Source organism: Yersinia similis, assembly GCF_001053095.1.
GTDB classification, from domain to species: Bacteria; Pseudomonadota; Gammaproteobacteria; order Enterobacterales; family Enterobacteriaceae; genus Yersinia; species Yersinia similis.
In genome coordinates, this window is the sequence record NZ_CGBP01000024.1 from 1 (window position 1) to 57,671 (window position 57,671).

The window sequence follows — 57,671 nt, forward strand, 5'->3', positions numbered from 1 at the left end:
AAGTTACTACTGACGTGGCTGAAGCGGGAACAGAGGCACCAGTAGAAGACCCACGTAAAGCCGCAGTAGCCGCTGCTATCGCCAGAGTCAAAGCCAAGAAAGCAGCTCAGGTGATAAATCCTGACTAAAATGTCTTAACTTAGGAAAACGTTCGGCCACAATTAACTATTATGATGGCTGAATAACCATGATGACTAAATAATGCTGATCGGACGTTAATTCACTGCCATCAGATAACGATAGACTACGGAAATATCACGTAGTTTCGATTCTGCATGACAATGATCTATCTCAATGACTTCCATCTCAACCCCGCGGCCAACTTCATCACGTAATTTTGGTAACACGTTGTTAAACAAGTAAGTTGCAAATTTAATACACTCTTTAGCGCTCCCCTGATGGGAGATAGACAAAAACTCACCGCCAGGGATCTCAATGTGATCGATCTCTCGGCTCCCTTGAATTTCATGCTTTCTCTCTTTGTCTATTGCCGTTGAGTAATAAACGCTCTTCTGCCCCTGTTGACCATCAATATCCTTAACAGAAAACAAAGAGTAGATCCGCTGACAGGCGAAGTTGACCTCTTTAAAGAAATCAAGCAGGATCTCATCTTTCATCGCCATACAGGAAGAGTGCTGCACAGCACAATTATTACACTCTTCGAAATCCAGACGCCGGGTAAAACCCACCAACTCCTTTCCAGCCAACGTTACCTGCTTGATTTCCGGCGTATAATTTTCGTAGAACCCGAAGCGAGGGATCATTCCCTGAACATTCCAATGGTCCATCTGGCGGAAGCTGTTTGGTGTCACGCCAAACCGTTTTTTAAAGGTACGTGTGAAGGTCTGCTGCGAGTCAAATCCCAACTCATCAGAGATAGTAATGATAGGCTTTCTTGAGATACGCAACGCAACCGCAGCTCGGGTCAACACTCGCCCACGGATGTAGGATGCCAGTTGTAGCCCGACGATACTCTTAAACTTCCGTTGTAAATGCCATTTTGAATATCCGGAGATCTTTGCCACATCATCCAATGTTGGCCTTTTTTCTAAATTTATTTCAATCCATTCAATTAATTCTTCTATAAACAATATGTCTTCATTCATCATTTTATTATTCTTTATATATATATTTACAATTTATACTACATTAATTTTTCATTATTCCAATACTTTTCTTTTCCTCATGCACCATGTAATTTAATTATCTATTTTACAGTTAGTTATGAAGAAATTTCCAGCAAATAGTCATATAGGAATACCATTATCAAACACGGTTACAATATATTCACCTCATCAGTTTTATTATTTAATATAGCATTTTACCTATTTTCTTGTAATCAAGACGATATGAATTGCAAGTGATATTTTATGTAAGTAATCATTATTATTCTCTTTCGTTTAATTAATAACCTCTACATACTTATGGTTAATAACCCTATAATTAAGACGTATTACACTCGGTCTGAATAGGGTAGAATGCAACAAAATATCACCCCCTAACGGCTACGTGTATTGACGCCAGCAAGGATTGACTTGCTCGCGCGATCCCTACGTTTGAAAGCTCTGATAAGTATTCTGACATATGGTTGCAATTTCATGAAATTCAGGCCTGTAACACCGACCCATAACAAAGGGTTGCAGATTGCCAGTTCCCCTTTTACCCATAATCAACGCAGTACTCGTCATATTATGCTGTTGGTTATTCTGGCCTGTATTCCGGGGATTATCGCCCAGACTTACTTCTTCGGTTATGGCAGCCTGATTCAAGTCATGCTTGCCATGATCACTGCACTGTTGGCCGAAGGTGCCGTATTGCAGTTACGTAAACAACCCGTCATGGCACGGCTACAAGATAACTCAGCCCTGCTGACTGCCTTATTGTTGGGGATAAGCCTACCCCCGTTGGCCCCTTGGTGGATGATCGTGCTGGGTACGCTATTTGCCATTGTCATTGCCAAACAACTCTATGGTGGCCTGGGGCAGAACCCGTTTAACCCTGCAATGGTCGGTTATGTGGTGCTACTTATTTCATTTCCAGTACAAATGACCAGTTGGCTGCCACCGTTACCGTTGCAAGAAACATCGGTGGGATTTTATGACAGTCTCTTAACCATTTTCACCGGTTATACCCACAGTGGTGCGAATATTCATCAGCTCCAAGTTGGCTATGACGGCATCAGCCAAGCGACGCCACTGGATACGTTTAAGACCTCGCTACGTTCACAGTCAGCAGATCAAATTCTGCAACAGCCCATATTTGGCGGTGTGCTGGCGGGTTTAGGCTGGCAATGGGTTAATATCGGCTTTCTGGTCGGCGGCTTATTGCTACTATGGCGTAAAGCCATTCACTGGCATATTCCCGTGAGCTTTCTGCTCGCCTTAGGCGGTTGTGCTGCAGTGAGCTGGATGATTGCTCCACAAGGCTTTGCCTCACCAATGCTACATTTGTTCTCCGGTGCCACCATGTTAGGTGCCTTCTTCATTGCTACCGATCCTGTCAGTGCTTCTACAACCCCCCATGGCCGCCTGATATTTGGTGCACTCATTGGTATTCTGGTGTGGTTAATCCGGGTGTATGGCGGCTATCCAGACGGCATCGCTTTTGCTGTGTTGCTCGCTAATATTACCGTTCCTCTGATTGACCACTATACCCAACCTCGGGTCTATGGCCATAAAAACGGGCGCAAATAAGGAGCCGTTATGCTAAAAACAATGAGGCGTCACGGCATCACTCTGGCGCTGTTTGCTGCGGGTGCCACAGGGTTAACTGCGGTTGTTAACTCACTGACTGAAAACACGATTGCTCACCAAGCGGCATTACAGCAAAAAGCCTTGCTGGATCAAGTCGTCCCGGCAGAAAATTATGATAATGACATGCAAGCAGAATGTTACGTTGTCACTGATTCAGCCTTGGGTAATATGGCCCCCCATCGCCTTTACCTTGCACGTAAAGGTAACCAACCGGTGGCTGCCGCGATCGAGGCCACAGCACCAGATGGCTATTCCGGTGCGATTCAACTGTTGGTCGGCGCAGATTTTCACGGTAATGTTCTTGGCAGCCGGGTGATTGAGCATCATGAAACCCCTGGTTTAGGGGATAAAATTGATATCCGTATCTCTGATTGGATCAACCATTTTAGTGGTCAACAAGTAACTGGAAATGACGATAAGCGTTGGGCGGTGAAAAAAGATGGCGGGTCGTTTGATCAGTTTACCGGTGCTACCATCACACCACGGGCTGTCGTGCGGGCAGTAAAAAATGCTGCTCTGTATTTGCAAACACTGCCACCACAGCTTAGTCGACTGCCCTCCTGTGGAGAAGATCAATGAGTGAAGCGAAAAACCTGTTAGCACAAGGGTTGTGGAAAAATAACTCCGCGCTGGTGCAACTGTTGGGGCTCTGTCCATTGTTGGCCGTCTCTTCCACGGCAACCAATGCGTTGGGGTTAGGGTTAGCGACCACGTTAGTCCTGGTGTGTACCAATACTGCAGTTTCCGCACTGCGCCGCTGGATGCCGTCTGAAATCCGTATTCCTATTTATGTCATGATTATCGCGTCGGTCGTCAGTACCGTGCAAATGCTGATCAACGCTTATGCCTTTGGTTTATATCAATCATTGGGGATATTCATCCCATTGATTGTGACCAACTGCATCGTGATTGGCCGGGCAGAGGCCTATGCGGCGAAGAATCCGGTGGGGCTATCCGCACTGGATGGCTTTGCTATGGGGATGGGTGCAACCTGTGCCTTATTTATTTTAGGGGCACTGCGCGAAATTTTGGGTAACGGTACCTTATTTGACGGCGCAGACATGCTACTAGGCAGTTGGGCAAAAGTACTGCGCATTGACATCTTGCATTTAGATACCCCTTTCCTGCTGGCGATGTTGCCACCAGGTGCATTTATCGGCCTGGGTTTGCTGCTGGCCGGTAAATATGTCATTGACGAGAAAATGAAAGCGCGCAAAGCCAATGTAAGGGTTAGCGTACTGCAACTTCAGGATGGAGCTGCCGAGAAAGCCTTATGAATAAAGAGAAACGTGTCGCTATTTTAGCCCGTCTGCGGGATAACAACCCACATCCAACGACTGAATTGGTTTACTCGACGCCCTTTGAACTGCTTATTTCTGTGCTGCTATCGGCTCAGGCAACAGATGTCAGTGTCAACAAAGCGACAGCCCGGTTGTACCCTGTGGCCAATACCCCCCAAGCCATATTGGATCTGGGTGTTGATGGCTTAAAGGAATATATCAAAACCATTGGCCTGTTTAATACCAAGGCTGAAAATGTCATCAAAACCTGCCGCATTTTACTGGAAAAGCACCAGGGAGAGGTGCCAGAGGATCGCTCAGCATTGGAAGCGCTACCCGGTGTAGGACGTAAGACCGCCAATGTGGTGTTAAATACGGCATTTGGCTGGCCCACGATTGCCGTTGATACTCATATATTTCGGGTATGTAACCGCACCGGGTTTGCTCCTGGTAGCAATGTTGATCAGGTTGAGGATAAATTGCTCAAAGTGGTTCCGGCCGAATTTAAACTAGATTGCCACCACTGGTTGATTCTTCATGGCCGCTACACCTGTATTGCCCGAAAACCCCGTTGCGGTTCATGCATTATTGAAGATTTATGTGAGTTTAAAGAGAAAGTCTACCCAGAGCATTAGCGCCCCGCTTACCCAGTTCACTCACGTCTGATTGATGAGATCCGTCTGGCGGCCAGCATAAATAACAAACTATCTGGCTCAAATTCTACCTGACTCAAATTTGGGGGCGACGATTATGCTGCCCCCAAAGTTGAATCCATTCGGCTAAATAAAGTGCTTCTTAGCCGCTAAATCAGGCAAATTCTCAATAATAAAATCCTGAATAATACTGTCAAAATCCAGATCGCTACTGAAACCTAACGCTTTCCCATAGCTGGCTTCAAAATCGCCTGGCCAGGAATTAACAATTCGCTCAATCAAAGGATCTCGCTGTACCTGGATACGTTCAACTACCTCATCACCCGCGAGACGGCGCAAAGCATCAATCATCTGCTGTACACTAACGGATAACCCCGGCAAGTTTATCACCCGCCCTGAGCGGAGTTGGTTAGTATCCAGTTCATGGCCATGAATCAGGTTATCAATCGCCATTTTGGGTGAGAGTAACCATAACGGCGTTTGCACACTGACGGGGCAAATAGCCTCATGCCCTTGCAAGGGTTCCCGGATAATGCCACTGGCAAAACTGGAGGCAGCGCGGTTCGATTTACCGGGTCTCACCACTATAGTTGGCATACGCAGGCTGCGCCCATCAATAAACCCACGGCGGCTGTAATCAGCCAGCAATAAATCATTTAATGCTTTTTGCATACCATAGGAACTCTGTGGTGACCACACCTGATTATCAGGAACAACTTTCGGTAATACACCGCCGAATACCGCCACAGAACTGGTGATAATCACTTTAGGGCATTGGCCTGACTGACGAGCCAATTCCAATAGGCTACGAGTGGCATCAACGTTAATTCGCATACCTAAATCAAAATCGTCTTCGGCCTGGTTGGAAACAACCGCCGCTAAATGGAAAACAGTGTCGATCTGTCGATCCCATACCGCCGATAACCCATTCTGATCGGCAATGTCACCACAAACAACCTGGACTCGTGGGTCCTCCACTCCCATCAAGGGAAGCACATCATAGGCAATGATTTTATTGATATTGCGCGGCTCCCCCTGCTGGTCAGTCAGATAATCCTGTTGCAGTATGCCGTCAATCAATCGACGCCCCAGAAAACCGGCAGCCCCCGTTATCATAATGTTCATCACTAACTCCTTCTATCTATTGGCTAGTCGTTAATGATTAACTGCCTTGGCCGGGATCAAAAACACCAGCGCGGCACCAATAAATAACGTGGTAGAAATGATCAACATTCCTGTCGTGGTACTTTGGGTCAAGTCTTTCAGGTATCCCATCATATAAGGCGCAACAAATCCGCCCAGATTGCCCCAAGAGTTAATAAAGGCGATACCTGCAGCTGCCGCACTCCCGCCAAGGAAAGCGGTGGGCAAGCTCCAGAACAGCGGTATCGTACTCAGCGCCCCCATTGCACCAATGGTTAAACACACCATTGCAACAACGATATTGTCACTAAAATAGGTTGAGAGAATAATACCCACTGCACCTAATACTGCAGTTAATGCCAGATGCCAGCGTCGTTCCCGCAAACGGTCAGCACTGCGAGAGACGACGATCATCGTTAGCGCCGCCGCCGCAGAAGGAATAGCGGTTAATAAACCGATGCTTAAAATATCCTTTACACCGCTGTCCCTAATCAAGGTGGGTAGCCAGAAGCCGATGGTATAAAACCCGCTGATCAGACAGAAATAAATAAGGGTTAATAACCAGACTCGCGGTTGTAAAAACGCATCTATCAGGCGGCTATGCGCATGATGCTCAGCTTCGTTATCTATATTGGTCTGTAAGATGCTTTTCTCTTTATCGGTCAGCCAGGTGGCATGTGTGATTCGATCTCTCAGTTTATAAATGATTAAAATACCGACCAATACTGAAGGAATACCTTCCAGAATAAACATCCATTGCCAGCCAGCATAACCTTGGAAACCATTAAAATACTGCATGATCCAGCCAGACAGTGGCGCCCCTATGATGCCGGATAGCGGTACCGATATAACGAATAACCCATACACGCGGCCACGGCGGTGAGATGGAAACCAATATGAAATATAAAGAATGATCCCTGGGAAAAACCCTGCTTCAGCAACCCCGAGTAAGAATCGCATCACATAAAATGACATCGGCGTCGTCACAAATGCCATACAGGCAGAGATAATCCCCCAAGTGATCATGATCCGCGCAATCCATAACCGTGCACCAACTCGATGCAGTATCAGGTTGCTGGGGATTTCCAGGAAAAAGTAGCCGATAAAAAACATACCGGCCCCCAATCCATAAACCGTATCCGAGAACTGTAAATCATCAGCCATTTGGAGCTTGGCAAAACCAACATTAACCCGATCTAAGTAGTTGAGAACGTAACACAACATCAGTAGCGGTAAGAGATGCCATACCGTTTTACGGTAGGCATTATTTTCTTCTTGTAACTGCGAGGGTTGCGACAACGATTCAGTGGATGATTCAGACATAATAAAACCTCATTGTTAACTATTTTTGTAGGGAACAAATTGTAGGGAACAAGGTTTAGCGACACTGCCTGATACTGCGAAGGCTGGCATTAAGCAAAACGAATACGTTAAGTAAAACCCAATAATGTTAATTTTAGTTATTTAATGTTTTGTAAAGTTAAAAGTAAGGGATCGTTCGGCAACTAAATGCGATTAAACTCACATTTATTAACAAACGATAATGTGACCTAACTCAGCGGGCTGATTTCAATCTATTTTTTTAGGCTAGTTATAAAGAGTGCTAAGTAAGAGAATGACGGCAGTAGACGTGAGATGATGTGAGTAAAATAACGGGGGGTCTGGACAGGCGCAAGCAAACAAGAACGATGAAATGCCGGCAGCCTCCGTAACTTGGCAAAATTAAACGGATTTGCGGCATGATTCCGCTTAGCAGCCTAATGGCTTCGACAAACGTCAATGTCGTATCTGACAGCATTATTCACCACTTACCGTCTATCTGCCGATATCATCACCGCTATAGGTAAAAAACATTCCCATAACCTTGATAAGGAATTGCCATTCCGGATCATATCCACTTGCCCGACGGGGCTGATTCGCGTAAAACTGTCAGCCGGATTAAACCCTCTCACTACACCATTCACTGGACGATATGTTTCAAGATAACCCGCTGCTGGCGCAGCTAAAACAGCAACTTCACACTCAGACCCCACGCGTTGAAGGCGTCGTTAAAGGTACTGAGAAAGGCTTTGGCTTTCTTGAGGTAGATGGGCAGAAAAGTTACTTTATTCCGCCTCCGCAGATGAAGAAGGTCATGCACGGCGATCGCATTATTGCCACCCTGCATACGGATAAGGATCGTGAAATTGCTGAACCTGAAACATTGGTTGAGCCATTTTTATCCCGCTTTGTTGGCCGGGTGCAACGAAAAGATGATCGTCTGTCTATCGTGCCCGATCACCCTTTATTGCGTGATGCTATTCAATGCCGCCCAGTACGTGAACTGACGCATAGCTTCCAAAACGGTGATTGGGCTGTGGCTGAGATGTGTCGGCATCCATTAAGAGGTGATCGCGCCTTTCAGGCTGACCTGACCGCGTTTATTACCAATGGTGAAGACCACTTCGTTCCTTGGTGGGTAACGCTGGCCCGCCATAACCTCGAACGCGAAGCCCCTGCGATGGTCGAATCGGCCTTAAATGACGCAGAGCTTGAGCGTGAAGACTTAACCGCGCTCAATTTTGTCACTATCGACAGTGCCAGCACCGAAGATATGGATGATGCGCTGTTTGTCCAAGACAATGGCGATGGTTCATGGTTATTGACCATTGCCATTGCTGACCCAACAGCTTACGTCGTCGAAAACAGTGAATTGGATTTAACCGCACGTAAGCGCGCTTTTACCAATTATCTGCCGGGCTTTAATATCCCGATGCTTCCGCGTGATTTGTCCGACAACCTCTGTTCACTGCGCCCAAATGAACGCCGCCCAGTGTTGGTTTGCCGTGTGACGATCACAGCAGAGGGCGCGTTAAGTAACGATATTCGCTTCTCTGCCGCTTGGGTTGAATCAAAAGCCAAACTGGTTTACGACGATGTCTCTGACTGGTTGGAAGGGAACAATCGCTGGCAGCCACAAGATACCGCTATTGCAGAGCAGATTACGTTGCTGAAACGTATCTGTGACGCCCGTAGCAACTGGCGTCAACAACATGCGCTGGTATTTAAAGACCGCCCAGATTACCGCTTCCTGTTGGGTGAAAAAGGCGAAGTACTGGATATCATTGTTGAGCATCGCCGTATCGCCAACCGCATTGTAGAAGAGTGTATGATTGCGGCAAACGTCTGTGCGGCACTGGCGTTACGGGATCACCTCGGTTTTGGTATTTATAACGTGCATACCGGTTTTGACCCAGCATTAGTCGAACAAGCGGCTAGCGTACTGGAAGCCAATGGTGTTGAGGCCGATCCTCAAGCCCTACTGACGTTACCCGGTTTCTGTGAGTTACGCCGTCACCTTGATGCTCTGCCAACACAGTTCCTCGACAGCCGTATTCGCCGCTTCCAGACGTTTGCTGAAATTAGCACTGTCCCCGGTCCGCATTTTGGCCTGGGGCTTGAAGCCTATGCCACCTGGACATCTCCAATCCGTAAATACGGCGATATGGTCAATCATCGCCTACTGAAAGCGATTATTACTGGTCAACAAGCAGAAAAACCGCAAGAAGAGATCACGGTCCAATTGGCTGAACGTCGCCGCCTGAATCGCATGGCTGAACGTGATGTCGGTGATTGGTTGTATGCCCGTTATCTGCAACCACAAGCAGGGACAGACACTCGCTTCACGGCAGAGATTATTGATATCACCCGCGGTGGCTTGCGTGTACGTTTACTGGATAACGGTGCAGTGGCCTTCATTCCTGCGCCGTTTATTCACGCGGTGCGTGATGAAGTGGTATGCAGCCAGGAAACCGGTACGGTGCAGATCAAAGGCGAAACAGTTTATAGCCAAAGTGACAAAATCGAGGTGCGCATTGCGGAAGTTCGCATGGAAACCCGTAATGTCATTGCTCGTCCAGTAGTCTAGTTTTCTTATGTTTTAAAATGATAGCCGTCGGAGGAATAAATGCTCCGGCGGCTTTTTTAATTTTATGTTTGCCGCCCTTCTTGCTTAAAGTCACTGCTGTGTTAGCGGTGTTCATACCCTACTCATTGACCGAACTTATCCATCAATACTCGTCATTTGTATCCCTCATCACAACATGTAAGCAAATGATACGAAAAGTGACTTAAAAACAATTTACTCATCACACTTCTCACTTTCGCTACTTTTCTTTCACATCAAAGCTCCTATGTTAAGTAACCGTTACGCGCTCTCTTACCTCTAAACGGCGTTGATAACAGTAAACCTCATACATTGCGAAGGAGTCGTTACCCATGAAGAACATCAGGACCGTTGTCATATGGCTGACAGTGGCGCTAATTGGTGCATTTGCCTTTGCCATGTTGGCCCTCAGCCGGGGTGAGCATGTCAATGCCATATGGTTAGTGATTGCATCCGTGGCTTGTTACAGCATCGCTTATCGCTTCTACAGCCTGTTTATTGCCAAGAATGTCTTTGAACTGGATGACCGTCGTCTGACGCCAGCAGAACGACGCAATGACGGTCTGGATTATGTTCCTACCAACAAATGGGTGTTGTTTGGTCACCACTTTGCTGCCATAGCGGGTGCTGGGCCACTGGTCGGGCCAATCCTGGCCGCACAGATGGGTTTTCTTCCGGGGACTATCTGGATCCTGGTCGGTGTAATGATGGCCGGTGCCGTACAGGACTTCTTAATCCTGTTTATCTCCACTCGCCGCGATGGCCGCTCACTCGGTGAAATGGCAAAACAAGAGTTGGGGGCATTTGCTGGCGTGATAACCATGCTGGGTGCATTGGGCGTGATGATTATCATTTTGTCCGCACTCGCATTGGTGGTGGTAAAAGCATTAGCAGATAGCCCGTGGGGCCTGTTTACCATTGCTGCAACGATCCCAATTGCCCTCTTTATGGGCGTTTATATGCGGTTTATCCGTCCTGGTAAAATTGCTGAAGTGTCATTAATCGGTTTCGTACTGATGATGTCTGCAATCATTTACGGTGGGAATATTTCGGTACACCCTTACTGGGGGCCTTTCTTTACGTTACATGGCACCACGCTGACCTGGATATTGGTTATCTATGGTTTTATCGCCTCAGTATTGCCGGTGTGGTTGCTGCTAGCACCACGAGATTACTTATCAACCTTCCTGAAAATTGGGGTCATCATCGGTTTAGCGGTTGGTATCGTATTCGCCATGCCTGAAATGAAGATGCCTGCTGTCTCACGCTTTATTGATGGCAGTGGTCCGGTATTCTCCGGCAGCCTGTTCCCGTTCCTGTTTATTACTATCGCTTGTGGTGCTATCTCCGGCTTCCATGCTCTGGTATCCAGTGGCACCACACCGAAACTGATTGAACGCGAAAGCCATACCCGCTTTATCGGCTACGGCGCAATGTTGATGGAGTCATTCGTTGCCATCATGGCGCTAATCTGTGCCTCGGTTATCGATCCAGGTGTTTATTTCGCCATGAACTCACCCGCAGCTCTGATTGGGACCACCGTAGAAAGTGCCTCATTGGCCATTAGTAGCTGGGGGTTTGTGGTGACCCCTGAAACGCTGGCGATGGTCGCCAAAGATGTCGGTGAAAACTCGATTCTGTCACGGGCTGGTGGTGCACCGACCTTCGCCGTAGGTATGGCGCATATCATCAGTGAAATATTCAACAGCCGTAATATGATGGCTTTCTGGTATCACTTTGCCATATTGTTTGAAGCCATGTTTATTCTGACCGCGGTCGATGCTGGTACCCGCGCCTGCCGCTTTATGGTTCAGGATCTGGTCGGGGTCGTCGTACCTCGTCTGGCCAATAACCGTTCATGGTTTGGTAACCTTTCCGGAACAACAGTCGCAGTAGCCGGTTGGGGCTTCTTCGTTTACCAAGGTGTTATTGATCCACTGGGGGGAATAAACACCTTGTGGCCGCTGTTCGGCATTGGTAACCAAATGCTGGCATCAATGGCACTGATTTTAGGTACCGTCGTACTGTTTAAGATGAAGAAACAACGCTACGCATGGGTTACCATCCTGCCAACAATTTGGTTATTTATCACCTCAATGACCGCAGGTTGGCAGAAAATATTCCATGAAAAACCAAGTATTGGATTTCTCGCTCAGGCCAAAAAATTCTCTAATGGTATTGAACAAGGGGTGTTAATCTCACCCGCGAAGAGCTTTAAAGACATGGAAACTATCGTGTTTAGCAATCAGATCAACGCCGCGCTATGTGTATTCTTTATGCTGGTGGCGGTGACGATGTTAGTTTCGGCCTTCTTTGTGATTCGTCGCGCACTGAAATCCAGCAAACCAACAACCCATGAAACTGAAATTGTATTCCGTGAGGAGGTTGCACGTGGTTAACACCGGTATTCCGTACCGCTCCCGGCCAATAACCGGGGGGAAGATTACTCGCTGCGTTCCGCTTATTCAGGTTGAGGTAGCCCCAACCACTCTATGGGCATGGGTGCGGCTGATTGCACATCGACTGACGCAAAGCTTCCGGCTAATGGTTGGGGTGCAGGATTACAGTAATTATGTCAATCATATGCGCTGTAAGCATCCTGACACCCCCCCCATGACTGAACGGGAGTTCCATCGTTATTGCCTGGATGCCCGCTTCCCCAGCGAAGGGGGTAAACTGGGAAAATGCCCTTGTTAGCACAACAGTAGATGCAAATAAGTGACAACGTAACGCCCTGTAATGGTTTTATAGGGCGTTATTCTTTTACAGTTCATTGTTACTGCCTATCGGTTACTTCTTATCTTTTATCACATCAAGCTAACTCAAAATTGTCGTCCCAAATGCCCCCTGCCAATCTTGTTCGAATTGTTCTACCGCTGCTTTTACCGCAGGCGTACTGATAAATTGCTCTGCCACATCAACCGGGATAGTGACCGACTGGCAACCGGCTAGCAAACAATCCAGTACTTGTCGAGGGGTACGGAAACTGGCCGCCAGCACTTTTGCATCAGGGGAATGTAACGTGAGTAGTTGCTGTAATTCACGTACCATAGCAATCCCATCGGCCCCTTGTGCATCCAGTCGGTTAACATACGGCGCAACGTATTCCGCTCCCGCCAACACAGATAATAGCCCTTGCCCAGCTCCGTACACCGCAGTACCCAAGGTAGGGATCGACATCGTCTTCAATTTTTTGATCGCCGCCAACCCTTCTGCCGTGACAGGGATTTTAATGACCAATCCTGGGATCTGCTCTGACAGCAGTACCGCCTCAGAGACCATGCGTTCGCTATCACTGGCCAATACTTGGGCAAATAACTTTCCCGTTCCTCCCAGTGCATCACGTAACGCAGGTAAAACCTCCCATATGGATTTGCCCGCTTTTGCCAAAATACTTGGGTTAGTGGTTACCCCCTGTAAAGGCAGCACCCGCGCTAATCGTTTTACCGCCGCAACATCTGCCGTGTCGAGATAAAGTTCCATAAAAGCCTCTGGGTCAGGATAGTTAAGTGAACGTATTGATTGATAAAGAACATATTTATGAAAAGCCATACGCCGCAATCATAGACGAATAAAGAATCGATAACGTTATTCTTATCAAAATATTCTTATTCGAAAATAACATAGGCTTCAAACGAAAGTTTTTTTATTTTCTACTCGGATCAAATCATCAGAGCAGCAAAAGAGATTTTGTACTCACCGTCACTTTTATCTTATAAATACAGTCTGTTATCTTCTTTGTTTAGCGTATTATGAGTAAAAATTGACTCAATGATTAACCCATCCCCCATGCGCAAGCTATCATCGGAGCAATAAATATGGCAGATATCACGTTCACTCGTGAACAGACTCAACAAATGGTCCATAAAATTCAGCGCTATCTGGAACAAGAGCACAATATAGAATTAGAGGATTTTGATACGGAATTTTTCGTAGAATTTATTAGCCGTGAGTTAGGTGCACATTACTATAACCAAGGTATTAATGACGCGATTGCACAGATTGAAGCCAAGATGCTTGATGTTACCGATTCGCTGCTATGGCTGGAAAAACCCGTGCAAGAGTGAACACGGGCTTATTATTTACGTTTTGCTATTTATTGGCCGTAATACGCATCCTTACCATGTTTACGCAAGTAATGCTTATCCAGCAGTTGCGGTTGCATATCGCCCAACTGCGGGTTCAATTGACGCGAAAAAATGCCCATATACGCCAACTCTTCCAAGACTACCGCATTGTGTACTGCATTATCCGCACTGCTCCCCCAGGCAAATGGCCCATGAGAGTTCACCAATACCGCAGGTACTGCATCTGGATTGATGCCCCTTTCTTGGAAAGTATTGACGATAACATTACCGGTTTCCCATTCATAACGACCAGCAATCTCCTCATGTGTCATCAAACGGGTACAAGGGATGGAGCCATAGAAGTAATCAGCATGGGTTGTTCCCCAAGCAGGCAAGTCTAGCCCCGCCTGCGCCCAAATAGTCGCATGACGAGAGTGGGTATGCACTATGCCCCCAATTTGGGGAAAATTAAGATACAGCACGCGGTGAGTATCCGTGTCTGACGACGGTTTTTTACTGCCCTCAACGACGTTGCCGCTCTCCAGCTCCACAACCACCATATCCTCCAGTGTCATGGACTCATATTCCACACCTGAAGGTTTAATCACCAGCAAACCATTCTGGCGATCGACAGCACTGACATTACCCCAAGTGAATGTCACCAGATTATGGCGCGGTAAAGCAAGATTAGCGGCAAGGACTTGCTGCTTCAGTTCGTTGAGCATCGTCGTATCCTGAATAACTGAATTTGTCCCATTTTCAGTGCCGCAGGAAATAACCGGTATGGGGTAAATAGCTAAAAACTGCGTACAGATCGGCTGGAAAGCCTACACTGAGAGATTTGGATATTAATCGGTGTTTTTTATTTAGCCTGGCAATGAGCCAATCGTGCTATTAACACCCTGAAAATGGCAGTGTTTTACTTTTTAGCGCCAAATTAGGATTATTCACATACTAAATAATTTGCAGGTATTTATACTGATTTTTATCCGTGAAAAACCGTTCCCAGTATTAATCTAAAATATAAATGATGATTTTTTACTCAAACCATTAACAAAATGAGCGACGCAGCCGCTAACGTTGAAATAATGCCTATACTTAGGGTTATAATTTCAACGTGGCACTGATATATCAGGACATATAGCATGATTTTCTCTCGCTATCGCCTGTACTATCCGTTCTGAGCTAACGTCAGGAGAACTATTATTATGATTATCAATAAACGATTTGCTACCGCCGCATTGATGTTAACGCTAGCCTTGTCACTCTCCGCTTGTTCCAATATGTCTAAGCGGGATCGGAATACGGCAATTGGTGCTGGCGCAGGCGCGGTAGGTGGTGCGGTATTGACAGGCAGTACATTGGGTACATTGGGTGGTGCGGCAATCGGTGGGGTTATCGGTCATCAGGTCGGTAAATAACGCCCCCCTCTTTGTACTTGAGGTTGCGGAGTGGCAGTTGACGTTGCGAGTAGCACGCATTCGTTTATTGCCTTACTGCAACGTTAATTAACCCTTTCGACTTTATATTGCCACTGCATTAGAGGCTCTAAATAAAATACGGCGTTTGAAAATATCAACGCCGTATTTAATATCCGCCAGGCAAAGAGGATTTTATTAAATCAGCCACCTGCCAATTTAACTTTCATCCCTTTAGCTTCTAACAGTTGTTTCAATAAATCCCGCTTATCGCCCTGAATTTCAATGACGCCATCTTTGACCGAACCACCACAGCCACATTTCTTTTTCAATTCAGCGGCTAGCTTATCCAGAACCTCATCATTGCCGTCAACACCTGTTATAAGGCTAACACCTTTACCTTTACGTCCACTGGTTTGGCGCTGTATACGGACAATGCCATCGCCCTTTGGCCGCTCAACCTTGATCTCAGGTTCACTGATCCGGCCACTGTCAGTCGAATAAACTAACCGGCTATTATCATTGCTCATGAGGCCACCTTTGTCAGTGACGCCAATATTTCACGCAGCGTTTTTTCCGGATCAAGCGACTGGGTAATTGGGCGACCTATTACCATATAATCAACACCTGCGGCTACCGCCTGTTCAGGTGTCATGATCCGCCGCTGGTCACCGACCTCACTGCCTTGCGGGCGAATACCTGGGGTGACGAGCGAGAAGTCAGCACCACAAACTTGTTTCAAACGCACCGCTTCATGGGCCGAGCACACCACGCCATCCAAACCGCAATCCCAGGTCAGCTTCGCTAATCGCTCGGCCTGCTCAGCCGGACTGATAGTAATACCGATATCCCGCAGATCTTCGCCATCCATGCTGGTCAGCACCGTAACAGCAATCAGTAAGGGAGCTTGTGCGCCATAAGGCAACAACGCTTCTTTCGCCGCCGCCATCATGCGGGCACCGCCACTGGCGTGAACATTGACCATCCAGACACCCAACTCTGCTGCCGCAGTCACGGCACGCGCGGTAGTATTAGGGATGTCATGAAATTTCAAATCAAGAAATACGTCAAAACCGCGCTGATGTAAATCGCGGATAAGCTGAGGGCCGTACAACGTAAACATCTCTTTGCCCACTTTTAACCGGCAATCCTGTGGACTAACCTGATCAGCAAAGGCTAACGCTGCGTCTTTATTGGCATAATCCAACGCAACAACAATCGGGGAGGATATTGAGCCACGGTTATTAGTTTTAGTTGCGGACGTCATTCTTCAGCCTTCTTCAGTCAGTAATTGATGATAACGTTCGCATTCTACAGGGTGTATCACTGAAATTACAGTGTTCAGGCGGGTGTTGACTCTCCATTTGTTATGCTGCGACAGGTGGCATCCATCAAATCTTATCGTCCACATACCTATTTACTATTATTAAGACAAGATAAGTCATTGGGATTTTTTAACCCACGTAAATAATTTCATCTAATCTTCCAACTTATTTCTTTTTTCCCAAGAATCATCTAGAAAATCAACAAACTCCAAAAAGAAATTAGAGCGGAATTTATTCTGTTTCCGTAGCATAAATACTGGGGTTTTTGACAACTTCCAATCTGGCGGTAACCTAACTTGAATATGACAATAATGCGCCTGAGTGGCTCATATGACGCTGTATCTGCCCTGTTTGCGGCGTTCCTCCAGCTTTTAGAGCGTATTGGTATACCTCATTGTGAATTTTTTATGATACTTGTGTTATTCCCTGGACAGTTGCTCTTTCCTCGCTTAGCTTGGTATTTTCCCTAAGTTGAAGGTTATATGATGAGTGAGATATCTACCTTAACCATTAAAATTCCTCTGGAATTAAAAGAAAAAATCAAAACTGCAGCATTAGAAAAGCAGTTTTCTCTCAGCACTGAAGTCTGCGAAAGATTAGCGCAAAGCTTTGAGGCTGATATTAAGGGGAGTAAAGGTAGTAGTAAGAATGCCAAGTTGCATCACAGTGAAATCGACAATCAAGATGTAGAAGAGATTTCAGAACAGCCGCTAAGCCAGAAAGAATTGAAAAAACTGCGCCAATTGCTGAAAGACAGTGTGAGAACCGCTCAAAAGAAAAAATAAACTGTAGTAGTGCTTCATCACAACAGCTAACAACCGGGTGGACCCGTTCACCCGATCTTATTAGCAGAGAACATCACTCCCCTCTAATCTGACGATTCCCCCTACTGCCCATCTAATCCTCTTATAGGCTTAACTGATGCCCAAGCACGACAAGATGGACAATGCCAATAGAGTGAGTGGGCGGTGAAACCACACTTATGGCAACGGTAACGTGGTTTGGTTCGAATTTGCTCACCAACCATGTCCCGTAATAGCAATAAACTCTCTTTTGCACGTCCTTCTTCGGCATCTGCTAGATGGTAATCCATTAGACGATAAAAACCGCGCATCGTCGGATGGCGCTGTAGTTGGCGATTAATATACGTTTGCGCGACATCATGCCCTTCCTGCTGTTCGAGGATCTCTGCCAACATCAGTTCAGCAGCAGCACCGGTATTATCTTCCACGCAGCGTTTAAGAAAATGAGCCCAAGCCTGAGGCTGTTGCAGGTGTTGGTAACATTCACTGAGCATCGGTAATGCTTCACTGACGACTTCTTTATCTTGCTCCAGTACTCGCTCCAGCGCTTCGACGCCTTTGGCATACTCACCTTTAGCAAGATGCACACGGCCACGCATAATAGAAACCCGAGCACATTGTTTATCAGCAGTTGCCGCTTTTTTCAGTAGCCCCATGGCCTTATCCAGATCGTCACTGCCCATTGCTTGCAACGCAAGTTCACAATAGAAGTGTGCAATTTCCAGACGCTGATTATCTTTGCCCATCTTGACCAATTTTTCCGCAACTTCAATGGCATTATGCCAATCACTGGTTGCCTGATGAATTACCAATAATTGTTGTAATGCGCCGAGCCGAAAATCTTGTTCTTCAACCAATTGGTTGAACATATCTTCTGCCCGATCATATAAACCTGCAGCCATATAATCACGACCGAGTTGCTGAATAGCCAACAGCCGTTGTTCAAATGTCAGGGATGCACTCTCCATTAAGGCTTGATGGATACGAATGGCACGATCAACTTCACCGCGTGAGCGGAACAGATTCCCCAAAGTGAGATGAGCCTCAACCGTGGAACTGTCTTCTTTCAACATTTCGAGGAAGAGATCGACTGCTTTATCTTGCTGGTTCGAGAGAAGGAAGTTAACCCCAGCCACGTATTCACGTGACAAGCGGTTAGCATCCTGTTGCTTATCCTGCTGAGCGCTTCTACGCCCCATATACCAACCATAGGCGGCAGCAACGGGTAACAGCAGAAACAGCATTTCTAACATAGAAAATTATTCCTTGTTGACAGCAGCTGTGGACACAAGCGTGCTTTGCTCAACTGGCTGTTCAAGCTGAGTTTCAAGACGTTTAATTTTCCGCTCTGCGCGGCCCAAAGAGATCCGTATCCGCAGATAAAAAAGCCCACAAATGACCCAGCCTAGCACCAGCCCGGCCGCAAAAAGCGTTGCCAATAGCGTAGACAGCTGATATTCACCTTGAGCTAATAAATAGTTAAAGGCGACTACTTGATCGTTATTGGCCCCTAACGTGACTGAAATCACGAAAACCACCAGTACTAATAAAAAAATCAGCAAATATTTCACGTTTTTTCCCAAAGGCCGAATCAACCTGATGAATTATGCCAAAAATGTGGCGTCCTTACTCAATAAATTAGCACTTCCTTACCCTGCAAAGAAACCCTGCACAAAGATAAAGCACCAAGCCCCTCCTTGAGAGGCATTATTTTACGTTACTGAACATGAATAATAACCCATTGCTTAGCTTTACTCATGCCCCCGTTTTTCGCTCTCTTTTTGTTCTTGTAACGGAATATCCAGAAATCCGAACCCATGCTGGACTAATCCACACGTCACAGCGGCCAAGACGCCACTGATTAGCGTCGCGGCAATCAGGTCCTGCGGCCAGTGCATACCTAAAAATAAGCGGCTCGCCATAACACCCTGTGCCCATAACATCAGTAAAACGACTGTTTTATAATGTCGCCGTGACCATAGTAGCCCTACGGCTAATAATGCCCACGTGGCCGCAAATACAGTATGCCCTGATGGGAAAGAGAACCCGGTTTCAAACTGCCAGTGACGGCTCAACCAAGCAGGAATAATTGATTGGTCTTGTAACTGCTGCCTGACTAATTCACTGCGTTCTGCGCGTGGCAAAGAATAGAAAAGGCGGTTATTAATATGATGCTCGGCTTCAAGCCATGCAACAAATGGCCGAGGTTCCTGTACCTGCTCTTTAATCAGCGATTTTACACCTTGGCCAAGGACAATTACTGTTCCTAATACCACAAACAGCCCAATAGCAGGCTTAAGACGAACACGCAAGCACCACAAAAACCAGCTACAGAGCAACACACTGGTCAGTATGCCCCAAGGCGCGGTTACCATTTCTGTCACCCAAAAAAAGCCTTTTAACCACGTGTTATTTCCCCCTGGTTGCCACTGCCAGCCGGAAAGCCATATCGCTAACGTTGGCAATAATAAAATAAACGTTCCGATAGTGACTCGTTTTGCCATGTTATACATCAGGGGTCCTTTTCTTTCTTTTTCGTGCTATTGAGGAAATAATAAACTCACATTAAGTCAGTATTTGTTTATCACTACAGACAAATCTATACTACCTCGCCTGCCATTACAGATTACATTGATGTAATAGCTAAATAATATAAGTAATGCTAGTCAATTGATAAGATACATAAATTTCTCTAGTTAACGGAATATAGGCACATAATGTATTTCCCTCTTCACCTATCGCTGCTTTGTTGAACAGCAGCCAACTAAAACTTATGGCAATATAGCTAATAGTTATCACGGAAAATTTTTTATTTAACCCTTTATACCTAAAGTAATTGCAGTAGCCGTTAGGCGGTGCACAAGCGAGCCATTATGCGCTATTTATGTCAGTACCTTAGCCACTCACTGCGCTGCCACTCTCCAAGTAGGAAGGTATATATCTGGTTAAAATGGTCATCCGGCAATTAGGATGCGCCACAACATACTCTAAGAGCCTAAGTCATAATATGAACAATGATATGCAGCTAAAACGTGTAGCAGAAGCAAAATTACCCACTCCTTGGGGTGACTTTTTAATGGTCGGTTTTGAAGAATTGGCTACCGGGCATGACCACCTGGCCTTGATATTTGGTGATATCTCTGGTGATGAACCGGTTCTGTCCCGTGTACATTCTGAATGCCTTACTGGTGATGCGTTATTTAGCCTGCGTTGTGACTGTGGTTTTCAGTTGGAGGTTGCACTTACGCGTATCGCGGAAGAAGGCCGTGGTGTGCTGATTTATCATCGCCAGGAGGGCCGTAATATTGGCTTGCTGAATAAAATTCGTGCTTATGCATTGCAGGATTTAGGGGCTGATACGGTAGAAGCTAATCATCAGCTTGGTTTTGCTGCGGATGAACGTGACTTCACACTATGTTCTGATATATATAAATTGTTAGGCATCAAAGCCGTTCGTCTGCTGACCAATAATCCTAAAAAAGTCGAAATCCTCACCCAAGCAGGGATCAATATCGTCGAACGTGTGCCGTTGATCGTGGGCGAAAACCCAAAAAATGAACATTATCTGGCAACCAAAGCGGCCAAAATGGGGCATTTGCTCACCAAATAATCGGTACCGGGTGAATCCCTAAATAAGAATAAAGGGTAGGATCAATAATTATACCTACCCTTTAAATGCTGATAACCTCTGATGGCTCGGTCCGAATGACACTTTTGTCGCTCAACCATATAGCTAACAGTGATGTTATATAGCTAGCAAGGATTCACCCAACACCCCATCCACTACAGCATTTTGCGGATCACATAGTGCAAAATGCCACCATTCTCAAAATAAATCAGTTCGTTCCCTGTATCGATACGGCAACGGGTATTGACCACTTGCTGCTGCCCATCCGTATAAGTTATCGTCACTGGCACCATTTGCCCTGGAGCAAGATTTTGCAGTCCACTGACACTGATAGATTCATCACCAGTCAGCCCTAATGTTTTACGATCGACCCCCTGTGGAAACTCTAATGGTAAAATCCCCATTCCAATTAGATTTGAGCGGTGAATCCGTTCAAATGATTCAGCGATAACAACCCTAACACCGAGTAAACGCGGCCCTTTCGCAGCCCAATCACGGCTGGATCCTGAGCCATACTCCTTACCGGCGATCACCGCCAGAGGCACGTTTTCTTGTTGATAACGCATAGCTGCATCATAGATAGGCATCTCATTTTGCGATGGAATATGACGTGTTATCCCCCCTTCAATACCGGGGACCATTTCATTTCGAATACGAATATTAGCAAACGTACCGCGCATCATTACTTCATGGTTGCCCCTACGGGAACCATAAGAGTTGAATTCCTTAATTTCCACACCGCGATCACGAAGATAGCGGCCCGCAGGGCTGTCCAGTTTGATATTACCCGCTGGTGAAATATGGTCAGTTGTCACCGAGTCAGCCAAAATCGCCAGAATACGCGCATCATGAATATCCTGCACAGGATCCGGCAATGCCTTCATATCTGTAAAGAAAGGGGGTAGCCGAATATAAGTGGAGTCTTGTTGCCACTCATAAGTGGGGGTACTTTCTACTTGAATTGCTTGCCAGTTCTCATCACCATTAAATACTTCAGCATATTCCTTACGAAACATCTCCGTTTTAACTTCCTCAACAGCTTTGGCGATCTCAAGTCCGGTTGGCCAGATATCTTTTAGGTAAACCGGTTTACCTAAAAGATCATGACCCAGCGCATCCTGGGTTAAATCTATATTCATATTCCCTGCCAGGGCATAAGCGACCACCAGTGGCGGTGATGCCAGCCAGTTGGTTTTCACCAGAGGGTGGATGCGACCTTCAAAATTGCGGTTACCGGAGAGTACCGCGCTGACCGTTAAATCCCCCGCTTTAATAGCGTTTTCTATTGGCTCAGGTAAGGGCCCTGAGTTACCAATACAAGTCGTACAACCATAGCCGACTAAATTGAACCCCAGATTATCCAGATAGCGGGTTAGACCAGCCGAATTAAGATACTCGGTCACCACTTTAGAACCTGGAGCCAACGAGGTTTTCACCCATGGTTTGGTTTTCAGCCCTTTTTCAACCGCTTTTTTTGCCAATAATCCAGCCGCCATTAATACACTGGGGTTTGACGTGTTTGTACAGGATGTAATGGCTGCAATCACCACCGCGCCAGATGCCAGTTCATGAGTTTTACCATTAAGAGAGAAAGCAACGTGGTCAGCTTTATCTCTCTTATTGTTGAACTCCAGTTCCTCAAACGCTTTAAATGCCGATGGCACTTTAGGTAATGCGACCCTGTCTTGTGGGCGTTTTGGCCCTGCTAAACTGGGTTCTACTGAACTTAAATCCAGCGATAATTGGCTGGTAAAGACCGGCTCATCACCAGGATAACGCCATAATCCCTGCGCTTTACTGTAGGTTTCAACTAGCGCTATTTGCTCATTGCTGCGGCCGCTGAGGCGCATATAACTCAGGGTCACATCATCCACAGGGAAGAAACCGCAGGTTGCACCAAACTCAGGAGACATGTTGGCAATGGTCGCGCGATCAGCCAATGGTAAGTCAGCTAACCCATCACCATAGAACTCGACAAACTTACCAACGACCCCGTGCTTACGTAGCATTTGTGTGACCGTCAATACCAGGTCAGTCGCCGTGATCCCCTCGCGCATTTTACCGGTCATTTTAAACCCGACGACATCAGGGATAAGCATTGATATGGGCTGACCTAACATGGCAGCCTCAGCTTCGATACCACCAACTCCCCAGCCGAGTATCCCCAAGCCATTGATCATGGTGGTATGGGAGTCCGTGCCAACCAACGTATCCGGATAGGCAACCTGCTTATCACCTTGCTGTTCATGCCAAACGGTTTGTCCCAGATATTCAAGATTAACCTGATGACAAATACCCGTTCCTGGTGGGACTACGCGAAAACGGCTAAATGCTTTTTGCCCCCAGCGTAAAAAGATATAACGTTCGTGGTTACGTTCCATCTCTAAGCGTACGTTTTCACCAAACGCTGATTTATCGCCAAACTCATCCACGGTCACGGAATGGTCGATCACCAAATCCACAGGTGACAACGGGTTAACTTGTGCCACATCACCGCCTAGTCGTTGGACTGCCTCACGCATGGCAGCCAGATCCACTACTGCGGGAACACCTGTAAAATCTTGCATTAATACTCTAGCAGGGCGGTAGGCAATTTCTCTATCGGCATGCCCGGTTTGTTGCCACGCGACAATGGCTTTTAAATCCGCCTCCTGAACTTGTACCCCATCCAAGTGACGTAGTAAATTCTCCAGCAGCACTTTCAACGATTTAGGTAACCGGTTGATGTCACCCAACACTGCCGCCAATTGCGGCAGGCTGTAGTAATAATACTCGCGGTTAAGGGCAACCAATTTAGTCATACTCGTTTTACACAGATCCAACGACATAGTGCCTCCATTGTTTCTTATAAGTTTTATAAATCAATGTACTATCTGGCTGTCTCTCTCAGTAAGGTTGATACCCGGCATACTTCAAGTTGCATATATGTTGGCTGTCTTCGTTCAGCCCAATCACTTACTGGTGTAAGCTCCTAGGACTTACTCAGTTGCCGCCTTCCTGAAACTCGAATTATTTAGGGTCTATAACCCTAATGTTATGAGGTCTAGCTTAAATATAACACAAAGAAATGTTAACATTTCAATAACAACAGTGTATGTTCGCAGTGATAGGTATAACCTAAGATGACGATAAGCTAAGGTAATTATAGCGAGGCTATGTTTAGCACCCTTGGAATATTTTTATACTTATATTGTTAATGTAAGGAGAGTTCATACTCCTCGGCATCTAATTTGAAATAATCAATGGGGAGCAGGTCAAAATAACCATCCCACTTAAGCTCTTGATTCTCTGGATATACAAACTCTAGTTTTTTATGTGGCTCTTCAATATTATTTTTTTGCTTAGAAAACTCCTCCAACAGGGCAATATCTTCATCACTTACCCACTCGTCATCATCAAAATTGATATCTGAATCGGTAATTTGATTATCAATTTTATTCTCTTCATATTGTTTTATGACATTCCTCCATATATTGCGTAGAATATCATAAGGGTTAAATATTTTGTTTAAATAGGAGGCAAATTCGTCATTGAAGTTTATAGATAGCTTTATATCTAAATTGTGTAAATAATCATTATCTCCTGCCATGTTAATCTGACAATAAATGTCAATAACTGGTTTACTCACTTGAGTATTATTTTGAGCTGAACTGCTTGTGCCGCAATGATTTTCAGCACTATATGCATAAGTAATATGTTGATTAATCACTATATTATCTTTTGACTTATTTTCAACATTAATATTCACAGAATGGGGACATTGCAGGGGTGAGTTTATTTCCTGCAACTGATCACGCACACCGATCTCAACAAGCGGACAGGTACTGGCTAAGTGAGTAAATGCCTCTTTATCATATTTACCTGTGGTTTTATCTATCATTGCTTGTCTAATTCTATTATCCAGCACTACATATTTTGGACTATTTTCCTTCTCATCAGTGTTATTAACAGCAATATTTATATCATGTAGTGCAACAGAAGTTTCTTTAGCATCATCGTTAATCGGTGTAAGGATACTGAGTGGTACAAAATCAGTGAGGCGAGGAAACATATTAACTCCATTTATTATTAAGTTTTCTATTTAATACGGAGTGAAATAATAGACCTAAAATATTGTAATGACTTTCAATTTTTACCGGCTAATCAGTAAATAAAACTTATTATATCTTAAGCTGGCAGATACCGCCCACAATGAGATAGATTAACGGAAAAATCAGATAGGAGAGAATATCGTAATATTAATATGAAGCAGAAGGGGCAAGACTCTCCTCCTCCACTATCGCGTCTTAAGCTCACGGTGAAGCGTGGGTTATGTACGCAATTTCTACACACGTGAGCACTCGACTTCTTTAGCTAACAATAATAAATTGTTAGCTAACTCACTTCGTCGGCAGTTTAATATCTTTAAACATGGCCTCTATATCCTCATTAGAGCGCAATGCAACCGCCTTATCGACCACATCACGAGTTAAATGTGGGGCGAAACGCAGGATAAAGTCATACATATAACTCCGTAGGAACGTACTACGACGAAAACCAATTTTAGTCGTGCTGTAGGTAAAGATATCTCTGGCATCAACTGTCACCAAATCAGGATCCTGAACCGGATCAACCGCCATACTAGCGATAACCCCTACCCCTAAACCTAAGCGTACGTAAGTTTTAATCACATCTGCATCGGTCGCAGTAAACACAATGCGCGGCGTAAGGCCTGCGCGATTGAAAGCAGTATCTAACTCGGAGCGCCCCGTAAAACCAAAGGTATAAGTGACGATAGGATATGCTGCCAACTCTTCAATGCTCACATGTGTTTTACCTGCTAATGGATGATCAGGTTTTACAACGACTGCCCGATTCCAGTGATAGCACGGTAACATGATAAGGTCGTCATAAAGATGTAATGCTTCGGTGGCGATGGCGAAATCGGCATTCCCCTTAGAGACTGCCTCGGCAATCTGCGTGGGAGATCCTTGATGCATATGCAGAGACACGCGAGGATAACGTTCAATAAAACCTTTAATAACATTAGGTAAAGCGTAACGTGCCTGTGTATGGGTGGTCGCCACATACAATGAACCTTTATCCGGATAGGTATGTTCACCTGCAACAGCTTTGATGGCATCCACTTTCGACAAGACTTCACGGGCAATACGAATGATTTCCAGCCCTGCAGGGGTTACCTGCGTCAGATGTTTACCGCTACGGGCAAAAATCTGGATACCTAACTCATCTTCCAGCATTCTTACCTGTTTGCTGATCCCCGGTTGCGAGGTGTACAGGCCTTCTGCGGTAGAAGACACATTAAGGTTATGGTTAACAACCTCAACAATATAGCGAAGCTGCTGCAATTTCATATCTATACCATCCTAGGTTGAATAACTGCGGGGAAATCCACAGTTTGGTATATCGGTATCGCACCGGTATGCAGAAAAGTTATTACCTGAACCCCATAAACTGCATGATACCAGGTTGGTCAGCATGACCTTATAATAACTCCAGGTTATAAAAAAATACTTTATATAACTATTATATCATTTCATCAGCTACTGTATAGAACATATACACAAAAATAATAGCGGGTTTTAACAAATGCAGGTAACGACTCGGGAGTGATAACCTGGAAAGATTACCTAAGACTATAAAGCACTTGGATAAATTAGCCCAATAAAAAACCAGCCGTTGAGGCTGGTTTTTACTGAGGTAAGAAGTGACAGACTACACAGAGCCTGAACATCTACTTTAGGTTAAGTTTATTTTTTTGCCTCAACCCATTTGCCATCAATATAGAAAGCTGACCAACCTGTTGCTTTGCCATCTTTCTCTGATGATACATACTGTTGCTTCGTTTTACGGCTAAAGCGGACCATGGTTTTATTGCCATCTTTATCGGTCACGGGGGCATCAGCCAGATAACGCAATTTTTCAGGCAAACGGTCTTTGAAGCGAACCAATTCTTCTACCATCGGAGCACGGGTTTCACGCGATTTAGGGAATGTATTGGCTGCCAAGAACACGCCAGCTGCGCCATCTCGTAGGACGAAATAAGCATCTGATTTCTCGCAAGGTAACTCTGGCAATGGCACCGGATCTTCTTTCGGTGGTGCAACTTCACCGCTGCGCAGAATCTTGCGGGTATTCTTACACTCGTCATTGGTGCAGCCCATGTACTTACCGAAGCGGCCCATTTTCAGGTGCATTTCAGAACCACATTTCTCGCACTCAACAATCGGGCCTTCATAGCCTTTGATCCGGAACTCACCCGCTTCGATTTCATAGCCATCACACGCTGGGTTATTCCCGCAAACATGTAACTTACGTTGATTATCGATAAGGTAGCTATCCATCGCAGTACCACATTTCTGGCAACGGCGGCGAGCACGTAATGCGTTAGTCTCCGCATCATCACCCTCCAGAATATTCAAAATCTCAGCGTCCGGCACCAAGTTAATGGTGGTTTTGCAGCGCTCTTTAGGCGGCAATGCATAACCGGAACAGCCAAGGAACACCCCAGTACTCGCAGTACGGATCCCCATTTGACGGCCACAGGTTGGGCAATCAATGCTGGTCATCACCATCTGATTCGGGCGCATCCCCCCTTCTTCAGGGTCTTTTTCCGCCTTTTCAAGCTGCTCGCTGAATTCCGCAAAGAAGCCATCCAACACAGTTTTCCACTCAGCCTGATCGTTGGCTACCTGATCCAAACCGCTTTCCATTCGTGCCGTGAAATCATAATTCATCAGCTCGCGGAAGTTTTCTTCTAAGCGGTCTGTCACTATTTCACCCATTTTCTCTGCGTAGAAGCGACGGTTTTCTACCCGCACATAGCCACGATCTTGAATGGTCGAAATAATAGAGGCATAAGTCGATGGACGGCCAATACCCCGCTTTTCCAGCTCTTTTACTAATGATGCTTCACTATAACGAGCCGGTGGCTTGGTAAAATGCTGGCTCGGAATCAGTTTTTGTAAGTCTAAATCACTGCCCACTTCAATCACCGGCAAGGTGCGATCTTCATCACCTTTACGCAGCGCTGGCATAACCTTGGTCCAACCATCAAAGCGCAATGTGCGACCTTTGGCTCGCAGTTGGAAATCACCCGCCTGCACTGTTAGTGTGGTCGAGTCATATTTGGCCGGAGGCATCTGGCACGCCACAAACTGACGCCAAATCAATTGATACAGCCTCTGGGCATCCGCTTCCATATCTTTCAACTGCTCAGCTAACACATTGACATCTGAAGGGCGGATGGCTTCATGCGCTTCCTGCGAATTCTCTTTACTGCTGTATTGGTTAGGCGTTGACGGCAGATACTTATCACCAAAATTATCGCCGATATAACCACGCACCATCGTCAATGCATCCTGACTCAAATTAGTCGAGTCGGTACGCATATAGGTGATATGACCCGCTTCATACAGGCGCTGTGCCATCATCATGGTTTTTTTCACACCGAAACTCAGACGGGTACTTGCCGCCTGCTGTAAGGTGGAGGTAATGAATGGTGCGCTGGGCTTACTGCTGGTCGGTTTATCTTCACGATCCAACACCTTATAACGGGCATTTTCCAGTAACGTCAGCGCTGCATGTGTTTGCTCACGATTTACCGGTTTAAATGGCTTGCCATGGGCATGAGTGACTTCCATTTGGATCGGAATATCACCTTTAGCCAATAAATCTGCATGCAACTCCCAATATTCTTCAGGAACGAATGCCTTAATCTCTTTTTCACGTTCAACCACTAAGCGCACAGCAACTGACTGTACACGGCCTGCTGACAGGCCACGGGCAATTTTCTTCCACAGCAGTGGAGAGACCATATAGCCAACAACCCGATCCATAAAACGCCGGGCTTGCTGTGCATTTACACGGCTGATGTTCAGTTCACCAGGCTGATTAAACGCCTGCTGAATCGCATTCTTGGTGATTTCGTTAAAGACAACGCGGCTAAAACGTTTATCGTCCCCACCTATGACTTCCCGCAAATGCCAGGCAATAGCCTCACCTTCGCGGTCAAGGTCGGTTGCGAGATAGATATGATCCGCGTTTTCCGCTAATGCTTTCAGCTCAGCAACCACTTTCTCTTTGCCAGGCAAAATTTCATACTGCGCTTTCCAGCCATGATAAGGATCGACTCCCATACGGTTAACTAAGGCAACCTTTTCGTCTTTCTTCACTTTCTTTTTGGGTTTATCGTCTTTTTTGGCTTTTTCTTCAGTTGAGTTAGCGCTCTTTTTACTGGCTGAGCCACTGGTCGGCAAATCACGAATGTGACCGACGCTGGACTTAACCACGTAATCATTCCCTAAGTATTTATTAATAGTTTTGGCTTTTGCCGGGGACTCAACTATTACGAGAGCTTTACCCATAATTACCTTTACCTAAATTATTTCTTCTAAAAGAAGGTTTTTATCTTGCTGTGCCGCAGCATTCTGAATCTCTTTTTTATATTGCGGTACTTTTTTAGGATATCAACCTGTTTTTTTGATCGGGGCACAAAACTGTACATTTCGAGTCTTACCTGAAGATCCCGCAAATTTTTTGTCTGTGCTCAAAGTTTAAGCTGTGATCTTGCCTAATGGCGTCAACAAAACCTTCCACCTGATAGTATAAAATCCCACACTGTACCTGATAAAATACGCCACGCAACCTAATTAGCTCGGAATATGAATTTATCTAATAGTAGTTATAGAGTAGCCAAATACTCGAATAAACCTTAGTCGGTTTGCGGACAAATGCTAACCCGAAGTACAATAGACGGCAAAATTGCACTGTGGTGAGGAAAAATAATGCACATAAACACAACCCCTATTGAACGTAGTAAATTATTAGCAGAGGCCAATGAAATTATTCGTCAACATGAGGATTATCTGCACGGTATGCACGCAACAGATGTTGAGCAGAAAGGCCCTGTATTAGTATTTCGCGGGGAATATTTCCTTGATGCTGAGGGCTTACCAACAGCGAAAACAACCGCTGTATTTAATATGTTCAAACATCTGGCTCACGTATTATCCGCCAAGTACCATTTAATTGATTAGTATCAGAATATTTTCTTGTTATCGCAGCCAGTTAACTGCTGGGTTGGTAGCAAATAGCAGGGGGGACCGTTCAGACTACCCCCTGCATTTATTGCCATCATTAAGAAACTAATATGGGTTATAGTAGCGGCTTCTCACCCCGCTGCCACCAACGTAATAATAGGCTGTCAACACTTTCGGTTGCACTCCCCATAAAACGCTCTATTAGGCGTTTACGGTGGGAATAACGCACGCCAATGACTTCGTGATTATCCATTTCAGCGATCAGTAAATCATCGCTGGTGCCGATAGCATCAACTAAACCTTTCTCTTTGGCTTGCGTACCAAACCAATGCTCGCCCGTTGCGACAGCATCAATATCTAAAGAAGGACGTTGCTGCTGCACGAATTGTTTAAATAGCAAGTGGGTTTCATTTAAATCTTCACGGAACTTTTCACGCCCCTGCTCCGTATTCTCACCAAACAACGTCAGTGTGCGTTTAAATTCACCCGCGGTATGCAGTTCTACGTCAATATCGTTCTTTTTCAGTAAACGATGGAAGTTCGGAATTTGAGCTACCACGCCAATTGAGCCAATAATAGCGAAAGGCGCACAGATAATACGGTCAGCAACACAGGCCATCATATAACCGCCACTGGCGGCAACTTTATCAACCGCAACCGTCAGGCGGATCCCTCGTTGACGCAGACGCGCCAATTGAGATGCCGCTAACCCATAGCCATGCACCACACCGCCAGGACTTTCCAACCGTAACAACACTTCATCCTGCGCGGTTGCAACCGCCAAAATAGCAGAGATTTCCTCACGTAATGAAGAGACCTCCTGCGCGCCAATGCTTCCTTTAAAATCAATCACATATAAACATGGTTTTACTGCCGCCACCGCACCAGATTTTGCACGCTGTTTCTTCAGTTTTTGATCCGCTTTTTCCTGCTTTTTAAATTCTTTAATCCAGGCTTTTTGTTCCGCATGGCTCATGCGTGCCAGCCGCATTTCTCGTTGAGTTTCTTTATATTGCTCCCCCAGGTCAACCAGGTTCAATTCCCCTCGTTGCCCTTGTCTTCTCATTCCCTGGCTGACCACCAATAACACTATTGCGCCAATCGCAACCACGATGGTCACCACTTTAGCCAGAAACAACCCGTACAAAGAAATTAACTCCACAAATACCGCCTTTCTTCATGTGTTTTTAGAGAGATACCTGCATTCTAGCGAACCTCTGAGCTGACGTCTCCCGCAAATGAAAAATTGCATTGGTTTCACTTAAATATAAGAATGAGAAAGATCACACGGTATGGACGGGAAGAGTTCACTCCGCCAGCAAGAGGAATAATTATGCATTATCAACCTAAGCATGACCTGCTCAATCAGCGCATTATTCTCGTAACTGGCGCAGGTGATGGCATTGGTCGTGAAGCGGCCCTGACTTACGCTCGTTTTGGTGCTCGCCTGATATTAGTGGGCCGCACCGAAAGCAAGTTGCTCGCGGTAAAAAAACAGATAGCTGATGCGGGCGGTTTACCCGCGCTAGCACTATCACTGGATCTATTGCATGCTACCACTGCGGATTGTCAGCAGCTTGCTAATACTCTAAGTGCACAAATCCCTCGGCTGGATGGCGTATTACATAACGCCGGTTTATTGGGTGGAGTTGCGCCAATGTCCGAGCAAAGCATTGCCGTCTGGCAAGACGTCATGCAAGTGAATGTCAATGCAACATTTATGCTGACTCAAGCATTACTGCCGTTACTACTGAAATCCCATAGCGCCTCGCTGGTGTTCACCAGTTCCAGCGTCGGCCGTCAGGGACGTGCAGGCTGGGGAGCTTATTCGGTCTCAAAATTTGCCACGGAAGGCATGATGCAAGTACTGGCCGAAGAGTATAAACAGAGCAACCTACGGGTTAACTGCATCAATCCCGGAGGAACCCGAACACAAATGCGGGCGACAGCATTCCCCGATGAAGATGCGAGTAAATTGAAAACACCGGCAGATATTATGCCGCTGTACCTCTATTTGATGAGCGATGACAGCCGTAGAAAAACCGGGATCAGCTTCGATGCACAGCCCGGCCGTAAACCCGGTCAGGCTGAATAAAAGGAATGTAATCATTATGTCTGAAGTTCGCCACCAGCAGCGCCAGCAACGATTAAAAGAAAAGGTGGATTCACGGATTGCTGCGGCACAGGAAGTCCGCGGTATTTTGATCGTGTTTACAGGTAACGGTAAAGGTAAAACCACAGCAGCTTTCGGGACGGTAACCCGAGCGGTGGGCCATGGCCTTAAAGCTGGAGTCATACAGTTTATTAAGGGGGAATGGCCGAATGGCGAAAAGAACCTGCTGCAACAACATAGCGTTGAATTTCAGGTAATGGCAACAGGTTTTACCTGGAACACTCAAGATAGGGAAAGGGATACTGTGGCCTGTCAGGGTGTTTGGCAACATGCTTTGCGCATGTTAGCAGACCCAACATTGGATTTAGTAGTATTGGATGAGTTGACCTATATGGTCGCTTACGACTACTTGTCACTGGTTGAGGTGATTAATGCACTCAATCAGCGCCCTGCTCATCAAACCGTCATTATTACTGGCCGAGGGTGCCACCGGGATTTACTGGAGATGGCGGATACTGTCAGTGAGTTACGTCCCGTCAAACATGCTTTCGATGCAGGAATAAAAGCGCAGCAAGGTATTGATTGGTAATATTTTATAAGCGTTAAAAATAACATTGCCGCGGTCCAAAAACTGCGGCAATAAGCATTATCAACATCGCGATTAATGTCTAATCACAGACTGCACTAATGACAGACGGCGTTAATGACATATTAAGCCGCCTGAGATTAACCGCGTTTTTTCGAGCTGCCACGGCGACCTGCCGTTGCCGCTGGTGCAGCATTACCTACGTTTTGGCGCGTAGAGCCTTTACGGGCTGAACCCTGACGGCCAGCAACCTGGCGACCCGCAACTTCGGTATGGCGTTTAACTGCACGACGGATTTGGTTGGCTTTAACCCGGCGGCGATCTTTCTCAACTGGCAATTTACTGACGGTTTCAACATCCAGTTCGACCAATTCACGTAGGTAGTTAGTAGCTTTAAGATCCAGTTCAGTCCAGCCACCACGTGGCAGGCCTTTCGGCAAATTAATATCACCATAACGCACACGAATCAGGCGGCTAACCTGCACGCCTACAGCTTCCCATAAACGGCGAACTTCGCGGTTACGCCCTTCTGTCAATGTGACGTTATACCACTGGTTTATCCCTTCGCCACCCTGATAGCTGATGGTACGGAATGCCGCAGGACCATCTTCCAGTTGTACACCGCGGCTCAACTGTTTGATTTTATCATCATCGATTTGACCAAATACCCGCACCGCATATTCACGCTCAACTTCACGGCTTGGGTGCATCAGGCGGTTAGCCAGTTCGCCATCGGTAGTGAACAGCAATAAACCTGAGGTATTCACATCCAAGCGGCCTACCGCAACCCAACGCGAACCACGCAGTTTAGGTAAACGGTCGAATACCGTTGGACGGCCTTCTGGATCATTACGCGTACAAAGTTCACCTTCTGGCTTGTAATACGCCAAAACGCGGCACACATTTTCTTCAGATTCTTTAATCGAAAGAAGATGACCATCCAGACGAATTTTAGTGGACTGGATCACTTCAACACGATCACCTAGCTTCGACACTTTTCCGTCAACACTGACGCGGCCTTGCTGGATAATGGCTTCAATTTCACGACGAGAACCATGGCCCGCACGCGCCAAGATTTTCTGTAATTTTTCACCCACAATTTTAGCGCCCTGTGAATTAGTAGGGTTTTGCGGGGTTGGGGTTGGTAACTTCTGCTTTTCTGACTTCTCGCTCATTGAGCAACCTCTAATGTCGCCTTCACAGGCGTCGTGTTATATATTGTAATCAATACGTTAAGAAAAAATAAAATATAACCCACTGATTGTAATACATTTTAGAACACAGCATGTCACATGCTCGTATCAACAAAACTGTCGCACACACTTGTCCGTGGCCGGGCATTTTACACTAATATTAGAATCAATGATTCTAATAAATATATATGTTGCTTCTGTAATACCAGTATATTTAAACCAACGGATTTAACCAGGGCCAAAAGGCTCGCAGACTCTTACCGTAATGGTCTTGCGTTACCGGAATGGTGTTACGTCCCCAGCACCTTCGCGGATAACTTCAGGGGCAGAATCAGTCAGGTCAATGACCGTGGTAGGCTGCTGACCCAGAGAACCGCCGTGAATGATTAAATCCACCTGTTTCCCTAGGTTCTCTTTGATCTCTTCGGGATCCGATTCGGCGAAATCATTACCTGGCAGCATCAATGTGGTTGACATCAACGGCTCACCTAATGCATCTAGTAACGCCAACGCGATAGGATTAGAAGGCACACGTAACCCTATGGTTTTACGTTTATCATTCATTAACCGCCGCGGAACTTCTTTGGTGGCTTTTAAAATAAAGGTGTAATTACCCGGTGTGTTATTTTTAATCAGACGAAAAGCCGAGTTATCGACATACGCATAAGTGGATAATTCAGACAGATCGCGGCATACCAACGTGAAGTTATGATTACCATCCAATTGACGAATGCGACAGATACGTTCCATTGCCGTTTTATCTTCTAAACGACAGCCAAGGGCATAACCAGAATCTGTCGGGTACACAACCACTCCGCCCTTACGTAAAACATCAACACATTGATTGATCAAACGGGGCTGTGGATTGTCCGGGTGGATATAAAAAAATTGACTCATGATTCTACCTCATCATTCAACGTGCGAGCGGTATGGCAGGCTCTTAGGCCAATCTCGCCATACCGGTTCCACCCCAGCGGGTAGCCACAATTTGCGGCCCAGCTCAATCCAGGAACAAGGTTGATGGAAATCAGACCCCTGGGATGCCAGTAAATTATAATCGCGAGCGTATTGACCCAGTAGCGCCCGCTCATGGGGGGCTTGTTGGCACTGAGCAACTTCCATCGCGTCCCCGCCATGTTCAGCAAAATGGGCCAATAAACGCTTTAACCATTTTGCCGTTAAATCATAACGGCCAGGATGGGCCAATACAGCTTGTCCACCTGATTGCTTAATCGCATCAATAGCTTGTTCTATTGTACACCACTGAGCAGGAACATAGCCGGTCTTGCCTTTGGCCAAATACTTTTTAAACACCTGACCCACATTGCTGGCCAGCCCTAACTCAACCAGATAACGCGCAAAATGCCCACGGGTTACCTGCCCACCGTTTGCCAACCGGTTAGCCCCTTCCCATGCACCCGTAATACGTGCTTTCTCCAGACGGGTGCTGATCTCTTGAGCCCGTTGATAACGGTGCTCAGACTGTGCCTCAAGTAACGTACGGATACTCGCATGCTGAATATCAATGCCCAAGCCCACGATATGGATCTCATGATTTTCCCATAGGGTGGAAATCTCAACACCGGAGATCAATCGTAACGCTAATTGGTGCTGTTCAATCGCCGCCGCCGCTTCTGCCAAACCTGCAGTGGTATCGTGATCAGTGATAGCCAGAACCCCAACACGCATCTGTGCCGCTCTGATCACCAGATCTGATGGCGTCAACGTGCCATCAGAAGCCGTTGTATGGCTATGTAGATCATAAAGCGTAAAAGCGGTAGATAACGTCGTGGCGTCAGTGAGTTCTTTCATATCGGGTAACGCTGGCTCAGCACTCAAAACAATCATCCAGAAAAATAGGGTTGGCTATCATACTCGCTTACAAGACGCGAACGTTAATCAATCTTACATCAGGCTTCCATGGAGTTATGAAAAAAGAGTTCGTTAAAAAACAATCAATCGAGGTTGACATTCATCTCGCGAACCAGTTAACTAGTACGCAAGTTCACGAGACATTACGGTGATGCTCCTATAAACCGAGCGTCACCATTAAACTGAATGCAATCAAAGAGAATTGTGACTGATAATGAAAACTTCCCTGATTTCCTTACTGCGTTGGTGGCATATCTCCCTCTCTCGGGCGATGTAATCACGCATATCCGTCATCAGACAGTGCAGATTGCTTCAGCCCGCTAATAGCGGGTTTTTTTATGGATAGATTCCGGCGTAATAATTTTTCAGGGCCTCTTTTAGGATCACTCAATGATGCAAACATCACGTCCTACTTTACAGTTACTAACAGCTAGCGCCTGTTACCGCGATGACCCAACAGCGCTGTTTCATCAATTATGTGGTGTCCGCCCCGCGACTCTGTTGCTTGAATCTGCGGAAGTTGACAACAAGCAGAATCTGAAAAGCCTGTTGGTCATCGATAGCGCCTTGCGTATCACAGCATTAGGGCAAACCGTCACTATCGAAGCATTGACCCGTAATGGGGCTTCTTTATTACCACTGCTGGATGCAAGTTTACCCACTGAAGTCGATATTCAGGTTCGTCCGAATGGCCGAGAGTTAACCTTCCCGTTAATAAATGAAGTCCAGGATGAGGATTCACGCTTACAGTCCTTATCCATTTTTGATGCTTTACGTCAATTGTTAACACTGGTTGATACCCCACTTGCCGAGCGCGAAGCCATGTTTCTGGGCGGTTTGTTCGCTTACGATTTGGTCGCAGGTTTTGAAAATCTGCCTCCGCTACGTCAGGATCAACGCTGCCCAGACTTCTGTTTCTATTTAGCCGAGACACTGCTGGTTTTGGATCATCAGCATCGTTCAACCCGGTTGCAGGCCAGCCTGTTCACGCCAGACAGCTCAGAATATCAGCGTCTGGCAACCCGCTTAGAACAACTCAGCCACCAGTTACAACAAATGCCACAACCCATCCCCGCAACCTCAGTACCCGAGATGGCGTTACAGTGTAACCAATCAGATGAAGAGTATTGCAACGTCGTCAGTGAATTGCAGGTGGCAATCCGTGAGGGTGAGATTTTCCAGGTAGTCCCATCCCGCCGCTTCACGCTGCCTTGCCCATCGCCGCTGGCGGCCTATCAGACACTGAAAGACCATAATCCCAGCCCGTATATGTTTTTCATGCAAGATAATGAATTCTCTTTGTTTGGCGCGTCACCTGAGAGTGCACTGAAATACGATGCCCGCAACCGCCAAATTGAAATTTACCCGATTGCGGGTACTCGTCCACGCGGTCGTAGGGCCAATGGGGAGCTAGACCGTGATTTAGACAGCCGTATCGAGCTGGAAATGCGCACTGACCATAAAGAGATGGCGGAACATTTAATGTTGGTGGATCTGGCTCGTAACGATCTGGCACGTATCTGCGAGCCCGGTAGCCGCTATGTAGCAGATTTAACCAAAGTTGACCGTTACTCCTTTGTCATGCATTTGGTGTCTCGCGTGATTGGCACTCTGCGTCAAGATTTGGATGTGCTACATGCTTATCAAGCTTGTATGAATATGGGTACGCTGAGCGGTGCGCCTAAAGTACGTGCCATGCAACTGATTGCCAGTAATGAAGGCTCACGCCGTGGCAGCTATGGCGGTGCAATTGGCTACTTTACTGCTCACGGTGATTTGGATACCTGCATTGTGATTCGTTCAGCTTACGTAGAAGACGGCATCGCCACCGTACAAGCCGGTGCGGGGGTAGTCTTGGACTCGGTTCCACAAGCAGAAGCTGACGAAACCCGTAATAAAGCCAGAGCCGTACTGCGCGCCATTGCCACAGCCCACCATGCCAAGGAGATTTTCTAATGGCCGATATCCTACTGCTCGATAATATCGACTCCTTTACCTACAACCTGGTGGACCAACTGCGTTCCTGTGGTCATCGCGTCGTTATTTACCGTAACCAAATTGCCGCCGATAACATTATTGAACGCTTGCAACAACTCGAACAACCGGTGTTGATGTTATCGCCTGGCCCTGGAACACCGGCGCAGGCAGGTTGTATGCCTGAGCTATTGCAACGCTTACGGGGCCAGTTACCGATGATTGGTATTTGTCTGGGCCATCAAGCCATTATCGAAGCCTATGGCGGCCATGTTGGTCAAGCGGGTGAGATATTGCATGGTAAGGCATCAGCCATTGAACATGATGGGCAAGGTATGTTTGCCGGTATGCCAACCCCATTACCTGTCGCCCGCTACCACTCCCTGGTCGGCAGTAATATCCCCGCAGAATTAACCGTTAACGCCCATTTTGGCGAGATGGTCATGGCGGTTCGTCATGATGCTCACCGAGTTTGTGGCTACCAATTCCACCCGGAATCGATTTTAACCACCCACGGTGCGCGTTTACTTGAGCAGACACTGGCCTGGGCGTTAGCGTAATTAAGGAGTTCATGATGCAACATCTATTCGAGAAACTGTTCCGGGCTGAGTCAATGAGCCAAGAAGAAAGCCAACAACTGTTTGCAGCGATTGTACGTGGTGAACTAGAGCCAAGCCAACTGGCCGCAGTGCTAATCAGCATGAAAGTGCGCGGGGAGACCCCTGCCGAAATTGCCGGGGCAGCTCAAGCCTTACTGGCAGATGCGCAACACTTTCCACGCCCAGACTACCTGTTCGCCGATATTGTCGGGACCGGCGGTGATGGCACAAACAGTATTAATATCTCCACCGCCAGCGCCTTTGTCGCGGCTAGCTGTGGCGTAAAAGTGGCCAAACATGGTAACCGCAGTGTTTCTAGCCGTTCAGGTTCATCCGATCTGTTGGCAGCATTTGGCATCCGTTTGGACATGAGTGCCGAGCAATCACGGTTGGCGTTGGACGATCTCGGGGTCTGCTTCCTGTTTGCGCCGCAATATCACACGGGTTTTCGTCATGCGATGCCAGTGCGCCAGCAATTGAAGACCCGCACCCTGTTTAATGTGTTGGGGCCGTTGATCAACCCCGCTCGCCCGCCGCTGGCGCTCATTGGCGTCTATAGCCCTGAGTTAGTGTTACCGATTGCCCAAACACTGAAAGTGCTGGGTTATCAACGTGCGGCAGTGGTACATGGCGGTGGAATGGATGAAGTGGCTATTCATGCTCCGACGCAGGTGGCTGAACTGAATAACGGCAGTATTGAAAGCTACCAGTTGACGCCAGAAGACTTTGGTTTGAACCGCTACCCGCTTGCCGCTTTACAAGGCGGTATGCCGGAAGAAAATCGTGACATTCTAGCACGGTTGTTACAAGGTAAAGGCGAAACAGCGCACGCAGCGGCCGTTGCGGCAAACGTTGCGTTGCTGCTGAAATTATACGGCCAAGAAAACCTGCGCCATAATGCGCAACAAGCATTGGAAATGATTCACAGCGGTCAGGCTTTTGATCGTGTTACTGCTCTGGCAGCAAGAGGATAAATCATGCAGGAAACTGGGGGTTACAAAACCGAGGGTTATAACGTTGGCAGTGACAAAGTTGACAGTGATAAAACCAAAACCGTGCTCCACCAAATCGTTCACGATAAAGAAATTTGGGTTGCCGCGCGGAAACTGCAACAGCCTCTAACCCGCTTCCAAAACGAAATCACCCAGAGTCAGCGCGATTTCTATCACGCGCTACAAGGCGATAAAACGGTCTTTATTTTGGAATGTAAAAAAGCCTCGCCTTCAAAAGGGGTTATCCGTGACAACTTTAACCCGGCGGAGATTGCCGGTGTTTATAAGCACTATGCTTCGGCTATCTCAGTATTAACGGATGAAAAATATTTCCAGGGCAGTTTTGATTTCTTGCCACAAGTCAGTGCCGCCGTCACTCAGCCAGTATTGTGTAAAGATTTTATTATTGATGCTTATCAGATTCAGCTAGCGCGGTTTTACCAAGCTGACGCAATTTTACTGATGCTGTCGGTCCTCGACGATAAGACTTACCGCCAATTGGCCGCCGTCGCACACAGCCTGAATATGGGGGTATTGACCGAGGCCAGTAACGCCGAAGAATTGGAACGCGCCATTACATTGGGTGCCAAAGTCGTTGGCATCAATAACCGTGACCTGCGTGATCTGTCTATCGATCTGAATCGCACCCGTGAATTGGCACCACGCCTACCAGAAGGTGTCACAATAATCAGTGAATCTGGCATTAGTCGTTATCGTCAGGTCCGTGAATTGAGCCAATTTGCCAACGGTTTTCTGATTGGCAGTGCCCTGATGTCCGAACCCGATCTCAACGTTGCCGTCCGCCGGGTGTTACTGGGCGAAAATAAAGTTTGCGGCCTGACACGCGCACAAGATGCCGCCACGGCCTACCACGCGGGAGCGGTGTACGGCGGGTTGATTTTTGTCGGCAGTTCACCGCGTCATGTGGATATCGCCAACGCCCGTACAGTTATCAGTGGTGCGCCGCTAAAGTATGTCGGTGTGTTCCGTAATGCTGAAATAGAAACTGTACGGCAAACGGCTGAACAACTATCACTGGCAGCGGTGCAATTGCATGGGCATGAAGATCAGCAGTATATCAATCAACTACGCAAAGTATTACCTGCGGGTTGCCAGATTTGGAAGGCCCTAAGTGTCGGTGACACGATGCCAGAACGCAACTTACAGCAAGTTGAACGCTACGTACTGGATCACGGTACGGGTGGCTCGGGGCAACGCTTCGACTGGTCATTATTGGCAGGGCAGACACTGGATAATGTCTTACTGGCTGGCGGTTTGGGGCCTGATAACTGTGATGTGGCTGCACAACTGGGCTGTGCTGGTCTGGATGTCAATTCCGGCGTAGAAAGCGCCCCTGGCATCAAAGATCCCCAACGGATAGCCGCTGTATTCCAGGCATTACGCGTGTACTGATTTACTCTATTTCAAGATTTACTTTATCCCAAAAATAGTTGACGTGGCAGCTAACACCGCTGTGATTTCAAATACCAAGGGGATATAAACTTACTTTGGTTAACCCGATAAACCAACGCATAACGGACAGAAAAATGACGACACTTAATCCCTATTTTGGCGAATTTGGCGGCATGTATGTGCCCCAGATTTTAGTGCCAGCCCTGAAGCAACTGGAAGACGCATTCGTCAGTGCTCAACTGGATCCTGAATTTCAGGCCGCATTTCAAGATTTGTTAAAAAACTATGCCGGTCGCCCTACCGCCCTGACCTTGTGTCAAAATCTGACCGAAGGGACAAAGACCAAGTTATATCTGAAACGTGAAGATCTGTTGCACGGTGGTGCACACAAAACTAATCAGGTTTTAGGCCAGGCTTTATTAGCGAAACGCATGGGTAAGACCGAAATTATTGCCGAAACCGGTGCCGGCCAGCACGGGGTTGCCTCAGCACTGGCTTGTGCATTGCTGGGTTTAAAATGCCGCATTTATATGGGGGCGAAAGATATTGAACGTCAGTCGCCGAACGTTTTCCGTATGCGCCTGATGGGAGCCGAGGTTATTCCAGTACATAGCGGTTCATCGACGCTGAAAGATGCCTGTAATGAAGCGTTGCGTGACTGGTCTGGTACTTATGAAACCGCTCACTATATGCTGGGCACCGCCGCAGGCCCTCACCCTTACCCGACAATAGTGCGCGAATTCCAACGAATGATCGGTGAAGAAACCAAAGTGCAGATACTGGAAAAAGAAGGCCGCCTGCCCGATGTGGTATTGGCCTGTATCGGCGGTGGTTCTAATGCTATCGGCATGTTCGCTGATTTTATTGATGAGCCTAATGTGGGTTTGATTGGCGTAGAACCTGCCGGTTTGGGGATCGAGACCGGGCAACATGGTGCCCCCCTGAAACACGGTAAAGTCGGTATCTACTTTGGTATGAAATCACCGATGATGCAGACCAGCGATGGGCAGATTGAAGAATCTTACTCTATTTCTGCCGGTCTGGACTTCCCCTCTGTGGGTCCGCAACATGCATATCTGAACAGTATTGGCCGGGCTGATTATGTCTCCATTACCGATGATGAGGCTTTAGACGCATTTAAGGCATTGTCCTGTAAAGAAGGGATTATTCCAGCTCTAGAGTCCTCTCATGCTCTGGCACATGCGTTGAAAATGATTAAAGCGGCTCCGGATAAAGAACAGATACTGGTGGTGAATCTATCTGGCCGGGGTGATAAAGATATTTTCACCGTTCACGATATTCTGAAAGCACGGGGAGAGATTTAATGGAGCGTTATCAGCAACTTTTTAAGCAGTTAGCCGCCAAAAAAGAAGGTGCCTTTGTTCCTTTCGTACAGCTTGGCGATCCCTCTCCGGCGATGTCACTCAATATTATTGATGCGTTAATTGCGGCGGGTGCAGATGCATTAGAGTTGGGGATTCCATTCTCTGATCCGTTGGCTGATGGCCCTACCATACAAAATGCGGCGCTGCGTGCCTTTGCTGCGGGTGTCACGCCAGGCATTTGTTTTGAAATGCTGGCCGAAATCCGCCAAAAATACCCCACAATACCTATTGGCCTGTTGATGTATGCAAACCTGGTATTCCACAATGGTATTGATCACTTCTACCAGCGCTGTGCTGAGGTGGGTGTCGATTCGGTGCTAATTGCTGACGTGCCATTTGAAGAGTCAGCCCCTTTCCGTGCCGCAGCCTTACGTCACGGGATTGCACCGATCTTCATCTGCCCGCCTAATGCCGACGATGACTTACTACGGGAAATTGCTTCTCATGGGCGTGGTTACACTTACCTGTTATCACGTGCCGGAGTCACCGGAGCAGAAAATCACGGCCAGTTACCGTTAAACCATCTGGTAGATAAACTTCGTGAATATAATGCAGCGCCCGCATTACAGGGCTTTGGTATTTCAGAACCCGCGCAAGTAAAAGCCAGCCTGGCAGCTGGCGCGGCGGGTGCTATTTCAGGCTCAGCAATCGTCAAAGTCATTGAAAAAAATGTTGCACAACCAGTTGAAATGTTAGCTCAACTAACCCGCTTCGTCACAGAGATGAAAGCGGCAACCCGCAGCTAATGACTATTTGCAATTTACAATTAGTTACTATTTAGAATTAATTACTATTTACAGTTAACTATTGTCATTACCGCCCTTCAGCGCCTGCTTATTTACATCAAGCAGGCGCTATTTTCAGCCATCTTTGAGTCTGTTTTCGCTATAAATTTGTAGCAAATTTGAATAAAGGCAATTCATAACCAATAATTAGCTAACACGCTAAGCATTTTTTACGTTTGATATGTCATGAGGGAACTGTGATAGCGCTTAACGTGTTAGTAGATATATCCTTCAGCTATCCCGCAACGTCCTCTAAGCTCCTTTAACACATAGGTAAACATGGAGAGTCATTTATGAAGCTTTTTAAGACCTTTTCAGCGTTGTGTATCGCCATCATTATGGCTATGGCGGTATCAGCTTGTGCGCCAACCGCGAAATCAGAAGGCACAGGGGGGTATCTGGACGATACGGTAGTGACGACGAAAGTGAAGGCTGCATTATTGGGCGAGAAAAATCTGAAATCGACAGAAATTAATGTTGAAACGTTTAAAGGCCGTGTTCAGCTAAGTGGCTTTGTGAGTTCAAGCCAGGATGCGAATCGGGCCGTACAGCTCACCCGCTCGATACCGGGTGTAAAATCCGTCAGTAATCAAATGCAAATTAAGTAAAAAACAGAAGGAGGCGCATAACAACGCCTCCTTACTGCCCGCCTAACTGATTTAAACTCATTAGCGCTGCAGGTCGGCAATCCCAATGAGCTTATTCCTGTCAGTGAGCGTAGCTAACTCGCTACAGCTTCAAGTACGCAGGGTAATTAAAAACGATAACCCGCGCCAAACATAAATACCCATGGGTCCAAACGGGTATTGATGCTGTGCTCTTCGCCTGCCAAATTAAATTTCACGTCGGATTCAATGTTCATCCACCAGACTGACATGTTCAGCATCCAGTTTTCACTGACCATATAATCCAAGCCAGCCTGCCCTGCAACACCCCATGAATCTTTAACACTTAAATTCGTCAGACCGGCATCTGAGCCTGTCGCATTGAATTTTTCGTCAAAGAACTTGGTGTAGTTCAGACCGATACCCAGGTACGGGCGCAATTTATCTTGTTTATCACGGAAATAGTACTGCGCCATTAACGTTGGCGGCAGTTGTTTAACATCCGCAATCGTCCCAATCCCTGCCAGCCCCACTTTATGGTTGAATGGCGTTGCCGCCAGCAGTTCAACACCGATATTGTCGGTAATCAGATAGCTGAAGGTCAGCCCCAACTGGGTATTGTTATCGACTTTGAAGGAACCGTTACCTAACACATCATCAGACCCGGCATTAGGTCTGACAGTTGCCGTCCCTGCTCGGAAAATATAATCGCCAGCTTCATGTGCACTTGCTGCTGTAGGTGCTAATGAGGCCACGGCGAGCAGTGCCAAAGTGATTTTTTTCATTATCCATTCCATTTGTAGGTATATTTACGGTGATGAATATACCTACAAATGAGTATTCATGATCTAATCGAGATCACATCTTTTATATCTTTTTAAACAAATCCTACTTTATGTATGGTTATTTAATTTATTAAAAACATTGAAATTGATCTGAGTCATAAAAGCTGAATTATCACTCATCATGCTTACTACCGTTGTAGATAGTTTAACGGTAACTTGGACACTGGGCAGTGCCTATCGATGTCAAAAACATCGTGCTTTAGAAGCCCTCTAGGGATAATCGAGCCAAACTGGTGGTTTGCCTTACTAGACAACCGGCCAATTAGAAATAAGTAGTAAAATTAATATGTGCATTAGTTAATCAATTCATGAGGGTGGATACCGCCATGTAGGCATAACTTCGGGGAAATAAGATTGGAAGAAACCTGTTGCAGGCCAATGACAGGATCCCACAACGCCCATAACAAGGTATAATCATCCGCTAAGCACTATTCTTTCGATCCCAAGGAGTTTTCATGCCTATCACGGCTAACACTTTATACCGTGACAGTTTTAACTTTTTACGTAATCAGATAGCAGCGATCCTGCTGCTGGCCCTACTGACTGCGTTTATTACCGTCATGCTGAATCAGGCATTTATTCCTGCTCCAGAACAACTAAGTATTTTAAGTATTCCGGAGAATGATATTACGTCATCGGGAAATCTTAGCATCAGTGAGATCGTGTCACAGATGACACCCGAGCAGCAGATGGTGCTATTGCGGGTATCGGCAGTGGCCACGTTCTCAGCACTGGTGGGTAATGTATTATTAGTCGGTGGGATGTTAACTCTGATTGCAATGGTTTCTCAGGGCCGCAGGGTCAGTGCATTACAGGCAATAGGTCTCTCTGTGCCCATCTTACCCCGCTTACTGGCATTGATGTTTATCAGCACATTGGTCATTCAACTCGGGTTAACATTCTTCATCGTGCCAGGCGTAGCTATCGCGGTTGCGCTTTCATTGTCGCCAATCATCGTCACCAATGAGAGAGTGAGAATTTTTGCTGCAATGAAAGCCAGTGCTCAATTGGCATTTGCCAATGTGCGGTTGATTGTGCCAGCCATGATGTTATGGATAGCCGTAAAACTTCTTCTATTATTCTTAATTAGCCGCTTTACTTTACTTCCCCCAACGATTGCTACCATCGTTTTAAGTACGTTAAGTAATTTGGCTTCTGCATTGCTGCTGGTCTATTTATTCCGCCTGTATATGCTGTTACGGCCAGTTTCACTGGATAAACAGTAATCAGAGATAAATGATAAGTTCTGCCATAGTTTGACGTTGCATCATTCAAAAACGCCTGATGTATTGCATCAGGCGTTCAAACTGTAAAATAGAGCGATATCTGTCAACCTATCTCAGGTTCCAATCCCGTTTCTGACTCGTGTTCCTGTTTCTCTGCTACCCGCCGTTTACTCTGAATCAACTTAAGCGCCAGATATAAATCCGGGACCAATACCAAATCATCATCATGGCTTTTCAGGCGATTAATACGGAACCAACGGGTTAATTCTGTCCGTCGCCCCGCTAATATCAGTTTAATATTCCGCTGCTTAAGGTCACGTTTAAGTTCATCAATGGCGGCCAATACACTGATATCAGCATAGGTGAAACTGGCAACAGCATCAATAACGACCCAGTCAGCAGGATGTGGTGTGCTATCCACCAAATTCAGGATGCGTCGCTTAAAATAAGCGACATTAAAATAGGTCAGTGGCGAATTAAAACGGTAAATCATTACCCCAGGAACGGCTTTAATACCATTACCGTTACCCATGGAATGGATCATGCCATCAGCGTTAACGCCCAACAGTTGCTCTGTCGGCCGGAATACGGTCCGCAAAAATTGCAGCAGCCCTAACAATACCGCCAGGCCGATCCCGCTGATAACACCAACCAAAACCACACTAACAAATGTAAAAATAGCCAGATAGAAAGCTTGAGTATTACGTTTACGCAGTTGCCACAAACTTTTGAAGCTCAGTAACGACCAGGCAGCGTAAATCAACACTACCCCCAATGCCGCAATGGGAATAAATTGCAGCGGGCGGGTCAAAAACAACAGGACCATCGCGATCACCAAAGCCGCAATGATAGAAACCAACTGGCTTTTACCATTGTTAGCATCATTCACCGCCGTGCGTGTACTGGCACCACTAATAGCAAAACCTTGTGATAAAGCTGAAACAATATTCGTTATGCCCAGTGCACGAAGTTCAACATCAGCATCAACGTCATAACCATTTTTCGCTGCAAAACTACGGGCCGTGAGCATCATACTGACAAAACTGACCACTGCGAGGTTAAGGGCTGGGATGACCATATCGCGTAATAGGCCGGGTTGAAAATCAGGCCAATTTACTATGGGTAACCCCCCCTCAAAACCGCCAACAACATCAACACCAAATTGCTGCATGTTAGCAGCCCAGGAGACAAAGGTCGCGATGACAATCGCCAGCAAGGGTGCGGGCCAATTGGGTCTCAACCATTTGACCCCATATAACACCACGAAGGTCAATAAGGCGATGGCAACCGTGGGCAAATGGCTGTTAACCATATTATAGGGGAGCGCTAATACTCGCTCAATGAGCTGTGGAGGGCGAGTCATAAAGCCAAAAACCTTACCTAATTGATCGACAATTATCGTGATCGCCACACCATTCAGTAAACCGGTTAGTATAGGCCTCGATAATAAATCCGCCAACGCTCCCAGCTTAAAGCGGCTGGCTACCAGACACCATGACCCCATCATCAACGTCATCATGATGGTTAATTGCCAATGAACCTCGCTATTACCCGCCGCCAATGGGGCTACCACAGCGGCAATCACTGCACAGGTTGCGGCATCCGGCCCAACAATTAATTGCCGCGATGAGCCAAAAAACGCATAGGCTATCATCGGTAAAATACAGGAATACAACCCGACTGCGGCGCTAACGCCCGTCAACTCGGCATAAGCAATGGCGATAGGTAATGCAACTGCGGCTACTGATAACCCCGCTCGGAGGTCAGGCTTTATCCAATCACGCTCATAGGCCATTAATTGGGTCAAACCCGGCATCCAATACCGAAGGGATTTTTTCTGCATATATATTCCACCAAGCCTCAACCCAACATTTACCTTTCATCATGCTGGGTTAGTTCATCACTGGCAATATACAAACCGTGTTCCTTACTGATTTTTCGTAAGTTTCTGCAAATTCTGCCGACAAGGCGAGCATTCAGATTGATTATTAACGATAATAGGCTTTTACTACGGATACCCTGCCCCTACTGAATCAGGTATATTAGGGCGGTATACAAATGATGGATTGATTCATGAAGCAGCTTTTAGATTTTCTCCCATTAGTCGTGTTCTTTATTTTTTATAAGATGTACGACATTTTTGTCGCTTCCGGGGCACTAATTGTTGCCACCTTGGTAGCTCTGGCCTTTACCTGGCTGAAATATCGCAAAGTCGAAAAAATGACGCTGGTCACTGCAGCGATGGTACTGGTGTTCGGCACATTAACGCTCGCATTCCACAGTGACTTATTTATTAAATGGAAAGTGACTGTTTTATATGTGCTGTTTGCTTTAGCTTTATTAGTCAGTCAATGGGTGATGAATAAACCCTTGATTCAACGAATGTTGGGTAAGGAACTAACCTTACCGGATAAGGTTTGGTCGACACTGAATCTGTCGTGGGCCATTTTCTTTCTGGTCTGCGGGCTACTGAATATTTATGTCGCGTTTTGGTTGCCTCAGGATATTTGGGTCAACTTTAAAGTTTTCGGCTTAACCGCTCTGACACTGATATTTACGTTGATCAGTGGCGTTTATATTTATCGTCATATGCCGGAAGAGCAGAAGAAGTCTAAATAAACGTTATTTTGATGCCCACTGAACGTTCAGTGGGCCGTCCTTAATAAGTGGATTAACTTTCAAAAGCAGACAGAAATGACTCAGGAACAACGACTATCTGGCGGTGAACTCTCATTACCTAACGGTGAGTTAGTACTTCGCACTCTGGCAATGCCAGCAGACACCAACGCCAACGGAGACATATTTGGCGGTTGGTTGATGTCTCAAATGGATATTGGTGGCGCTATCCAAGCAAAAGAAATTGCACAGGGCCGCGTTGTTACAGTTCGTGTTGATGGCATGACGTTTCTTAAGCCTGTTGCTGTTGGCGACGTTGTTTGCTGCTATGCACGCTGTATTAAAACCGGGCGCAGCTCTATCACCATTAACATTGAAGTATGGGTAAAAAAGGTTTCTTCTGAGCCAATCGGGCAACGTTATCGTGCTACTGAAGCGGTATTCACCTATGTGGCGGTTGATGATGCAGGCAAATCCCGTGCATTACCGAGCGGTAAAGGCAATTTCGAAGTAGGTGCCACTCAATAATTAGTGTGAGAGAATTAATCAAGACAAGAAAGGCCGCAAAGCGGCCTGAAGTTGGTGGCAACCTTATTTAATTCATTTCCATTTTGCCATCGAGCTTGAACACAATGGTAGTCACATAGTTTTTAGCAGCAACCGCTTCAAAACGCCATTTACGCATGACCTGTTTTACTTCACGCTCAAAAGTATTACGTGGTGTCGCTTCTAACACTCTGACATTCGCCACACGCCCGTTCTCATCAATGTCATACTGTACTTTAACCTGCCCTTCAATCCCTAAAGCCAATGCCCGAGCCGGATAAGAGGGCTTAGCCTTACTTAATGCCTTTGGCCCCGCGGATGTTGATAAACCAGGTGTTGAGGCAACGGGTGCTGATTTTACCGGTGCATTGTTCGCAACCAGCGCAGCCTCATCAGATTTAAACGGTTTGTCATCCGGAGGTGCTTGCGTCTTCTTCACTTCCGGCCTCTTAACTTCTTTCTTCACTTCTTTCTTAACAGGCTTCGGTTTGGGTTTCACGGGTTCAGGAATAGGCACCGTAACAGGCTCTGGCAGCTCTTTTGGTTCCGGAGGTGTATCTTCAGTCTCTGCTGGAGTTTCTTCAACCGGCTCTGGCGCGGCAGCAACGGGTTGTGGTGCAGAAAATGGCGCTATATTTATCATCGCTACAGCAAGAGGCGCATCCTCAATTTCAGGTTGAATTTTCATTTGCTCTACGGAAACGTATAGCAGTGCCGCAACAACACTCCCGTGTAACCCTATTGAAAAAACGAGTGACCATGTTAACCGTCGATCTGAGAAAAATTTTATTAGCTGCATAATGATTTAATGTCCTCTGATGCAGCCAAGTTTAAATGCAAATAGCAATCATGTTCAATGAGGAACAACAAACATTCTCATTAAATAGCGCTAAATGACGTTTTAATCCACAATCTCGCCGTGGCAGCACTTTATATTTACTCTTAGAGATCATTTTATTCCATGATGGGTAGCTAAGTGGTAACAAGCATTAAGTGGTAGCAACCAGTGCTAGCTTTCCCATGGTTGTATTCGTGAGTGTAACATGCTGTTATGGAACACCATTACTAACCATCATCATTATGATTTTAAGGGTGAAAAATGTTTTACATCATATTTGCTACAGATGTAGCTGACTCATTGGAGAAGCGAATGTCTGTGCGCCCTGCGCATTTGGCTCACTTACAGGCTTTACAGGATCAAGGCCGTTTACTGACCGCTGGCCCTAACCCAGCCATCGACAGTGCCGATCCTGGTAACGCCGGCTTTACTGGCTCAACAGTGATTGCTGACTTTTCCTCACTGAGAGAAGCTGAAATATGGGCTGAACAAGATCCTTATGTTGCCGCAGGTGTTTACCAGTCGGTAATGATTAAACCCTTTAAACGGGTATTTTGAACCCAAAAGCCATTCTCCCTACGCGTGTAGCCAGCGGGTATCAACTCCGTGATATACGCGTTGCTATTTACAACCATAAATTTTACATATTAACCGCATTAATTTAACCACGCCTACACATAATTACCGAGAGTCATTGTCTAATTAAAGACAGTTTCTATATCGCACAAACTCAGGTCACGTTGATTTAATGCGGAGATAAAAGCTATGGAATGTCCGGTATGCAATAATACCCAGTTGGTGATGACTGAACGTAAAAGTATTGAGATAGACTATTGTCCAAATTGCCGTGGTGTTTGGTTAGATCACGGGAAGTTAGACAAACTCATTGAAAAATCGGTAGAAAACTCACCAGCAACCTCATTCTCTGATGAGAGAGAACATGGTAATCACGGATACTCAAAATCCAAGCACTACAGAAGAAAAGGGTTCTTATCTCGTTTTTTTGATTAGTCTTATTAAACAGCCCACGGCTGTAGATACCAGATATAATAATACACCTAAAGTTAGGCGTATTATTATTAGTATTCTTTGTTAATTAATCACGATAGAAAAATTCAGCATAACGCTACCCTTTGTAGTGTTTCAGCCAATGCTCTTCGCAAGCCTCAACGGCTTTCTCCAAGATATGTGCTGGTGATTTTAATATCATATGATCTTTTCTGACCCAAACTGGATAGGTGTGTTTACCCGCAGCAATGACTTGTTCAGAATAAATAGCCGCGTGGTAAATCAATTCTGACTCTTCACAATAAATTTCATACTTATAGAGAGCAGCGCTGACTTTCAAGTCCCCAAAAAATACTGTTTTAGCTAATTTATACTGAGACATAAACTATAGCCTTTGCGATAATCGGTATCACATCATCTGCTAATCAGCATGATATAACTGTGATATTCACTGCAAATTAATGTACCCAGCATACAAAAACTGGATTTTATCAACCTTATATTCAACCAGCTAATTCATAGATATAAAAGTAAACCCTCCGCTATCTGCATGAAATGAACCATGAGAAATATCTCTCATAAAATATTTAAAAGTAAAACGATTTGTATATTTTCAGGGAAAGACTCAAAACAAAAACAGCCTCATAGAGACTGCCTTATTACAATAATAGGGTATTACCACTCGTAAGCTACGGTGAATAACAACGCCCTACGATGCTGATGCTCGTGGAGTTGTCTGACACAATAAATATGGCGGTAACGCCGTGATTGGCCTTCAAGCCAGCGGGTTTTACGCCGTTGATTTTGTCGCAGCATACGCCAGCGACCAACTTCATTTCTACTCCGTCTCATGAAACTATTCTTCCAAAGCCGAGAACCCATCCATTATAAGCTTTTCAACCTCAGCGCCAAGTCGTAAGTGGTAAAATATCGCCCCAGATTAAAAGCCCCTACACGCACTCAAAACTGTAAGTAATTATCTATTTATCATTTTATCGAGAGTTGCAAGTCCTTTTAGATGAAAAGATTTTATACATCAATATAATCGATTAAAGGTTTCCCCTTCTCAATACTGTGCGTACACTCTTTAGTGACCGTTTGTGAACAGGATTTACGCCCTTATGACGACATTTTATACCGTAATCAGTTGGCTTTCCGTTTTTGGCTACTGGTTACTCATTGCCGGGGTAACATTGCGTATTCTGATGAAACGCAGGGCCGTTCCTTCGGCTATGGCTTGGTTACTGATTATCTATATTCTGCCGTTGGTGGGAATAATTGCTTACCTTTCATTCGGTGAATTGCATTTGGGTAAGCGACGTGCTGAACGAGCCAAAGCCATGTGGCCATCGACCGCTCGCTGGCTGAGTGAACTCAAGGAATGCCAACATATCTTTGCCAGCTCCAATAGCGAAGTTGCCACCCCTCTGTTTCAATTATGCGAACGACGTCAAGGAATAAACGGTGTTAAAGGGAATCAACTACAACTATTAACAACAAGCGATGACACGCTAAAAGCGCTAGTACGAGATATTGAACTCGCCTGCCACAATATAGAAATGGTGTTTTATATCTGGCAACCTGGTGGTCTGGTCGATCAGGTGGCTGAATCATTGATGGCTGCGGCTCGACGCGGCGTTCATTGCCGGCTGTTGCTGGATTCAGCGGGTAGCAAGCAATTTTTCCGTAGCCCTTACCCCGCAATGATGCGTAATGCAGGTATTGAGGTAGTTGAGGCACTTAAAGTTAATGTATTTCGTATGTTCTTGCGCCGAATGGATCTGCGCCAACACCGGAAAATCGTGTTAATTGACAACTACGTTGCTTATACCGGCAGTATGAACATGGTAGACCCCCGGTTCTTCAAACAAGATGCAGGGGTTGGTCAGTGGATTGATATGATGGCACGTATGGAAGGCCCGGTAGCCACAACCATAGGTATTGTTTATGCCTGTGACTGGGAAATTGAAACAGGTAAACGTATTTTACCCCCGCCCCCCGACGCGCATATTATGCCGTTCGAAGAAGAGACTGGTCATACTATTCAAGTCATCGCTTCCGGCCCTGGCTTCCCGGAAGAAATGATCCATCAGGCATTATTAACAGCTGTGTATGCCGCACGTGAACAGTTAATTATGACCACGCCATATTTTGTACCCAGTGATGACTTATTACACGCCATCTGTACCGCAGCACAACGCGGGGTTGATGTCAGTATTATTGTCCCGCGGGATAATGATTCGATGATGGTTCGCTGGGCCAGCCGAGCATTCTTCACCGAATTGCTGAATGCAGGCGTTAAAATTTATCAGTTTGAAGGCGGCCTATTACACAGTAAAAGTGTTCTGGTCGATGGGCAGCTAAGTTTAGTCGGCACCGTTAATCTGGATATGCGCAGTTTGTGGCTGAACTTTGAAATCACACTGGTGATTGATGATGATGGCTTTGGGGCTGATTTAGCACAAGTTCAGGATGATTATATCGCCCGCTCTGCCTTATTGGATGGTGAGCTGTGGAACAAGCGCCCTCTTTGGCATCGAGTAACCGAGCGGTTATTCTATTTTTTCAGCCCATTACTGTAAAAAACCGAAGAGTTCATGACCACGACATTGTAGATTATCTGAATGAGTGGTATTGGGCAGGATAATAATTGTAAAAACCATAGCGAGAATGTTTTAATTAGCACAATCCGCAAATGATGAATGGGAATCTGCACATGGACCAGACTACACAAGAGCCAAGCTCGATGGATCTCAATAACCGCCTCACTGAAGATGAAACACTGGAACAGGCATACGATATTTTTCTGGAACTTGCCGGGGATAATCTCGATCCAGCAGATCTTCTATTGTTTAATCTTCAGTTTGAAGAGCGTGGTGGTGCTGAGTTGTTTGATCCGGCGGAAGATTGGCAGGAGCATGTCGATTTTGATATAAATCCTGACTTTTTCGCTGAAGTTGTTATCGGTTTAGCAGACAGCGATGGTGAGGAAATTAACGATATTTTTGCCCGAGTGCTGCTGTGCCGAGAGAAAGATCACAAGCTTTGTCATATATTATGGAAAGAATAAAGTCATCGAAAAATAAATTCATCAAAGAATAAAGAGTTAACCATTGCCCCGCTGTTCAATCGCGGGGCAATGCATTTAAATTATCCTTATCAAGAACACGAATGAAATACAGGAACGTTCTATATTTTTAACAGTACCAGATCTATACCTAAGTTACTTCGAGATGCCTGTAGGCAGCAACCGAGCCAATATCCAGGATTAAGTGACTGGGGTGAGCAAGGGCAGTCCCCTTGCATCTTGAAGGACGACAGGTATATACGACATTAGACGCTCTTATTAGGATATACTGGGAACTTACCATTAGTTTCCGCAACCATCTTTCAACTCACCGTGCTCGATTAAGTCTTTAAAAATTGAGAATATATTTAGCCCTGGGGTCGCATACTTCACTACTGTCGCGGCTGTTCTATCACAATTTTCCTTAAAATCTTTTTCCTCATACTCGCCTCGCTCATTAATCGCAAAAGCAGAGGCTGAAAGTAAAAATAATGATGGAAGTAAAATTAATTTTTTCATATCCTATTCCTTGAATGAAATATTACAATATATAAATTAATTACAGTAGGGTTTAAAGAGCCATTTAATTAAATGACAAAATCACATTAACTTAATATGTTTCATCTCGTCAACAGAACTAATGAAAATAAATAGATTTATAAAACCCATCAGCTAATTAATTGCATTTTAATTAAATTAAAATAAATTATACGATAAAATTTAAATGTTAATTTAAGTTTTTAATGGTTAAATTAAGGAGTATATATCTCAAATAATTCGAGTTGCAGGAAGGTAGCAACAGAGTCAGTCCCCAAGAGTTTATTTATTTTAAGATCAACAACAAGTCAGTGACTGGGGTGTCAACTGTTATGGACACTTAGTGCCGAACGCTCCCTGCAGCGGCAAGCCCCATGGACGGGCAGAGTAACGAAAGCAGCCAACACACATGTAGCTTGAAGTATGACGGGAATATACAATAGATTTCAACACGTAGGAATCAGCAAATAGATAAGTATTTCGTATTATATTCTTGACTACGTCTGCCGTGAACGATGCAGACGTAATCACAGAAAATCACTAAATTACAGTGGATCAACTTTAAGGCACGAAACCGCGTGGCGGAAACTCCCTTCTAACAAAGGACGTGTTTTCGCACATTCCGTACCGGCAATTGGGCAACGGGTGCGGAATACACAGCCTGAGGGGGGGTCAATCGGTGAAGGCAATTCTCCTTCAAGCAACTGAATGACTTTTACTCTTTCTTTATCTGGATCTGGAATCGGAACCGCAGACATCAATGCTTTTGTATAGGGGTGTTGCGGGTTATGGTAAACCTCATCATAGGTCCCCAACTCCACCGCGTGACCTAGGTACATCACCAATACCCGATCAGAAATATGCTTTACCACCGCTAAATCATGGGCAATAAAAATAAGTGACAACCCCATCTCACGCTGCAATTGCTGCAATAAATTCACGACTTGAGCTTGAATTGAGACGTCAAGGGCAGAGACAGGCTCATCGCAGATCACCAGTTTAGGTTCGAGGATCAATGCGCGGGCAATACCAATACGCTGACACTGCCCTCCTGAAAATTCATGAGGATAGCGGTTGATTAAGTTAGGCAGTAACCCTACTTTAAGCATCATTGCTTTAACTTTATTTTTTACTTCCTGGCGTGAAATTTTTGGATGATAAGTGCGTAACGGCTCAGCAATGATTTCACCGATGGTCATTCGTGGGTTTAATGACGCTAATGGATCCTGAAATATCATCTGGATATCGCTACGGGTAGCACGCCAGTCTGCATCACTCATATTGAGCAAGTCTTTCCCAAGCCAGGCAACGCTCCCACCGGTGGCTTTCACCAACCCAATGATAGCTCGGGCAAATGTTGATTTGCCACAACCTGACTCCCCAACAACCCCCAGCGTTTCACCCTCATATAAACGCAATGTGACACCATCGACAGCTTTTAATGTCTTTGAAGGCTGCCAGAACCATTGTTTTCCATCTTGAATGTTAAAGTACACCTTCAAATCAACCACTTCTAACAATACTTTCTTCTCTGTCATGGCATTCATACTAACTCCCCTACCGGCTTATAACAGGCGCGTAAGCGGCCTTCACCAAAATGCTCCAACTCAGGTGCCGTTGAACAACGATCCATGGCATATTGGCAACGGGGCTGGAATGGACACCCTTTGGGCAAGCGAAGTAAATTGGGTGGATTACCCGGTATGGTTATCAGAGATTCGCCTTCAGCATCAAGACGAGGAACGGCATTCAATAAACCTATAGAATAGGGGTGGCTTGGATGATAAAAAATATCGCGTGCTTGGCCGTACTCCATTGTTCGGCCCGCATACATTACTAAGACTTTATCACAAATCCCTGCAACGACCCCCAAGTCATGGGTGATCATGATAATTGCAGTGTTGAACTCTCTTTTAAGTTCATTTAGCAATGTCATGATTTGAGCCTGAACAGTAACATCTAATGCCGTTGTCGGTTCGTCAGCAATCAATAATTTAGGGCGGCACAGCAGTGCCATCGCGATCATGACCCGCTGCCGCATCCCCCCAGAAAACTCATGTGGATACATGCGCATCCGTTTACGTGCTTCGGGCATTTTTACTGCATCAAGCATGCGGATGGACTCTTCAAATGCTTCGCTTTTACTCATTTTCTTATGTAATTTCAGTACTTCCATTAACTGCTCGCCCACTCGCATATAAGGGTTCAGCGACGTCATTGGGTCTTGGAAAATCATAGCGATCTCTTCGGCCCGCAAACGATTCAATTGTTTTTCTGGCAGATTAAGAATTTCACGGCCATTAAATTTCGCAGAACCACCTATCCGACCATTACTGGCCAACAGCCCCATCAAAGCGAAGGCGGTCTGCGATTTTCCTGAACCAGATTCGCCTACAATACCAAGTGTCTCACCCGCCCACAGGCCAAAATTAAGTGCGTTAACAGCGGTCACATCACCATCTGGTGTACCGAAGGTCACCGTCAGATCTTTAACATCCAACAATACAGAGGAGTGAACAGTAGAGTGATTATTGATAGTCGTCATAGCGCTACTCCTCAGCGATCTTTCGGATCGAGGGCATCTCGTAAGCCATCGCCGATAAAGTTAAAACAAAACAATGTCACTACCAGGAAACCAGCAGGGAACATCAGTAACCACGGTGAGACCTCCATTGAATTGGCTCCATCACTCAACAGTGCTCCCCAACTACTCAGTGGTTCTTGTGTTCCTAATCCAAGGAAACTCAAAAAAGACTCGAATAGGATCATACTTGGTACCAATAAAGAGGCGTATACCACAACGACCCCAAGGACATTCGGCACAATATGGCGCAAGACGATATTGCGGGTTGAGACCCCGCCAACCAGGGCGGCTTCAATAAATTCTTTCCGTTTCAAGCTTAATGTTTGCCCACGAACAATACGTGCCATATCCAGCCACGAGACCATACCTATAGCGACAAAGATCAATAAAATATTCTGGCCGAAGAAGGTCACCAGTAGAATAACGAAGAACATAAAAGGGAAGGAGTTAAGAATCTCAAGCAAACGCATCATCAGCGAATCTATTTTTCCGCCGAGATAACCGGACAAAGAACCGTATAAGGTGCCGACAACCACGGCAACCAATGCGGCAGCGACGCCAACCATCAATGAAATTCGCCCCCCAATAGCAACCCGTACCAGTAAATCACGGCCAGATGAATCGGTGCCAAAATAGTGACCAGACTCAATATCGGGAGCGGCCGACATCATGCCCCAATCCGTATCCGCATATGTAAACTGCGCGAGCATTGGGGCCAAAATAACAAATAAGGTAATTAACATCAGGATCACCAAACTGGTGATCGCCGCACGGTTATGTACAAAGCGACGGCGGGCATCCTGCCAAAGACTGCGCCCTTCCACTTCCAGCTTTTCACTGAAAACGTCCAG

General features: G+C 46.0%; 53 protein-coding genes, 2 pseudogenes and 1 other annotated feature (1 of these 56 running past the window's edge). Of the genes and pseudogenes, 27 read left to right on the plus strand and 28 right to left on the minus strand.

Annotated features, from left to right (window positions below; all coding sequences use genetic code 11):
* Positions 1-215: 215 nt before the first annotated feature.
* Entirely contained in the window at positions 216-1,109 is an 894-nt protein-coding gene (locus tag AC971_RS15895; RefSeq protein ID WP_025383903.1) for a helix-turn-helix domain-containing protein, read from the minus strand.
* A 489-nt stretch (positions 1,110-1,598) separates the two neighbouring features.
* On the opposite strand from AC971_RS15895, the gene rsxD reads away from it, so the two are divergent.
* Genes rsxD through nth form a run of 4 tightly spaced genes read left to right on the plus strand, consistent with a single transcriptional unit; the run spans position 1,599 to position 4,668 of the window.
* Positions 1,599-2,693, plus strand: a complete 1,095-nt coding sequence (gene rsxD / locus AC971_RS15900) for an electron transport complex subunit RsxD (RefSeq protein ID WP_025383902.1) — start codon at positions 1,599-1,601, stop codon at positions 2,691-2,693.
* 9 nt (positions 2,694-2,702) lie between these two features.
* Positions 2,703-3,332 (plus strand): electron transport complex subunit RsxG, encoded by a 630-nt coding sequence (gene rsxG, locus AC971_RS15905; protein ID WP_025383901.1) that lies wholly within the window; start codon positions 2,703-2,705, stop codon positions 3,330-3,332.
* Positions 3,329-4,030, plus strand: coding sequence for an electron transport complex subunit E (locus tag AC971_RS15910; RefSeq protein ID WP_025383900.1), 702 nt, complete (start codon positions 3,329-3,331; stop codon positions 4,028-4,030). Before rsxG ends, AC971_RS15910 begins: the two co-directional genes overlap by 4 nt.
* The gene (nth, locus tag AC971_RS15915; protein WP_025383899.1) at positions 4,027-4,668 is read left to right on the plus strand and encodes an endonuclease III; all 642 of its coding nucleotides are present in this window, start codon (positions 4,027-4,029) and stop codon (positions 4,666-4,668) included. Before AC971_RS15910 ends, nth begins: the two co-directional genes overlap by 4 nt.
* A 144-nt stretch (positions 4,669-4,812) precedes the next feature.
* Here nth and denD read toward each other — a convergent pair whose 3' ends face one another.
* On the minus strand, positions 4,813-5,811 hold the full coding sequence (gene denD / locus AC971_RS15920; RefSeq protein ID WP_025383898.1) for a D-erythronate dehydrogenase: 999 nt from the start codon (positions 5,809-5,811) through the stop codon (positions 4,813-4,815).
* Between the two features lie 30 nt (positions 5,812-5,841).
* A complete protein-coding gene (locus tag AC971_RS15925) occupies positions 5,842-7,152 on the minus strand; it encodes an MFS transporter (protein ID WP_025383897.1) in 1,311 nt (436 codons plus the stop codon).
* 649 nt (positions 7,153-7,801) lie between these two features.
* On the opposite strand from AC971_RS15925, the gene AC971_RS15930 reads away from it, so the two are divergent.
* The 3 genes from AC971_RS15930 to AC971_RS15940 all read left to right on the plus strand — a co-directional run bounded on the left by AC971_RS15930 (position 7,802) and on the right by AC971_RS15940 (position 12,451).
* Positions 7,802-9,736, plus strand: coding sequence for an exoribonuclease II (locus tag AC971_RS15930; RefSeq protein ID WP_025383896.1), 1,935 nt, complete (start codon positions 7,802-7,804; stop codon positions 9,734-9,736).
* Positions 9,737-10,086: 350 nt separating this feature from the next.
* Positions 10,087-12,153 (plus strand): carbon starvation CstA family protein, encoded by a 2,067-nt coding sequence (locus AC971_RS15935; protein WP_025383895.1) that lies wholly within the window; start codon positions 10,087-10,089, stop codon positions 12,151-12,153.
* A complete protein-coding gene (locus tag AC971_RS15940; protein WP_025383894.1) occupies positions 12,146-12,451 on the plus strand; it encodes a YbdD/YjiX family protein in 306 nt (101 codons plus the stop codon). Before AC971_RS15935 ends, AC971_RS15940 begins: the two co-directional genes overlap by 8 nt.
* Before the next feature lie 120 nt (positions 12,452-12,571).
* Here the strand turns inward: AC971_RS15940 and fsa are convergent, their stop codons facing one another.
* Positions 12,572-13,237: a fructose-6-phosphate aldolase gene (gene fsa / locus AC971_RS15945; RefSeq protein WP_038402255.1), complete on the minus strand. Its 666-nt coding sequence runs from the start codon at positions 13,235-13,237 to the stop codon at positions 12,572-12,574.
* A gap of 335 nt (positions 13,238-13,572) precedes the next feature.
* On the opposite strand from fsa, the gene AC971_RS15950 reads away from it, so the two are divergent.
* Positions 13,573-13,821 (plus strand): DUF2164 domain-containing protein, encoded by a 249-nt coding sequence (locus tag AC971_RS15950; protein WP_025383893.1) that lies wholly within the window; start codon positions 13,573-13,575, stop codon positions 13,819-13,821.
* Between the two features lie 29 nt (positions 13,822-13,850).
* Here the strand turns inward: AC971_RS15950 and araD are convergent, their stop codons facing one another.
* Positions 13,851-14,546 (minus strand): L-ribulose-5-phosphate 4-epimerase, encoded by a 696-nt coding sequence (araD, locus tag AC971_RS15955; protein WP_025383892.1) that lies wholly within the window; start codon positions 14,544-14,546, stop codon positions 13,851-13,853.
* 480 nt (positions 14,547-15,026) lie between these two features.
* Between araD and osmB the strand changes: the two genes are divergently transcribed.
* The gene (gene osmB / locus AC971_RS15960; protein ID WP_025383891.1) at positions 15,027-15,242 is read left to right on the plus strand and encodes an osmotically-inducible lipoprotein OsmB; all 216 of its coding nucleotides are present in this window, start codon (positions 15,027-15,029) and stop codon (positions 15,240-15,242) included.
* A 200-nt stretch (positions 15,243-15,442) separates the two neighbouring features.
* On the opposite strand, the gene yciH is transcribed toward osmB, so the two are convergent.
* Positions 15,443-15,769 (minus strand): stress response translation initiation inhibitor YciH, encoded by a 327-nt coding sequence (gene yciH / locus AC971_RS15965; RefSeq protein ID WP_025383890.1) that lies wholly within the window; start codon positions 15,767-15,769, stop codon positions 15,443-15,445.
* Positions 15,766-16,506, minus strand: a complete 741-nt coding sequence (gene pyrF, locus AC971_RS15970) for an orotidine-5'-phosphate decarboxylase (protein ID WP_025383889.1) — start codon at positions 16,504-16,506, stop codon at positions 15,766-15,768. The genes yciH and pyrF overlap by 4 nt, the downstream gene beginning before the upstream one ends.
* A 543-nt stretch (positions 16,507-17,049) precedes the next feature.
* Here pyrF and AC971_RS15975 point away from each other — a divergent pair.
* On the plus strand, positions 17,050-17,349 hold the full coding sequence (locus tag AC971_RS15975; protein ID WP_025383888.1) for a hypothetical protein: 300 nt from the start codon (positions 17,050-17,052) through the stop codon (positions 17,347-17,349).
* 101 nt (positions 17,350-17,450) lie between these two features.
* Here the strand turns inward: AC971_RS15975 and lapB are convergent, their stop codons facing one another.
* From lapB to pgpB, 3 genes are all read right to left on the minus strand, one after another.
* Positions 17,451-18,620 (minus strand): lipopolysaccharide assembly protein LapB, encoded by a 1,170-nt coding sequence (lapB, locus tag AC971_RS15980; protein WP_025383887.1) that lies wholly within the window; start codon positions 18,618-18,620, stop codon positions 17,451-17,453.
* 6 nt (positions 18,621-18,626) lie between these two features.
* Entirely contained in the window at positions 18,627-18,938 is a 312-nt protein-coding gene (locus AC971_RS15985; protein WP_025383886.1) for a LapA family protein, read from the minus strand.
* Positions 18,939-19,118: 180 nt separating this feature from the next.
* Positions 19,119-19,880 carry a phosphatidylglycerophosphatase B gene (gene pgpB / locus AC971_RS15990; protein ID WP_025383885.1) on the minus strand — a complete coding sequence of 254 codons (762 nt, stop codon included), beginning with the start codon at positions 19,878-19,880 and terminating at the stop codon, positions 19,119-19,121.
* 506 nt (positions 19,881-20,386) lie between these two features.
* On the opposite strand from pgpB, the gene ribA reads away from it, so the two are divergent.
* Positions 20,387-20,977 carry a GTP cyclohydrolase II gene (gene ribA, locus AC971_RS15995; RefSeq protein ID WP_038402705.1) on the plus strand — a complete coding sequence of 197 codons (591 nt, stop codon included), beginning with the start codon at positions 20,387-20,389 and terminating at the stop codon, positions 20,975-20,977.
* 173 nt (positions 20,978-21,150) lie between these two features.
* Here ribA and acnA read toward each other — a convergent pair whose 3' ends face one another.
* The 5 genes and pseudogenes from acnA to AC971_RS25225 form a co-directional block, all read right to left on the minus strand.
* A complete protein-coding gene (gene acnA, locus AC971_RS16000) occupies positions 21,151-23,823 on the minus strand; it encodes an aconitate hydratase AcnA (protein ID WP_025383883.1) in 2,673 nt (890 codons plus the stop codon).
* Positions 23,824-24,188: 365 nt separating this feature from the next.
* Positions 24,189-25,046 (minus strand): hypothetical protein, encoded by an 858-nt coding sequence (locus AC971_RS16005; RefSeq protein ID WP_025383882.1) that lies wholly within the window; start codon positions 25,044-25,046, stop codon positions 24,189-24,191.
* A gap of 328 nt (positions 25,047-25,374) precedes the next feature.
* On the minus strand, positions 25,375-26,349 hold the full coding sequence (gene cysB, locus AC971_RS16010) for an HTH-type transcriptional regulator CysB (protein ID WP_025383881.1): 975 nt from the start codon (positions 26,347-26,349) through the stop codon (positions 25,375-25,377).
* Between the two features lie 396 nt (positions 26,350-26,745).
* Complete coding sequence (gene topA / locus AC971_RS16015) at positions 26,746-29,361, minus strand: type I DNA topoisomerase (RefSeq protein ID WP_025383880.1); 2,616 nt, start codon at positions 29,359-29,361, stop codon at positions 26,746-26,748.
* Between the two features lie 26 nt (positions 29,362-29,387).
* A pseudogene (locus tag AC971_RS25225) lies at positions 29,388-29,668 on the minus strand (hypothetical protein).
* 113 nt (positions 29,669-29,781) lie between these two features.
* Between AC971_RS25225 and AC971_RS16020 the strand changes: the two are divergent.
* On the plus strand, positions 29,782-30,033 hold the full coding sequence (locus AC971_RS16020) for a YciN family protein (protein WP_025383879.1): 252 nt from the start codon (positions 29,782-29,784) through the stop codon (positions 30,031-30,033).
* A 118-nt stretch (positions 30,034-30,151) separates the two neighbouring features.
* Here AC971_RS16020 and sohB read toward each other — a convergent pair whose 3' ends face one another.
* On the minus strand, positions 30,152-31,198 hold the full coding sequence (sohB, locus tag AC971_RS16025; RefSeq protein WP_025383878.1) for a protease SohB: 1,047 nt from the start codon (positions 31,196-31,198) through the stop codon (positions 30,152-30,154).
* A gap of 171 nt (positions 31,199-31,369) precedes the next feature.
* On the opposite strand from sohB, the gene AC971_RS16030 reads away from it, so the two are divergent.
* Positions 31,370-32,131, plus strand: coding sequence for a YciK family oxidoreductase (locus tag AC971_RS16030; RefSeq protein WP_025383877.1), 762 nt, complete (start codon positions 31,370-31,372; stop codon positions 32,129-32,131).
* Between the two features lie 16 nt (positions 32,132-32,147).
* On the plus strand, positions 32,148-32,738 hold the full coding sequence (gene cobO, locus AC971_RS16035) for a cob(I)yrinic acid a,c-diamide adenosyltransferase (RefSeq protein ID WP_025383876.1): 591 nt from the start codon (positions 32,148-32,150) through the stop codon (positions 32,736-32,738).
* Between the two features lie 137 nt (positions 32,739-32,875).
* On the opposite strand, the gene rluB is transcribed toward cobO, so the two are convergent.
* The 3 genes from rluB to rnm all read right to left on the minus strand — a co-directional run bounded on the left by rluB (position 32,876) and on the right by rnm (position 35,740).
* On the minus strand, positions 32,876-33,910 hold the full coding sequence (gene rluB / locus AC971_RS16040; protein WP_025383875.1) for a 23S rRNA pseudouridine(2605) synthase RluB: 1,035 nt from the start codon (positions 33,908-33,910) through the stop codon (positions 32,876-32,878).
* Positions 33,911-34,204: 294 nt separating this feature from the next.
* Entirely contained in the window at positions 34,205-34,825 is a 621-nt protein-coding gene (locus AC971_RS16045; protein WP_002210628.1) for an L-threonylcarbamoyladenylate synthase, read from the minus strand.
* Between the two features lie 12 nt (positions 34,826-34,837).
* Positions 34,838-35,740 carry an RNase RNM gene (gene rnm, locus AC971_RS16050; RefSeq protein WP_072081336.1) on the minus strand — a complete coding sequence of 301 codons (903 nt, stop codon included), beginning with the start codon at positions 35,738-35,740 and terminating at the stop codon, positions 34,838-34,840.
* Positions 35,741-36,038: 298 nt separating this feature from the next.
* Positions 36,039-36,140, plus strand: a sequence feature (Trp leader region).
* A gap of 53 nt (positions 36,141-36,193) precedes the next feature.
* Between rnm and AC971_RS16055 the strand changes: the two genes are divergently transcribed.
* The 6 genes and pseudogenes from AC971_RS16055 to AC971_RS16085 all read left to right on the plus strand — a co-directional run bounded on the left by AC971_RS16055 (position 36,194) and on the right by AC971_RS16085 (position 43,556).
* Positions 36,194-37,756, plus strand: a complete 1,563-nt coding sequence (locus AC971_RS16055; RefSeq protein ID WP_038402704.1) for an anthranilate synthase component 1 — start codon at positions 36,194-36,196, stop codon at positions 37,754-37,756.
* Positions 37,756-39,347 (plus strand): annotated as a pseudogene (gene trpD / locus AC971_RS25230) (bifunctional anthranilate synthase glutamate amidotransferase component TrpG/anthranilate phosphoribosyltransferase TrpD). Before AC971_RS16055 ends, trpD begins: the two are co-directional and overlap by 1 nt.
* Positions 39,348-39,350: 3 nt before the next feature.
* A complete protein-coding gene (gene trpCF / locus AC971_RS16070) occupies positions 39,351-40,778 on the plus strand; it encodes a bifunctional indole-3-glycerol-phosphate synthase TrpC/phosphoribosylanthranilate isomerase TrpF (protein WP_025383872.1) in 1,428 nt (475 codons plus the stop codon).
* Positions 40,779-40,912: 134 nt separating this feature from the next.
* Positions 40,913-42,103: a tryptophan synthase subunit beta gene (trpB, locus tag AC971_RS16075; protein ID WP_025383871.1), complete on the plus strand. Its 1,191-nt coding sequence runs from the start codon at positions 40,913-40,915 to the stop codon at positions 42,101-42,103.
* The gene (gene trpA / locus AC971_RS16080) at positions 42,103-42,909 is read left to right on the plus strand and encodes a tryptophan synthase subunit alpha (RefSeq protein WP_025383870.1); all 807 of its coding nucleotides are present in this window, start codon (positions 42,103-42,105) and stop codon (positions 42,907-42,909) included. The genes trpB and trpA overlap by 1 nt, the downstream gene beginning before the upstream one ends.
* 332 nt (positions 42,910-43,241) lie before the next feature.
* The gene (locus tag AC971_RS16085; RefSeq protein WP_025383869.1) at positions 43,242-43,556 is read left to right on the plus strand and encodes a BON domain-containing protein; all 315 of its coding nucleotides are present in this window, start codon (positions 43,242-43,244) and stop codon (positions 43,554-43,556) included.
* Positions 43,557-43,702: 146 nt separating this feature from the next.
* Here the strand turns inward: AC971_RS16085 and ompW are convergent, their stop codons facing one another.
* On the minus strand, positions 43,703-44,338 hold the full coding sequence (gene ompW / locus AC971_RS16090; RefSeq protein ID WP_025383868.1) for an outer membrane protein OmpW: 636 nt from the start codon (positions 44,336-44,338) through the stop codon (positions 43,703-43,705).
* Positions 44,339-44,853: 515 nt separating this feature from the next.
* Between ompW and AC971_RS16095 the strand changes: the two genes are divergently transcribed.
* The gene (locus AC971_RS16095; protein ID WP_025383867.1) at positions 44,854-45,624 is read left to right on the plus strand and encodes a YciC family protein; all 771 of its coding nucleotides are present in this window, start codon (positions 44,854-44,856) and stop codon (positions 45,622-45,624) included.
* A 103-nt stretch (positions 45,625-45,727) separates the two neighbouring features.
* Here AC971_RS16095 and AC971_RS16100 read toward each other — a convergent pair whose 3' ends face one another.
* The gene (locus AC971_RS16100) at positions 45,728-47,467 is read right to left on the minus strand and encodes a SulP family inorganic anion transporter (protein WP_025383866.1); all 1,740 of its coding nucleotides are present in this window, start codon (positions 47,465-47,467) and stop codon (positions 45,728-45,730) included.
* Positions 47,468-47,697: 230 nt separating this feature from the next.
* On the opposite strand from AC971_RS16100, the gene AC971_RS16105 reads away from it, so the two are divergent.
* Together AC971_RS16105 and yciA are read left to right on the plus strand one after the other, a co-directional pair.
* Entirely contained in the window at positions 47,698-48,243 is a 546-nt protein-coding gene (locus AC971_RS16105) for a septation protein A (RefSeq protein WP_025383865.1), read from the plus strand.
* A gap of 75 nt (positions 48,244-48,318) precedes the next feature.
* On the plus strand, positions 48,319-48,768 hold the full coding sequence (gene yciA / locus AC971_RS16110; protein ID WP_025383864.1) for an acyl-CoA thioester hydrolase YciA: 450 nt from the start codon (positions 48,319-48,321) through the stop codon (positions 48,766-48,768).
* A 67-nt stretch (positions 48,769-48,835) separates the two neighbouring features.
* Here yciA and tonB read toward each other — a convergent pair whose 3' ends face one another.
* Positions 48,836-49,585 carry a TonB system transport protein TonB gene (tonB, locus tag AC971_RS16115; protein WP_038402251.1) on the minus strand — a complete coding sequence of 250 codons (750 nt, stop codon included), beginning with the start codon at positions 49,583-49,585 and terminating at the stop codon, positions 48,836-48,838.
* A gap of 300 nt (positions 49,586-49,885) precedes the next feature.
* Here tonB and AC971_RS16120 point away from each other — a divergent pair, with 300 nt between their 5' ends.
* Both AC971_RS16120 and AC971_RS23275 read left to right on the plus strand, forming a co-directional pair.
* Positions 49,886-50,182 (plus strand): YciI family protein, encoded by a 297-nt coding sequence (locus AC971_RS16120; RefSeq protein ID WP_025383862.1) that lies wholly within the window; start codon positions 49,886-49,888, stop codon positions 50,180-50,182.
* Between the two features lie 207 nt (positions 50,183-50,389).
* A complete protein-coding gene (locus AC971_RS23275) occupies positions 50,390-50,635 on the plus strand; it encodes a TFIIB-type zinc ribbon-containing protein (RefSeq protein ID WP_071825509.1) in 246 nt (81 codons plus the stop codon).
* 115 nt (positions 50,636-50,750) lie between these two features.
* Here the strand turns inward: AC971_RS23275 and AC971_RS16125 are convergent, their stop codons facing one another.
* Both AC971_RS16125 and AC971_RS23280 read right to left on the minus strand, forming a co-directional pair.
* Positions 50,751-51,014, minus strand: a complete 264-nt coding sequence (locus AC971_RS16125) for a hypothetical protein (RefSeq protein ID WP_002210644.1) — start codon at positions 51,012-51,014, stop codon at positions 50,751-50,753.
* A 293-nt stretch (positions 51,015-51,307) separates the two neighbouring features.
* Positions 51,308-51,484 (minus strand): YciY family protein, encoded by a 177-nt coding sequence (locus AC971_RS23280; RefSeq protein ID WP_002388651.1) that lies wholly within the window; start codon positions 51,482-51,484, stop codon positions 51,308-51,310.
* Positions 51,485-51,753: 269 nt separating this feature from the next.
* Between AC971_RS23280 and cls the strand changes: the two genes are divergently transcribed.
* Both cls and AC971_RS16135 read left to right on the plus strand, forming a co-directional pair.
* Positions 51,754-53,214, plus strand: a complete 1,461-nt coding sequence (cls, locus tag AC971_RS16130) for a cardiolipin synthase (protein ID WP_025383861.1) — start codon at positions 51,754-51,756, stop codon at positions 53,212-53,214.
* A 164-nt stretch (positions 53,215-53,378) separates the two neighbouring features.
* Positions 53,379-53,702, plus strand: coding sequence for an HI1450 family dsDNA-mimic protein (locus tag AC971_RS16135; RefSeq protein WP_025383860.1), 324 nt, complete (start codon positions 53,379-53,381; stop codon positions 53,700-53,702).
* A gap of 300 nt (positions 53,703-54,002) precedes the next feature.
* Here AC971_RS16135 and AC971_RS16140 read toward each other — a convergent pair whose 3' ends face one another.
* The 4 genes from AC971_RS16140 to oppC form a co-directional block, all read right to left on the minus strand.
* Complete coding sequence (locus AC971_RS16140; RefSeq protein ID WP_025383859.1) at positions 54,003-54,218, minus strand: hypothetical protein; 216 nt, start codon at positions 54,216-54,218, stop codon at positions 54,003-54,005.
* A gap of 563 nt (positions 54,219-54,781) precedes the next feature.
* The gene (gene oppF, locus AC971_RS16145; RefSeq protein ID WP_025383858.1) at positions 54,782-55,783 is read right to left on the minus strand and encodes a murein tripeptide/oligopeptide ABC transporter ATP binding protein OppF; all 1,002 of its coding nucleotides are present in this window, start codon (positions 55,781-55,783) and stop codon (positions 54,782-54,784) included.
* Entirely contained in the window at positions 55,780-56,781 is a 1,002-nt protein-coding gene (oppD, locus tag AC971_RS16150; RefSeq protein ID WP_025383857.1) for an ABC transporter ATP-binding protein, read from the minus strand. The genes oppF and oppD overlap by 4 nt, the downstream gene beginning before the upstream one ends.
* 11 nt (positions 56,782-56,792) lie before the next feature.
* Positions 56,793-57,671 carry the 3' portion of an oligopeptide ABC transporter permease OppC gene (oppC, locus tag AC971_RS16155; protein WP_025383856.1) on the minus strand. 30 nt of this gene lie beyond the right edge of the window, so the window shows 879 of its 909 coding nt (coding positions 31-909); its start codon lies off the right edge, out of view; the stop codon is at positions 56,793-56,795.

Excerpts from the sequence above, each read along its gene's own strand:
- AC971_RS15895 (WP_025383903.1), bottom strand. The coding sequence starts at position 1,109 with ATGATGAATGAAGACATATTGTTTATAGAAGAATTAATTGAATGGATT.
- rsxD (WP_025383902.1), top strand. The coding sequence starts at position 1,599 with ATGAAATTCAGGCCTGTAACACCGACCCATAACAAAGGGTTGCAGATT.
- rsxG (WP_025383901.1), top strand. The coding sequence starts at position 2,703 with ATGCTAAAAACAATGAGGCGTCACGGCATCACTCTGGCGCTGTTTGCT.
- AC971_RS15910 (WP_025383900.1), top strand. The coding sequence starts at position 3,329 with ATGAGTGAAGCGAAAAACCTGTTAGCACAAGGGTTGTGGAAAAATAAC.
- nth (WP_025383899.1), top strand. The coding sequence starts at position 4,027 with ATGAATAAAGAGAAACGTGTCGCTATTTTAGCCCGTCTGCGGGATAAC.
- denD (WP_025383898.1), bottom strand. The coding sequence starts at position 5,811 with ATGAACATTATGATAACGGGGGCTGCCGGTTTTCTGGGGCGTCGATTG.
- AC971_RS15925 (WP_025383897.1), bottom strand. The coding sequence starts at position 7,152 with ATGTCTGAATCATCCACTGAATCGTTGTCGCAACCCTCGCAGTTACAA.
- AC971_RS15930 (WP_025383896.1), top strand. The coding sequence starts at position 7,802 with ATGTTTCAAGATAACCCGCTGCTGGCGCAGCTAAAACAGCAACTTCAC.
- AC971_RS15935 (WP_025383895.1), top strand. The coding sequence starts at position 10,087 with ATGAAGAACATCAGGACCGTTGTCATATGGCTGACAGTGGCGCTAATT.
- fsa (WP_038402255.1), bottom strand. The coding sequence starts at position 13,237 with ATGGAACTTTATCTCGACACGGCAGATGTTGCGGCGGTAAAACGATTA.
- AC971_RS15950 (WP_025383893.1), top strand. The coding sequence starts at position 13,573 with ATGGCAGATATCACGTTCACTCGTGAACAGACTCAACAAATGGTCCAT.
- araD (WP_025383892.1), bottom strand. The coding sequence starts at position 14,546 with ATGCTCAACGAACTGAAGCAGCAAGTCCTTGCCGCTAATCTTGCTTTA.
- yciH (WP_025383890.1), bottom strand. The coding sequence starts at position 15,769 with ATGAGCAATGATAATAGCCGGTTAGTTTATTCGACTGACAGTGGCCGG.
- pyrF (WP_025383889.1), bottom strand. The coding sequence starts at position 16,506 with ATGACGTCCGCAACTAAAACTAATAACCGTGGCTCAATATCCTCCCCG.
- AC971_RS15975 (WP_025383888.1), top strand. The coding sequence starts at position 17,050 with ATGAGTGAGATATCTACCTTAACCATTAAAATTCCTCTGGAATTAAAA.
- lapB (WP_025383887.1), bottom strand. The coding sequence starts at position 18,620 with ATGTTAGAAATGCTGTTTCTGCTGTTACCCGTTGCTGCCGCCTATGGT.
- pgpB (WP_025383885.1), bottom strand. The coding sequence starts at position 19,880 with ATGTATAACATGGCAAAACGAGTCACTATCGGAACGTTTATTTTATTA.
- ribA (WP_038402705.1), top strand. The coding sequence starts at position 20,387 with ATGCAGCTAAAACGTGTAGCAGAAGCAAAATTACCCACTCCTTGGGGT.
- acnA (WP_025383883.1), bottom strand. The coding sequence starts at position 23,823 with ATGTCGTTGGATCTGTGTAAAACGAGTATGACTAAATTGGTTGCCCTT.
- AC971_RS16005 (WP_025383882.1), bottom strand. The coding sequence starts at position 25,046 with ATGTTTCCTCGCCTCACTGATTTTGTACCACTCAGTATCCTTACACCG.
- cysB (WP_025383881.1), bottom strand. The coding sequence starts at position 26,349 with ATGAAATTGCAGCAGCTTCGCTATATTGTTGAGGTTGTTAACCATAAC.
- topA (WP_025383880.1), bottom strand. The coding sequence starts at position 29,361 with ATGGGTAAAGCTCTCGTAATAGTTGAGTCCCCGGCAAAAGCCAAAACT.
- AC971_RS16020 (WP_025383879.1), top strand. The coding sequence starts at position 29,782 with ATGCACATAAACACAACCCCTATTGAACGTAGTAAATTATTAGCAGAG.
- AC971_RS16030 (WP_025383877.1), top strand. The coding sequence starts at position 31,370 with ATGCATTATCAACCTAAGCATGACCTGCTCAATCAGCGCATTATTCTC.
- cobO (WP_025383876.1), top strand. The coding sequence starts at position 32,148 with ATGTCTGAAGTTCGCCACCAGCAGCGCCAGCAACGATTAAAAGAAAAG.
- rluB (WP_025383875.1), bottom strand. The coding sequence starts at position 33,910 with ATGAGCGAGAAGTCAGAAAAGCAGAAGTTACCAACCCCAACCCCGCAA.
- AC971_RS16045 (WP_002210628.1), bottom strand. The coding sequence starts at position 34,825 with ATGAGTCAATTTTTTTATATCCACCCGGACAATCCACAGCCCCGTTTG.
- rnm (WP_072081336.1), bottom strand. The coding sequence starts at position 35,740 with ATGAAAGAACTCACTGACGCCACGACGTTATCTACCGCTTTTACGCTT.
- AC971_RS16055 (WP_038402704.1), top strand. The coding sequence starts at position 36,194 with ATGCAAACATCACGTCCTACTTTACAGTTACTAACAGCTAGCGCCTGT.
- trpCF (WP_025383872.1), top strand. The coding sequence starts at position 39,351 with ATGCAGGAAACTGGGGGTTACAAAACCGAGGGTTATAACGTTGGCAGT.
- trpB (WP_025383871.1), top strand. The coding sequence starts at position 40,913 with ATGACGACACTTAATCCCTATTTTGGCGAATTTGGCGGCATGTATGTG.
- trpA (WP_025383870.1), top strand. The coding sequence starts at position 42,103 with ATGGAGCGTTATCAGCAACTTTTTAAGCAGTTAGCCGCCAAAAAAGAA.
- AC971_RS16085 (WP_025383869.1), top strand. The coding sequence starts at position 43,242 with ATGAAGCTTTTTAAGACCTTTTCAGCGTTGTGTATCGCCATCATTATG.
- ompW (WP_025383868.1), bottom strand. The coding sequence starts at position 44,338 with ATGAAAAAAATCACTTTGGCACTGCTCGCCGTGGCCTCATTAGCACCT.
- AC971_RS16095 (WP_025383867.1), top strand. The coding sequence starts at position 44,854 with ATGCCTATCACGGCTAACACTTTATACCGTGACAGTTTTAACTTTTTA.
- AC971_RS16100 (WP_025383866.1), bottom strand. The coding sequence starts at position 47,467 with ATGCAGAAAAAATCCCTTCGGTATTGGATGCCGGGTTTGACCCAATTA.
- AC971_RS16105 (WP_025383865.1), top strand. The coding sequence starts at position 47,698 with ATGAAGCAGCTTTTAGATTTTCTCCCATTAGTCGTGTTCTTTATTTTT.
- yciA (WP_025383864.1), top strand. The coding sequence starts at position 48,319 with ATGACTCAGGAACAACGACTATCTGGCGGTGAACTCTCATTACCTAAC.
- tonB (WP_038402251.1), bottom strand. The coding sequence starts at position 49,585 with ATGCAGCTAATAAAATTTTTCTCAGATCGACGGTTAACATGGTCACTC.
- AC971_RS16120 (WP_025383862.1), top strand. The coding sequence starts at position 49,886 with ATGTTTTACATCATATTTGCTACAGATGTAGCTGACTCATTGGAGAAG.
- AC971_RS23275 (WP_071825509.1), top strand. The coding sequence starts at position 50,390 with ATGGAATGTCCGGTATGCAATAATACCCAGTTGGTGATGACTGAACGT.
- AC971_RS16125 (WP_002210644.1), bottom strand. The coding sequence starts at position 51,014 with ATGTCTCAGTATAAATTAGCTAAAACAGTATTTTTTGGGGACTTGAAA.
- AC971_RS23280 (WP_002388651.1), bottom strand. The coding sequence starts at position 51,484 with ATGAGACGGAGTAGAAATGAAGTTGGTCGCTGGCGTATGCTGCGACAA.
- cls (WP_025383861.1), top strand. The coding sequence starts at position 51,754 with ATGACGACATTTTATACCGTAATCAGTTGGCTTTCCGTTTTTGGCTAC.
- AC971_RS16135 (WP_025383860.1), top strand. The coding sequence starts at position 53,379 with ATGGATCTCAATAACCGCCTCACTGAAGATGAAACACTGGAACAGGCA.
- AC971_RS16140 (WP_025383859.1), bottom strand. The coding sequence starts at position 54,218 with ATGAAAAAATTAATTTTACTTCCATCATTATTTTTACTTTCAGCCTCT.
- oppF (WP_025383858.1), bottom strand. The coding sequence starts at position 55,783 with ATGAATGCCATGACAGAGAAGAAAGTATTGTTAGAAGTGGTTGATTTG.
- oppD (WP_025383857.1), bottom strand. The coding sequence starts at position 56,781 with ATGACGACTATCAATAATCACTCTACTGTTCACTCCTCTGTATTGTTG.